This window comes from Xanthomonas sp. NCPPB 1826 (assembly GCF_056725285.1).
Genome location: NZ_CM161521.1, coordinates 742,093 through 799,129, shown reverse-complemented (window position 1 = coordinate 799,129; position 57,037 = coordinate 742,093). Strand labels below are relative to the sequence as shown.

General features: G+C 63.8%; 52 protein-coding genes and 1 pseudogene (2 of these 53 running past the window's edge). 25 read left to right on the top strand and 28 right to left on the bottom strand.

Annotated features, from left to right (window positions below):
- Together AC1PLA_RS03485 and AC1PLA_RS03480 are read left to right on the top strand one after the other, a co-directional pair.
- Positions 1-360: the 3' portion of a class I SAM-dependent methyltransferase gene (locus AC1PLA_RS03485; protein WP_374151339.1), read on the top strand. 582 nt of this gene lie to the left of the window's left edge; the window shows 360 of its 942 coding nt (coding positions 583-942); its start codon lies beyond the left edge, outside the window; the stop codon is at positions 358-360.
- Positions 361-566: 206 nt separating this feature from the next.
- Complete coding sequence (locus AC1PLA_RS03480; protein ID WP_349779699.1) at positions 567-1,121, top strand: hypothetical protein; 555 nt, start codon at positions 567-569, stop codon at positions 1,119-1,121.
- Positions 1,122-1,292: 171 nt separating this feature from the next.
- Here the strand turns inward: AC1PLA_RS03480 and AC1PLA_RS03475 are convergent, their stop codons facing one another.
- Positions 1,293-1,616 carry a hypothetical protein gene (locus AC1PLA_RS03475; RefSeq protein ID WP_349779700.1) on the bottom strand — a complete coding sequence of 108 codons (324 nt, stop codon included), beginning with the start codon at positions 1,614-1,616 and terminating at the stop codon, positions 1,293-1,295.
- 308 nt (positions 1,617-1,924) lie between these two features.
- Here AC1PLA_RS03475 and AC1PLA_RS03470 point away from each other — a divergent pair, with 308 nt between their 5' ends.
- Positions 1,925-2,470: a hypothetical protein gene (locus tag AC1PLA_RS03470; RefSeq protein WP_039523297.1), complete on the top strand. Its 546-nt coding sequence runs from the start codon at positions 1,925-1,927 to the stop codon at positions 2,468-2,470.
- Positions 2,471-2,534: 64 nt separating this feature from the next.
- Here AC1PLA_RS03470 and AC1PLA_RS03465 read toward each other — a convergent pair whose 3' ends face one another.
- The 3 genes from AC1PLA_RS03465 to AC1PLA_RS03455 form a co-directional block, all read right to left on the bottom strand.
- Positions 2,535-3,434 (bottom strand): NAD(P)/FAD-dependent oxidoreductase, encoded by a 900-nt coding sequence (locus AC1PLA_RS03465; protein WP_349779701.1) that lies wholly within the window; start codon positions 3,432-3,434, stop codon positions 2,535-2,537.
- A 435-nt stretch (positions 3,435-3,869) separates the two neighbouring features.
- Positions 3,870-4,310 carry an Rrf2 family transcriptional regulator gene (locus AC1PLA_RS03460; protein WP_221235764.1) on the bottom strand — a complete coding sequence of 147 codons (441 nt, stop codon included), beginning with the start codon at positions 4,308-4,310 and terminating at the stop codon, positions 3,870-3,872.
- 140 nt (positions 4,311-4,450) lie between these two features.
- Positions 4,451-6,325 (bottom strand): GGDEF domain-containing protein, encoded by a 1,875-nt coding sequence (locus AC1PLA_RS03455; RefSeq protein ID WP_349779702.1) that lies wholly within the window; start codon positions 6,323-6,325, stop codon positions 4,451-4,453.
- A 439-nt stretch (positions 6,326-6,764) separates the two neighbouring features.
- On the opposite strand from AC1PLA_RS03455, the gene AC1PLA_RS03450 reads away from it, so the two are divergent.
- Positions 6,765-7,856 carry a DUF1615 domain-containing protein gene (locus AC1PLA_RS03450; RefSeq protein ID WP_349779703.1) on the top strand — a complete coding sequence of 364 codons (1,092 nt, stop codon included), beginning with the start codon at positions 6,765-6,767 and terminating at the stop codon, positions 7,854-7,856.
- Between the two features lie 50 nt (positions 7,857-7,906).
- Here AC1PLA_RS03450 and AC1PLA_RS03445 read toward each other — a convergent pair whose 3' ends face one another.
- The gene (locus tag AC1PLA_RS03445; protein ID WP_349779704.1) at positions 7,907-9,340 is read right to left on the bottom strand and encodes a GAD-like domain-containing protein; all 1,434 of its coding nucleotides are present in this window, start codon (positions 9,338-9,340) and stop codon (positions 7,907-7,909) included.
- A gap of 402 nt (positions 9,341-9,742) precedes the next feature.
- On the opposite strand from AC1PLA_RS03445, the gene AC1PLA_RS03440 reads away from it, so the two are divergent.
- On the top strand, positions 9,743-12,067 hold the full coding sequence (locus tag AC1PLA_RS03440; RefSeq protein WP_349779705.1) for a S9 family peptidase: 2,325 nt from the start codon (positions 9,743-9,745) through the stop codon (positions 12,065-12,067).
- Positions 12,068-12,392: 325 nt separating this feature from the next.
- Here the strand turns inward: AC1PLA_RS03440 and AC1PLA_RS03435 are convergent, their stop codons facing one another.
- Both AC1PLA_RS03435 and AC1PLA_RS03430 read right to left on the bottom strand, forming a co-directional pair.
- A complete protein-coding gene (locus AC1PLA_RS03435) occupies positions 12,393-13,568 on the bottom strand; it encodes an HBL/NHE enterotoxin family protein (protein ID WP_102254894.1) in 1,176 nt (391 codons plus the stop codon).
- Between the two features lie 482 nt (positions 13,569-14,050).
- The gene (locus AC1PLA_RS03430) at positions 14,051-14,386 is read right to left on the bottom strand and encodes a DUF3817 domain-containing protein (RefSeq protein ID WP_349779706.1); all 336 of its coding nucleotides are present in this window, start codon (positions 14,384-14,386) and stop codon (positions 14,051-14,053) included.
- A gap of 149 nt (positions 14,387-14,535) precedes the next feature.
- Between AC1PLA_RS03430 and AC1PLA_RS03425 the strand changes: the two genes are divergently transcribed.
- From AC1PLA_RS03425 to AC1PLA_RS03415, 3 genes are all read left to right on the top strand, one after another.
- The gene (locus AC1PLA_RS03425) at positions 14,536-15,159 is read left to right on the top strand and encodes a YiiX/YebB-like N1pC/P60 family cysteine hydrolase (protein ID WP_349779707.1); all 624 of its coding nucleotides are present in this window, start codon (positions 14,536-14,538) and stop codon (positions 15,157-15,159) included.
- Between the two features lie 35 nt (positions 15,160-15,194).
- Positions 15,195-16,154: an alpha/beta hydrolase gene (locus tag AC1PLA_RS03420; protein WP_374151338.1), complete on the top strand. Its 960-nt coding sequence runs from the start codon at positions 15,195-15,197 to the stop codon at positions 16,152-16,154.
- A 216-nt stretch (positions 16,155-16,370) separates the two neighbouring features.
- A complete protein-coding gene (locus AC1PLA_RS03415; RefSeq protein WP_349779708.1) occupies positions 16,371-16,832 on the top strand; it encodes a DUF4126 domain-containing protein in 462 nt (153 codons plus the stop codon).
- Between the two features lie 142 nt (positions 16,833-16,974).
- Here the strand turns inward: AC1PLA_RS03415 and AC1PLA_RS03410 are convergent, their stop codons facing one another.
- Complete coding sequence (locus AC1PLA_RS03410; protein WP_126967290.1) at positions 16,975-17,370, bottom strand: VOC family protein; 396 nt, start codon at positions 17,368-17,370, stop codon at positions 16,975-16,977.
- A 79-nt stretch (positions 17,371-17,449) separates the two neighbouring features.
- Positions 17,450-18,424 (bottom strand): glutathione S-transferase family protein, encoded by a 975-nt coding sequence (locus AC1PLA_RS03405; protein ID WP_167704827.1) that lies wholly within the window; start codon positions 18,422-18,424, stop codon positions 17,450-17,452.
- Between the two features lie 223 nt (positions 18,425-18,647).
- Here AC1PLA_RS03405 and AC1PLA_RS03400 point away from each other — a divergent pair, with 223 nt between their 5' ends.
- Positions 18,648-19,265, top strand: a complete 618-nt coding sequence (locus AC1PLA_RS03400; protein ID WP_065046146.1) for an NAD(P)H-dependent oxidoreductase — start codon at positions 18,648-18,650, stop codon at positions 19,263-19,265.
- On the top strand, positions 19,262-19,861 hold the full coding sequence (locus AC1PLA_RS03395) for a TetR/AcrR family transcriptional regulator (RefSeq protein WP_126967288.1): 600 nt from the start codon (positions 19,262-19,264) through the stop codon (positions 19,859-19,861). Before AC1PLA_RS03400 ends, AC1PLA_RS03395 begins: the two co-directional genes overlap by 4 nt.
- Before the next feature lie 213 nt (positions 19,862-20,074).
- Here the strand turns inward: AC1PLA_RS03395 and AC1PLA_RS03390 are convergent, their stop codons facing one another.
- The gene (locus AC1PLA_RS03390) at positions 20,075-20,854 is read right to left on the bottom strand and encodes an SPFH domain-containing protein (protein ID WP_047129562.1); all 780 of its coding nucleotides are present in this window, start codon (positions 20,852-20,854) and stop codon (positions 20,075-20,077) included.
- Between the two features lie 420 nt (positions 20,855-21,274).
- On the opposite strand from AC1PLA_RS03390, the gene AC1PLA_RS03385 reads away from it, so the two are divergent.
- From AC1PLA_RS03385 to AC1PLA_RS03355, 7 genes are all read left to right on the top strand, one after another.
- The gene (locus AC1PLA_RS03385; RefSeq protein WP_039523264.1) at positions 21,275-22,861 is read left to right on the top strand and encodes an SDR family NAD(P)-dependent oxidoreductase; all 1,587 of its coding nucleotides are present in this window, start codon (positions 21,275-21,277) and stop codon (positions 22,859-22,861) included.
- Between the two features lie 134 nt (positions 22,862-22,995).
- Positions 22,996-24,021 (top strand): alpha/beta hydrolase, encoded by a 1,026-nt coding sequence (locus AC1PLA_RS03380; RefSeq protein WP_349779710.1) that lies wholly within the window; start codon positions 22,996-22,998, stop codon positions 24,019-24,021.
- A gap of 311 nt (positions 24,022-24,332) precedes the next feature.
- Complete coding sequence (locus AC1PLA_RS03375; RefSeq protein WP_481106152.1) at positions 24,333-24,947, top strand: GntR family transcriptional regulator; 615 nt, start codon at positions 24,333-24,335, stop codon at positions 24,945-24,947.
- Between the two features lie 246 nt (positions 24,948-25,193).
- Positions 25,194-25,334, top strand: a complete 141-nt coding sequence (locus AC1PLA_RS03370; protein ID WP_104538648.1) for a lasso peptide xanthomonin 1 — start codon at positions 25,194-25,196, stop codon at positions 25,332-25,334.
- Positions 25,335-25,382: 48 nt separating this feature from the next.
- The gene (locus AC1PLA_RS03365; RefSeq protein ID WP_016903880.1) at positions 25,383-25,529 is read left to right on the top strand and encodes a benenodin family lasso peptide; all 147 of its coding nucleotides are present in this window, start codon (positions 25,383-25,385) and stop codon (positions 25,527-25,529) included.
- A 110-nt stretch (positions 25,530-25,639) separates the two neighbouring features.
- Positions 25,640-26,314: a lasso peptide biosynthesis B2 protein gene (locus AC1PLA_RS03360; protein WP_481105596.1), complete on the top strand. Its 675-nt coding sequence runs from the start codon at positions 25,640-25,642 to the stop codon at positions 26,312-26,314.
- On the top strand, positions 26,314-28,047 hold the full coding sequence (locus AC1PLA_RS03355; protein WP_481105595.1) for a lasso peptide isopeptide bond-forming cyclase: 1,734 nt from the start codon (positions 26,314-26,316) through the stop codon (positions 28,045-28,047). The genes AC1PLA_RS03360 and AC1PLA_RS03355 overlap by 1 nt, the downstream gene beginning before the upstream one ends.
- Before the next feature lie 70 nt (positions 28,048-28,117).
- Here the strand turns inward: AC1PLA_RS03355 and AC1PLA_RS03350 are convergent, their stop codons facing one another.
- The 10 genes and pseudogenes from AC1PLA_RS03350 to AC1PLA_RS03305 all read right to left on the bottom strand — a co-directional run bounded on the left by AC1PLA_RS03350 (position 28,118) and on the right by AC1PLA_RS03305 (position 38,792).
- Positions 28,118-30,193 (bottom strand): Atxe2 family lasso peptide isopeptidase, encoded by a 2,076-nt coding sequence (locus AC1PLA_RS03350; RefSeq protein ID WP_481105594.1) that lies wholly within the window; start codon positions 30,191-30,193, stop codon positions 28,118-28,120.
- 69 nt (positions 30,194-30,262) lie between these two features.
- A complete protein-coding gene (locus AC1PLA_RS03345; protein ID WP_481105593.1) occupies positions 30,263-32,710 on the bottom strand; it encodes a TonB-dependent receptor plug domain-containing protein in 2,448 nt (815 codons plus the stop codon).
- 680 nt (positions 32,711-33,390) lie between these two features.
- Positions 33,391-33,714, bottom strand: coding sequence for a DUF4880 domain-containing protein (locus AC1PLA_RS03340; RefSeq protein WP_104601114.1), 324 nt, complete (start codon positions 33,712-33,714; stop codon positions 33,391-33,393).
- A 94-nt stretch (positions 33,715-33,808) separates the two neighbouring features.
- Positions 33,809-34,381, bottom strand: a complete 573-nt coding sequence (locus tag AC1PLA_RS03335) for an RNA polymerase sigma factor (protein WP_481105592.1) — start codon at positions 34,379-34,381, stop codon at positions 33,809-33,811.
- A gap of 622 nt (positions 34,382-35,003) precedes the next feature.
- Positions 35,004-35,597 (bottom strand): hypothetical protein, encoded by a 594-nt coding sequence (locus AC1PLA_RS03330; protein ID WP_146010630.1) that lies wholly within the window; start codon positions 35,595-35,597, stop codon positions 35,004-35,006.
- Between the two features lie 79 nt (positions 35,598-35,676).
- The gene (locus tag AC1PLA_RS03325) at positions 35,677-36,579 is read right to left on the bottom strand and encodes an XVIPCD domain-containing protein (RefSeq protein WP_181105707.1); all 903 of its coding nucleotides are present in this window, start codon (positions 36,577-36,579) and stop codon (positions 35,677-35,679) included.
- A 108-nt stretch (positions 36,580-36,687) separates the two neighbouring features.
- A complete protein-coding gene (locus AC1PLA_RS03320) occupies positions 36,688-37,329 on the bottom strand; it encodes a hypothetical protein (RefSeq protein ID WP_257998296.1) in 642 nt (213 codons plus the stop codon).
- A gap of 75 nt (positions 37,330-37,404) precedes the next feature.
- Positions 37,405-38,023, bottom strand: a pseudogene (locus AC1PLA_RS03315) (hypothetical protein).
- 89 nt (positions 38,024-38,112) lie between these two features.
- Positions 38,113-38,526: a SymE family type I addiction module toxin gene (locus AC1PLA_RS03310; protein ID WP_104601117.1), complete on the bottom strand. Its 414-nt coding sequence runs from the start codon at positions 38,524-38,526 to the stop codon at positions 38,113-38,115.
- Positions 38,523-38,792, bottom strand: coding sequence for a hypothetical protein (locus AC1PLA_RS03305; protein WP_104593049.1), 270 nt, complete (start codon positions 38,790-38,792; stop codon positions 38,523-38,525). Before AC1PLA_RS03305 ends, AC1PLA_RS03310 begins: the two co-directional genes overlap by 4 nt.
- 458 nt (positions 38,793-39,250) lie before the next feature.
- Between AC1PLA_RS03305 and AC1PLA_RS03300 the strand changes: the two genes are divergently transcribed.
- The gene (locus tag AC1PLA_RS03300; protein ID WP_349779717.1) at positions 39,251-39,997 is read left to right on the top strand and encodes a hypothetical protein; all 747 of its coding nucleotides are present in this window, start codon (positions 39,251-39,253) and stop codon (positions 39,995-39,997) included.
- Between the two features lie 539 nt (positions 39,998-40,536).
- A complete protein-coding gene (locus AC1PLA_RS03295) occupies positions 40,537-40,923 on the top strand; it encodes a hypothetical protein (protein WP_349779718.1) in 387 nt (128 codons plus the stop codon).
- A gap of 226 nt (positions 40,924-41,149) precedes the next feature.
- Here AC1PLA_RS03295 and AC1PLA_RS03290 read toward each other — a convergent pair whose 3' ends face one another.
- Together AC1PLA_RS03290 and AC1PLA_RS03285 are read right to left on the bottom strand one after the other, a co-directional pair.
- Positions 41,150-42,088: an XVIPCD domain-containing protein gene (locus tag AC1PLA_RS03290; protein WP_481105591.1), complete on the bottom strand. Its 939-nt coding sequence runs from the start codon at positions 42,086-42,088 to the stop codon at positions 41,150-41,152.
- A 9-nt stretch (positions 42,089-42,097) separates the two neighbouring features.
- Positions 42,098-42,736, bottom strand: a complete 639-nt coding sequence (locus tag AC1PLA_RS03285) for a hypothetical protein (RefSeq protein WP_481105590.1) — start codon at positions 42,734-42,736, stop codon at positions 42,098-42,100.
- A 222-nt stretch (positions 42,737-42,958) separates the two neighbouring features.
- On the opposite strand from AC1PLA_RS03285, the gene AC1PLA_RS03280 reads away from it, so the two are divergent.
- A complete protein-coding gene (locus tag AC1PLA_RS03280) occupies positions 42,959-43,276 on the top strand; it encodes a transposase (RefSeq protein WP_481106151.1) in 318 nt (105 codons plus the stop codon).
- A complete protein-coding gene (locus tag AC1PLA_RS03275; RefSeq protein WP_481105589.1) occupies positions 43,164-43,610 on the top strand; it encodes a transposase in 447 nt (148 codons plus the stop codon). The genes AC1PLA_RS03280 and AC1PLA_RS03275 overlap by 113 nt, the downstream gene beginning before the upstream one ends.
- Positions 43,611-43,788: 178 nt before the next feature.
- Here AC1PLA_RS03275 and AC1PLA_RS03270 read toward each other — a convergent pair whose 3' ends face one another.
- The 5 genes from AC1PLA_RS03270 to AC1PLA_RS03250 form a co-directional block, all read right to left on the bottom strand.
- Positions 43,789-45,321 (bottom strand): P-loop NTPase family protein, encoded by a 1,533-nt coding sequence (locus tag AC1PLA_RS03270; protein ID WP_481105588.1) that lies wholly within the window; start codon positions 45,319-45,321, stop codon positions 43,789-43,791.
- Between the two features lie 80 nt (positions 45,322-45,401).
- The gene (aceE, locus tag AC1PLA_RS03265) at positions 45,402-48,089 is read right to left on the bottom strand and encodes a pyruvate dehydrogenase (acetyl-transferring), homodimeric type (protein WP_481105587.1); all 2,688 of its coding nucleotides are present in this window, start codon (positions 48,087-48,089) and stop codon (positions 45,402-45,404) included.
- A 405-nt stretch (positions 48,090-48,494) separates the two neighbouring features.
- Positions 48,495-49,496, bottom strand: coding sequence for an arabinogalactan endo-1,4-beta-galactosidase (locus AC1PLA_RS03260; protein WP_104571011.1), 1,002 nt, complete (start codon positions 49,494-49,496; stop codon positions 48,495-48,497).
- A gap of 968 nt (positions 49,497-50,464) precedes the next feature.
- On the bottom strand, positions 50,465-51,787 hold the full coding sequence (locus AC1PLA_RS03255; RefSeq protein ID WP_349779725.1) for an XVIPCD domain-containing protein: 1,323 nt from the start codon (positions 51,785-51,787) through the stop codon (positions 50,465-50,467).
- The gene (locus AC1PLA_RS03250) at positions 51,784-52,383 is read right to left on the bottom strand and encodes a hypothetical protein (RefSeq protein WP_065048411.1); all 600 of its coding nucleotides are present in this window, start codon (positions 52,381-52,383) and stop codon (positions 51,784-51,786) included. The genes AC1PLA_RS03255 and AC1PLA_RS03250 overlap by 4 nt, the downstream gene beginning before the upstream one ends.
- Before the next feature lie 297 nt (positions 52,384-52,680).
- On the opposite strand from AC1PLA_RS03250, the gene AC1PLA_RS03245 reads away from it, so the two are divergent.
- The 4 genes from AC1PLA_RS03245 (at position 52,681) to AC1PLA_RS03230 (ending at position 56,341) form a co-directional block, all read left to right on the top strand.
- Positions 52,681-54,630 carry a SpoIIE family protein phosphatase gene (locus AC1PLA_RS03245; RefSeq protein WP_202397483.1) on the top strand — a complete coding sequence of 650 codons (1,950 nt, stop codon included), beginning with the start codon at positions 52,681-52,683 and terminating at the stop codon, positions 54,628-54,630.
- On the top strand, positions 54,630-55,061 hold the full coding sequence (locus tag AC1PLA_RS03240) for an ATP-binding protein (protein ID WP_005923812.1): 432 nt from the start codon (positions 54,630-54,632) through the stop codon (positions 55,059-55,061). The genes AC1PLA_RS03245 and AC1PLA_RS03240 overlap by 1 nt, the downstream gene beginning before the upstream one ends.
- Positions 55,058-55,477 carry an STAS domain-containing protein gene (locus AC1PLA_RS03235; RefSeq protein ID WP_104596965.1) on the top strand — a complete coding sequence of 140 codons (420 nt, stop codon included), beginning with the start codon at positions 55,058-55,060 and terminating at the stop codon, positions 55,475-55,477. The genes AC1PLA_RS03240 and AC1PLA_RS03235 overlap by 4 nt, the downstream gene beginning before the upstream one ends.
- Positions 55,478-55,717: 240 nt before the next feature.
- Positions 55,718-56,341: an HAD hydrolase-like protein gene (locus AC1PLA_RS03230; protein ID WP_481105586.1), complete on the top strand. Its 624-nt coding sequence runs from the start codon at positions 55,718-55,720 to the stop codon at positions 56,339-56,341.
- A gap of 157 nt (positions 56,342-56,498) precedes the next feature.
- Here AC1PLA_RS03230 and AC1PLA_RS03225 read toward each other — a convergent pair whose 3' ends face one another.
- Positions 56,499-57,037: the 3' portion of a GntR family transcriptional regulator gene (locus AC1PLA_RS03225; protein ID WP_024937864.1), read on the bottom strand. The gene runs 181 nt beyond the window's last position; only the last 539 of its 720 coding nucleotides appear in the window; its start codon lies beyond the right edge, outside the window — the gene reads right to left on this strand; it ends in the stop codon at positions 56,499-56,501.

The following is a 57,037-nucleotide window of genomic DNA, read 5'->3' as shown; positions in this document are numbered from 1 at the left end:
CGCACGCTCAATCCCTGGTCGCCGGACCCGGACGATGCCGCCTACGGCGGACGCCTGCAGCTGACCCACGCCGATATCTCGCAGCACATCACCACGCTGGCAGACGATTCGGTCGATGCCATCCTGCACGACCCGCCGCGCTTCGGCATTGCCGGCGAGCTGTATTCGCAGCTGTTCTACGACCAGCTGGCGCGGGTGTTGCGTCGTGGCGGGCGCCTGTTCCATTACACCGGCGCGCCCAACCGGCTCACCAGCGGGCGCGATGTGCCCAACGAAGTGAGCAAACGCCTGAGCAAGGCCGGCTTCAGCACGCAACTGGCGCTGGATGGTGTGCTGGCAACGCTGCCGGCGCGGCGCTGATTGCAGGATTTTTGCGGCAACTGAAAACACGCGGATCGGTCGCGGCCAGCTGCAGGTCGGCGCTGCACGCCAAGCCGCAATGCAGCAGACAGATGCCGACCCGGGCGCTGGCCGCCTCCGTCTGACTGGAGTGCAGCCGGTGTGCCAGCCACGCCTGACCAGCAAACGGATCTGCGATACTGCAGCGCCCACGACAAGGACGTTGCATGCGCATCCGCTTTCCGACCTGGTTGCTCGCCGCGCTGTTGGTGATGACCGGCGCACACGCGCAGACCGCGCCGCAGACGTCGTCGCCGCCGCAGCCCATGTCCGAAGTCACCACCCGCCATCCGGTGACCACCGCGGTCCTTGCCGGGCGTACGATTCGCCTGGGCGAACACGCCGGCAAGTGCGCAATCCTGCGCGATGACGAAGTGCTCCCGCTGGGCATCGGCGCACCGTGCTACTTCAGCATCAATCGCGAATACGGCGCACAGGTGCACCACTTCCACGGCAGCGACATCGTGCTGGTGCAACACGCCCACACCACCTCTGCGCCGGACTGGGATATCAAGCTGTACGGGGCGATCTGCGCGTTCGAAGCGCAGGCCGTGCGCGAAGTCGATGGCGTGCTGGAACCCGGCAGCGTCGCCACTTCCTGGCACTGTGACCCGACCATGGGAGGCGATCAGAAGCAGTTCGTCTACAGCTATGACACCTGGCCCAAGCGCGAGACGCAGCCGCCATCACGCAAGCAGAAGCAAAAGCAGACACAGCCCTGATGGCCACATGATGCGCAGGCATCGATCGGCGCAAACGGTTGCCACGGCCTTGTGACCCGACGGCTGATCAACACCGTGTACTCAACAGCGGCTTGCCGCACGCCTGCGCAGCCGCGTCGTCGTCGACAGCACGGCACCGCAGTTGCGCATGCTGTGCAACCACCGCGCAGGTCATCGCCTGCCGCGTCGGTACGTCGTCCAGGCAACGTAGGTGAACCAGGCGATGATCGCCAACGGCAAACTGGTCAGCAACGCATCCCAGCAGACGGCGATCCAGAACCGCTGCGGGTCTGCATCCGCGTAGAAGATTCTGGTCGGCCGGCCGCGGATGACGCTGATATAGCGCCCCGTGACGATCGCCTCGAGCACCAGCCACAGCCGCATGCAACAGGCGATCGCCACGACAACGGCTCCCCCGCCGATGATCCATTCCTGGATCCGGGACGCCGCGGGAGCTGGCGCAGGTGGCGGTGATTTGGGCCGCTTCTTTTTCACGCAGGCATCGGTTCGATGGTGGCGGCGCAGTGTACGCGCAGCGCAACCGGCCGAGGCCATCCATCGCACGCATGCAGCACCTGGTGGTCGCGCAACGAGCGCATGACACGCACCTGCCGGCTGCACGCGGCCGCTATACTGATGGCGCAGCGCACTCGCTCAGAGTGAATGGAATGCTCCACGCTGCATTCGTCTCAGGGAAGATGGCCAGCAACAGTGCAACATGGATTGTCCGGGCGCTTCCTTGGGGTTTTTGCCGTCTTCGCCATGCATTGGCAACAACGGCCTCGTACCAAGGATCTTTCGCTTTGAAGACGTTCACCACCTTCCTGCTTGTCTCTCTCAGTCTGCTGCTGGCCTCCTGCGGTGGCGGTACCACCACCGGCGCCTCCAAGCTCTCCTCCAGCGACTACCTGCTACACAACATTTCGGCCTGGAATGGCGCGGTCACCATCATCGACCCGTGGGTATCGGGCGATCGCGGGCAGAGCCTGGTGGCCGATGCCGTCGCGCACAAGCCGCTGGACAGCTACAAGACCGCACTGGGCAGCCAGCGCAAGGCACTGGCCGCCAACGCGCAGGCCAATACCGCCGTGGCCTCGGGCGTGCCCGACAACGCCAAGGACCTGGACGGCAAGCTGTCGGCCTACCTCAAGAGTGCCGACGCAATGATGGCCGCGCTTGAACGCGTGGCCGCCCTGCCCAACGGCTACGGCAATGCCGAGCTGGCGCCGTTGGCCAAGGATCTGGAAACCGTGTCCGCCCAGCTCAACACCGATATGGAAGCGCTGAATACCGCGCAGCGCGCGTACTCCAAGCAGCACAAGATTGCGATGCAGGAAGTCAGCCAGTAAGCAGCGCAGCCGCGATCTCCCCTGCAGGCCGGCATGGTCTGCAGGGTTGATCGCAACACGCCGCTCAGTTGCTCAGACCGAACATCAACGAGCGATGCGTTGCCACGCCGGCCATTGCGCCGCTGGCAACCGCAAACGCGATCGATGCCGCCGGATTGGCCACATCGCCGCAGGCAGCGATACCCGGCACCGAAGTGGCCTGCATGGCATCCACCGCGATATGACGGCCCAGCGGCCCCTCGCTGGTACTGCAGCCCAGCGATGCGACCAAGGCACTGAGCTCGGTCTGGGTGGTGATGAACAGGCCATCCAGCGCGCAGACCTGCCCATCGCGCAACACCAGCTCCAGCACGTCGCCATCGCCTTGCAGCGCCGCCACTGTGCCGCCTACCACGCGCACGCCACGTGCCTGCAATTGCGCGTGCTGCGCCTCGTCCAGCACCACCGCGTCGTTCAAGAACAGCTGTGTTGCACCCCAGTCCGGCAGCATGGCCGCCTGATGCACCGCAAAGGCGGAGGTGGCGAGCACGCCGATGCGTCCCTGGCCCAGTTCATAGCCGTGACAGTACGGGCAGGCGAACACCTGCGTGCCCCAGCGTTCTGCCAGGCCGGCCAGCGGCGGCAGACGATCGACCACCCCCATCGCCAGGACAAGGCGACGCGCGGTATGCGTGGAGCCATCGGCCAGCGTCACCTCGAAGGCTTCCGCCTCGCCGCGTAGCTGTATCACCTGGCCGTCGGCCCATTGCACGCTCGGATAGGCCAGCAGCTGCGCGCGTCCGGTCTCGGCAATCTGCGCAGGTGATGCACCGTCGCGGCTGAGAAACCCGTGCGAGGTGGTGGCAAAGCGATTGCGGCGCTGGCCGCTATCGATCACCAGGACCGCGCGCCGTGCACGCGCCAGCTGCAGCCCGGCCGACAGTCCGGCATAGCTGCCGCCAATGATGATCACGTCGTGCTGCATGTCCGCTCCCGGTTGAAATCCGCTTTATGTACTTTTCGATGTTACATGAAAAGGCCGGCGATTCAACCGCGCTGTGCTGACGTGGTTACCTGCTTGATGGCTGACGGGTTGCGTGTGCGAGCCGAGGGTTGATGCGCTGCCTGCTGTCACGCTCGCCGTGATCGGCGGCGGTTTGCGTCGTCACCTGCAGGAATGCATTGTTTGCCAGTGCGGCGTGGCGGTGCTGCGCGGATGCGCACATACACGCCATGCCGAAAAACGACAGCGTCCTGGCGATCGCGCCTGGCTAAGCGCGCCCTGTCTGCGATCGATGCCAACCAGCTGCCGCAAAGCGCATGCGTACGCGCCGCATGGGACTGCAAGCACAGGCACACCGCGCGTCCGCCATCCCGGCTGCACGCCATGTACAACGGCGTATGCAACAGCTGGTGTGCGTCAGCGCCTGCGTTTGCCTGTCGGCGGACCGGCAGGCAGCGCGGCTGCCGTGCACAGCGCATCGAACTCGTCCGCCAGCGTTGCCAGCGTCACCGTGCCCAGGCGCTGCAGCAACACGGTTTGTGCCTCGGCCAGCGCGTCGGCGATGGCTGCGTTGACCACGCGCTCCACGCCACATTGCGGGTTGGGGTGATCGGCGCCGATCGCAAACAGATGCGGGCCGCCCACTGCACGGTGCACGTCCAGCAATGTCACCTGGGTCAGGTCGCACGCGATATGCCAGCCACCGTTGTGGCCCTTGCTCGACTGCACGTAGCCGGCAGCACGCAAGCCGGCCATGGTCCGACGCACCACCACCGCATTGGTCGACAGCATGCCGGCGATCTGCTCGGAGGTTATCGGCTGCTGGCTTCTGGCCATGTGCAACAGCACATGCAGCATGCGGGAAAGGCGGCTATCGGTTCGCACGCGGTCTCGGTTTGCTCAATCGAAGGAAGGCAACGTGGCTGCGCCACCGCACGATTGTGCCGCAGCCCCGCGCAGATGTCGCAGCCGGCGCCGCGCAGCCGCGCATGCAGCAGTCAAACCACTGCCCATTGATCGCGCCCGGCGGTCTTGGCGGCGTACAGCGCAAGATCGGCCTGCCCCAGCAGCACATCCAGGCCGCTCCCCGCAGTGACGCTCACCGCGCCCATGCAGAAGCGCACCGGCTGATTGGCCGGCAGGCCGGCGATCTCGATCGCGGCCACCGCGTTGCGCAGCCGTGCGAACACCGCCGGAATCTCCTCTGCGCTGCAGCCCGGCAGCACCAGCAGGAACTCTTCGCCGCCCAGCCGGCCCAGCCGATCCTGCGTGCGCAGCGCCAACCTGGAGGCGCTGGCAAGCGCCTTGAGCACGGCATCGCCGGCGGCGTGGCCATGCATGTCGTTGATCAGCTTGAAGTGGTCCAGATCGATCAATGCCAGCATGCACGGGACCTGCGAGCGCACCGCCTGCTCGACCTGTTGCTGCGCCTCGGCGCGAATGGCGCGGCGATTGGGCAGGCCGGTGAGTTCGTCGCGCATCGCCAGCCGCGAGAGTTGCCTTCGGTGGCGCGCACCGAAGGCCAGCACCACCAGCGCGCCCAGCAACAGCAGGCAGGCCGCGCAGAGTGCAATCCACAAGGCGCGTTGACCGGCTTCGCGGGCCTGCAACGCCAGTTGCGCGGTCTCGCTGCGGCGGCGCAACTCGGCGGTTTCCGCGCCACGGCGTGCATCTTCATAACGCGCCTGCAGGCGCAGCATCACGGTGTCGCGCTGGCGATCCAGGCTCTGCGCACGCAGCGTGTTGGCGCGCTGCAGTTCCTGGTAGGCCTCGGCATGCCGCCCCTCCGCTGCCAGTGCCTGGGCAATGGCATCGAGCAGTCGCGCGCGCCGCACCAACGGCAGATTGGGGTCGTCCGCTGCCCTGGCCGCGATGATCTCCATGCCGAGGCTGCCGGACTTGAGCGCGGTCAATGCCCGCAACAACACCGCATGGCAGGCGGCCACGCGGCCGACATTGCCCTGGTGTTGCATCAACGGCAGCGCCTCGCGCGCCATTGCCAGTGCCGCGGTGGCATCGCCGGCGTCGATCAGCACCTCGCTGGCGCTGGTCAATGCCGCGGCCACGCCAGCCTGATCGCCCAGCTCGCGGCTGAGCGCCAGCGCGCGCCTGAAATGCAGCAGCGACGCGTCCGGCTGCTGCGCTGCCAGCGAGGTGCCGTATTCGTATTCGATCAGGCTGCGCTGGAAGCGTGCCGGCTGGCCGCGCAGGCGCGCCAGGGCGCGCTGCAGATAGTCCTCGGCATCGTTGTCTTCCGCCGAACGGCCGCCCACGCGGCTGGCCAGCGAGCCGAGCTGGGTCAAGGCATCCAGCTCCAGGCTCAAGCTGTGCTCGCGCACCGCGCACTGGTAGCTGGCCTGCGCCGCGTTCCAGGCCTCGTCGCTGCTGCCGGAGGCGAGCATGCTCCACATGTCGACCGCTTCGATCTCGCACAGCAGATCGTTGCGCCCCAGCGCGCGCGCCTGCTGACGCAGCGCTTCCAGCCGCGCCAGCATGCCGCGGTTGGGGCTCTCGCGCACATCGCTGAGCGCCTGCACGATCGCCAGCCACAGCTGCGCCTGCGCCGCGTTGCCGCGCACCCGTTCCAGCAGCGCATGCGCCTGGGCCAGGGCTGCCTGGCGGCGCTCGGTCTCTTCCAGCGAAATCAGCGCCCGCGCCTGCGCCAGCGAGGCCCAGAACTGCGCATCGGCGTCGCCATCGCTGCGGGCACGCTCGAACGCAGCCTGGGCGGCCTGCAAGGCGGCCCTGGGGTCGTCGATCGCGGCGGTCTCGATGCTCTTCCACGGCTGCGGCTGCGCCCACAGCGCCGCGCTGAACAGCATTGCAGCCATCCCCACGACCATGCGCCGCCAGCGTGGCGTCGCACTGCTCATCGACACCTCACGGCGACGATGAGTCACACCGCATGGCTGCCGTGCACAAGACACGCCGCCCGGCCCGCATCGGGTTTGCTGGTTGCTGCGGCACTCGAGCTCTCCCATGGTTGGCTGGCGGTGGAATCGGGGCGATATCGGCGTCTGATGGACGCCACTTCGATGCAAAACACGCGGTCATGATGACCGGCGAACACGGCAGGTCATGTGATCGCCACGCTATGCGTCAAGAGCGTTAGCGGCCTGCGTGCAGCGGGCTTGAATCGGCCGGCAGATCGCATGACAGCGGCCTGCGGCCATGCCCCTTGGCAAGCGCTGCGGCCCGGCGGGCGACCCGCGCCGTCGCGGCTGCCGCACATTGCCGCATGCAACCACCCCGCGACAGCCACGTAAACTGCGGCACGGCAGCTGCTGCCGCCCCCCGGATCCTGGAGACGCCGTGACATCCCGCCTGCCCCGCCTGCTCACGCTGCTCGCCGTCGCCTTGCTGTCGGCCTGCGCCACCCAGGCGCCGCGTGCGCCACAGCGCTCCCCGGACGCGGTCAAGGCCGACATCGCCCGGCGCCTGCCGGCCACGCTGGGCGATCGCAACGGCTGGGCCGACGATGTCTACGTGGCGCTGTCCTCGCAGGGCCTGGACACCAGCGCCGAGCACATCTGCGCGGTGCTGGCGGTGACCGAGCAGGAGTCGACCTACCAGGCCAATCCGGTGGTGCCCAATCTCGGCAAGATTTCGCGCGCCGAGATCGACCGCCGTGCCAGCGCGCATCACATTCCCGGCTTCATGGTCGATGCCGCCCTGCGCATCGACTCGCCCGACGGCCGCAGCTATGCCACGCGCATCGCGAGCGCGCGCACCGAGCAGGAGCTGAGCCGCATCTTCGAAGACTTCACCGGCAGCGTGCCGCTGGGGGCGCGCCTGTTCGACGGGCTCAACCCGGTGCATACCGCCGGGCCGATGCAGGTCAGCATCACCTTTGCCGAGCAGCATGCCGAGCGCTACCCGTATCCGCCCGGCGACTCGATCCGCCACGAGGTGTTCAGCCGTCGCGGCGGGCTGTGGTTCGGCACCAGGCACCTGCTCGGGTATCCGGCCAGTTACGACGCACTGCTGTACCGCTTTGCCGACTTCAATGCCGGCTGGTACGCCAGCCGCAATGCCGCCTTCCAGGCGGCGCTGAGCAAGGCCAGCGGCATCGCGCTGACCCTGGACGGCGACCTGTTGACACCGGGTGCCAGCCTGGATGCGCCCGGCGGCACCGAACGCGCCGCACGCGCCCTGGGCAGCCAGCTGGCGATGAGCGACCGGCAGCTACGCCGCGCCCTGGAAGCCGGCAACTCTGCCGATTTCGAAGCCACCGCGCTGTATCGCCAGGTCTTCGCGCTGGCCGAGCGCAGTGCCGGCAAGCCGCTGCCGCGCGCGGTGCTGCCCGGCATCACACTGGAAAGCCCCAAGATCACCCGCACCCTCACCACCGCCTGGTTCGCGCAACGCGTGAACGAGCGCTGGAAGCGCTGCATGGGCAAGTAAGCCACTGGCTTGCCGCGCTGCGAGCACTGCCTGCGCTGCGCACCGCCATCTCATTCCCCGCTCAGGCGACTGGTCAACACATCGCCGACAACAGGGCCATGTTCCACCTTGCCATCGCTACCGCGTTGATAGTTGATGCCGACCCGACACGCGGCAGGGTGCATCTCCCAGACCCAGCCGTACAGGGCGCGCCCGGTGTCTGGCGGCGAGCGCAGCGGCATGTTCATGCGCAGCCCATCGTCCTGGCCTCGGTCCAGTGTGCACATGACGGTGCCGGCGCCGTCGTCTTCAGCGTCGGGGTCGACGTCGTCCACATGGGTGATGGTGGCGATGATCGCTTCGGCAGTCACCCGTTGCTGTAACGCGCGTGGAAGATCGGCAAGCGGGGGCGCAGCGCGTCCACCGGATGGCTCCTCGACAAATGCATCGCCCAACCTCACCTTGCGAAAGTAATACTCGCTGCGGCCCAGCGTTTTCGAGCCATCCATGGCCGTTGCCATGTCTGCCAGCTCGTCGGCGCGCAGCAGGAACATGTCGGTACCCGAGCGCATGACCAACAGCTGCGCATCGTTGGCATCGCTACCACTGGAGTCGCTGCGCAACCGAATATCGAGCGTCACCTGTTCGTCGCCAATCTCGGTATGCGTTACCTCGTAGCGGCCCGCATACGCACGCACATCGGTGCGTGCAAGGCTGCGATGATCGATTTTCCAAAACAGCAGGCGATACTGCCCGTTGGGCTCGATCGCCAGCATGCGATGCCAATCGATGTAAGACGACAGGTACACGCCCTGCAGGTCGCTGCTGCACTGTGGCGCGTTGAAGATGCCCTCGAACATAGAGCGCTGCTCTGCGGGCAATGCCTCGCCATTGGTCGTAGGTGCATCGGCAACGGTTGCAGGGCCGTCGACAGCATCGCGAAGCCGGGTGTGCAGCGCCAACGCATCGACCTTGTCGACTCGCAACATCTGCATCGAAAACATCATCTGATCGATCTCGTAGACCTCGCCCGCAGCCAGTGCGCCGCACTCTTTGCGCGCGGCGGCGAGCAGGGCCGATGGGATCAGGGAGTCGCAGAATTCCGCCTCGCACAGGGACTGATTGAAGAAGTCGTCCAGGTTCCAGGTCAGATCGCCAGTCGCTTTCGAGACCGGATCCAGATAGGCCACGTCTTCGTCGGTGGCGGTCAGCTTGCGGTAGTACAGCAGCGCGCCGAAGGGGGTGAGCGCGATCGGAATACGCCGCACCGCATCGGGTGGCGAGACGATCCAGCGATCCAGCACCGGTTGCCATTGCCGGGGGTCGATCAGCGCGAGTTGCATGTCGCCATAGTGCCCCAGTCCTTTTTGGCGCCAGAGTTCAAGCAGGCTGGCAGGCAGCACCGGCGCATAGGCGGCAATCAGGTCCGCCGGGGCAGGCTGCGTCTTGCACGGCGGGTGTGCCTTGATAAAGGGGGACAGTGCCAAGCGGCGGAACCATGACATCAGACGGCCTCCAGTCAACGTTGCGTGCGTTCAATAAATCCAAATCGTGCCCAATGGCCTGTGTGGACGCCGGGAAGCGTAGTTCATGCCGGGACATTCCCGCAGTCAGTGGTTGGCCGATCACCGGTGTGCGTGCGGTCCACGGGTGTGATCTCCCTCGATGGGCATCGCGCTCGACGAACCTCATCGGTCACGCTGTGGCGGTGCCGGTCCGGCCGATGCGCTTGGCAACCGCTCCATCACAGGCCCGCCCCGCGTCGGCCGCCGAAACGCGTGCGGTCCGCCCCAGTCGACAATGGCGCGAGCACGACTTCTGGCAGAGGCACCCGGCCCTCATGGCCGGTAGCATCGGACGGTCGCACCGACCGCGTTGCGCGCTCCTTTCGTCCCGGAGAGTCTTTCATGCCCACCCCGTTGCTGTTGCGGCAGCTGTTCGCCGCCATCGCCCTGGCCACCCTGCCGGCACTCGCCAGCGCACAGACGCCTGCCGTCACCGAGGCCGACTACGCCCGCGCCGAGCGCCTCACCAGCTATCTGGCGCAACCGTTGGTCGATCACCAAGCCACCCGCATCGACTGGCTGGACGCCACCCACGTGGTCTATGTCGACCACGATGCCAAGGGCAATCAGCTGCTGCAGCTGGACACCGCCACCGGCAAGAGCGCGCCGATCTTCAAGCAGTCTGCGCTGGTCGCCTCGCTCAATACGCTGCTCAAGACCGGCGACAAGCCGCTCAAGGCCGACACCTTCGCCCCAGCGGTCAAGCGTACCGCCGATGGCCGCTACCGCCTCAACGTGCGCGACACCGCCGTGGTCTGCGATGCGCGTGCGCGCTGCAGCAAGCTGTATGCAAAGGACAAGGCCGAACCGGGCGTGCTGTCGCCGGACAAGCGCAGCGAAGCCTTCATTCGCAACTGGAACCTGTGGGTGCGCGATCTCGCCAGCGGCCAGGAGACCCAGCTCACCCGCGACGGCGTGGAAAACTTCGGCTATGCCACCGACAACGCCGGCTGGCAGCACAGCGACAACGCCATCGTTGCGTGGTCGCCGGACTCGCGCAAGATCGCCACCTTCCAGCAGGACCAGCGCAAGACCGGCGACATGTACCTGGTCAGCACCAAGCTCGGGCATCCGGAACTGCAGTCGTGGAAATACCCGCTGGCCGGCGACAAGGACGTGACCATGATCGAGCGCGTGGTCATCGACGTACCCACGCGCAGCGTGCTGCGGCTGAAACTGCCGCCCGACCAGCACCGCTCCACCCTGTGCGATGACGTCAGCTGCTCGCCGGGCCTGTGGGACGATGTGAAGTGGGCGCCGGACGGCAAGACGCTGGCCTTCGTGTCCACCTCGCGCTTCCACAAGCAGGCCTGGTTGCGCATTGCCGATGTCGCCACCGGCGAAGTGCGCACCGCCTTCGACGAAACCGCCAAGACCTATTACGAAAGCGGCCAGGTCGCCGCGAACTGGGCGTACCTGCCCGGCAGCAACGAGGCGGTGTGGTTTTCCGAGCGCAGCGATTGGGGCCAGCTGTATCTCTACGACCTGGCCACCGGCAAGCCCAAGCGCGCGATCACCAGCGGCGAGGGCAACGTGACCGAGTTGCTGCGCGTGGACCCGCTGACGCGCACTGCCTGGTTTGTCGGCGTCGGCCGCAGCCCCGGCGTGGACCCGTACTACCAGCAGCTGTGGAAGGTGAGCCTGGACGGTGGTGAGCCGGAGCTGCTCACGCCAGAAGTCGCCGATCACAGCATTGCGCTGGCGCCCGATGGCGCCCGCTTTGTCGATACCTATTCCACCTCGGTCACGCCACCGGTCACGCTGCTGCGCGATGCCGGCGACGGACGCAAGGTCAGCACCATTGCCACTGCCGACATCAGCCGCCTCAAGGCGGCCGGCTGGGTGCCGCCGGAGCCGATCACGGTCAAGGCGCGCGATGGCAAGACCACGCTGTATGGCCTGATGTTCAAGCCCAGCAACTTCGACCCGGCGCGCAAGTACCCGATCATCGATTACGTCTATCCCGGCCCGCAAACCGGCTCGGTCCGCGGCCGCAGTTTCCTTGCCGGCCATGGCGACAATCAATCGCTGGCGGAGCTGGGCTTCATCGTGGTCGCCATCGACGGCATGGGCACACCGTGGCGCTCCAAGACCTTCCACGACACCTGGTACGCCAACATGGGCGACAACACCCTGCCCGACCAGGTGGCCGGCCTCAAGGAACTGGGCCAGCGCTATCCGTGGATCGACCTGGGCCGCGTCGGTATCTGGGGCCACTCCGGCGGCGGCAATGCATCCACCGCCGCGATGCTGCGCTACCCGGACTTCTTCAAGGTGGCCTGGTCGGAAAGCGGCAACCACGACAACCGCGGCTACGAGGACGACTGGGCCGAGAAGTATCACGGCGAGCACATCGTCAACAAGGACGGCAGCTCCAACTACGACGACCAGGCCAACGCCACCCACGCCAGCAAACTCAAGGGCAAGCTGATGCTGGTGCACGGCACCCTGGACGACAACGTGCCGCCGTATCTCACCCTGCTGGTGGCCGATGCCCTGATCAAGGCCAACAAGACCTTCGACATGCTGATGCTGCCCAATGCCAAGCACGGCTATGGCGAGCTCACCCCGTATGTCAGCCGCCGCCGTTGGGACTACTTCGTGCAACACCTGCTCGGTGCCACGCCGCCGACCGACTACCAGATGAAGCCGATGCCCAAGAACTGAGCGATGTGCACGGCACCTCTCCTTAGAACGCCAATGCAGCAGCGTGCAGACAACGAACCGCCACACGCGCCGCTCGTTGTGGCGCCAGCCGTACGTACTGGCGCTGTACGCTTCCACAGCGCTGGAACCTGCTGATGACGACTGCGCTGTGCACCGGTAAGCGGAACATCGCTGGCCGCTGACGCGCTTCAGATGGCGGGCTGACGGAAGAGTGTGGACATCCACACGCCTCCGCCAGCCCGGCCACATGCTCACCAGTCCATGGCGACTCGATGCACGTGGCTCGGCAATGCAGCCACCTCATCCAACCATGCAATGCCAATCGTCAGGCAGTGGCGGGGTCGGGAATCGTCGCGGTGGCGGGCGTTGCCTGGTTGTACTTGATCGAGGCGATTGTATTGCACAGTCCCACCAAGGTCTGCCAATCCTGGTTGGCGGAATTCAGATTGGACTGAAGCTGCGGCAGGTTCAAATTGGTGACGTTTCCGTTGCAGTTGGTCAAGTCCGTCACCACGGTATTCAACTCGGACTCAAGCTCTTGCCAGACCTGCAACACCAGGGAAATCTGCGTGCTGGCCGCTTGCGAAAGCGCGATCAATCCATTGACCTGGTCATTCAGCACCGCCAGGCTCGCCGCCTGCTGGGTCACAGCATTCATATTGCTGTTGTCGGCCTCTACCTGGCTCTTCAACGCCTGAATCTTGTTCGATGCGATGACCATCGTCGTGATCAGTGCTGCTGCGGCGACGATCCCGAATGCCAAGCCGATCCCGAACGAGAAAATTGCAATCACCGCACCAGTAAAGAAGGCGACACCTGCAGCAATCGCAGATGCCGTCTCGACGGTTTGCCAATGGCTGATTTCCGACTGCAGCGACGCGATATCGGCCTTGAACGCAGCGATCTTGGCCTGATCCACCTCCTGCTCCTTGGTCGAGTCAACGACTGCCTGCGCCAGCACTGCCGCATCGGAGGTCAGGTTATTGCTGAATGTGGTGATGGACTGCTGGACAGTCACCGCGCTCTGCGTATAAGACGTGATTTGGGAGATCATGCTGCCGAACTGAGACTTCAGCGCAGCAATCGCAGCGGCATTGGTCGGATCGTTCTGCAGCACCGCCACCAGGGAATTGATGGTGGACATGCTGACATTGAAGGAAATGCCATAGCCCGCAATCGAGTTGGGGATACTGACGAGATTGGTCGCAATCGGATACCAGCCATTGGCGTGAATCTGTGCATCGCTGAACGCTGTCTGGAACGTGCTGTACCACGTGGGCGAAGGCGAGATCGTCGGCAACTGCGTGTTGCCGATGCCCAAGACATAGGCCATGACCGCATTATTGGCATTGAATGCGTTTGCAAGTTGCTGATCGATGGGCAACGGATCGTTGGAGACGGCAGCCAATACACGCGAGGTACCGATCGCACTCGCGATGCTGGTCACCTGCGGGGCCGAACTCAGAGCAAAGGGAAAAAACGGCTTCTTCTGCGCTTGCATGGATCGTCTCCTGATGCTGTCAACCAATGAATCGAGGAATGTCACCGCCAGATCCGGACCGCTGGTTCTCGGATCCAGACGTTCTGTTTACGTCACCTGCGTGTGGTCCCATGGATCCGTTCGCCTTGGGTCCATGCCGGATTGCGACCACCGATGCCCGAACCCGGACGCGTTGGACGCTCCATCAACGCTTGCCATTGAACACAGCGACTGCCGGCCTGCTGCCACAACGGAACAGCACCGATGATCGATGCTCTCGAGAACGCTGCCGTGCTATCTGCGAAAGCACCGAGTGCCCGAGAACCCCAGCATCCCCGAACCGATGCGCACCGACCCGTCGATTTGTCTCAGACGGCACATCGTCCGGCAGGTGCATGCTCTACCACGCCGATCGCCAGTGGCGTCCACAAACAGCGGATGCGTTGGTCGATCGCCTCCACTGCAATGGCGATCACGCCGCATCGGGGTTCGCCCCGGCGCGGTCAGCCGGCAGTTCGCGTCGGCACACCCAACAGGCCGATACGCCGGAACCACATTTCCAGCGGCACCGTCACCAGTGGCGGCAACGCGGCCAGCAGGCTCAGCGCCCACGCCCACCACGGCCAGCGCAGGCGCAGCGCGGCAAGCACGCTGACCGCCACATAGAGCAGGAAGGCCGCGCCATGCAGGCGCCCGAACAGCCACACCACAAGCTCGGTGGTGTGCGTGCCGTACTTGAGCAACATGCCGAGCAACAACCCGGCCCAGGTCAGCCCCTCGATAAAGGCGGCCACCGCAAACAGCCGACCGATCGGCGACAACGCAGAAGAAGCACGCATGCAACACTCCAGACGGACAGGGATTGCCGCGACGCGATGGCGGCGGCGACGCCCGCTGGCAGTTGCATTCTACAGAGCGCGTCGCGCATCGGCAGCCGGCCTGCGTTCCTGGCGATAATGGTGGCCCTTGCACCACCTGCCGGCCTCCCATGCGCACCCTCTTCTTGCTCGCCGTGCTTGCACTGGCGCTACTGCCCACCACCTCCATCGCCGTACAGCTGCAGGACGGCGACTTGCTGTTCGTCACCGCCGCCCGCACCGGCCTGAGCGGTGCCATCGACGATGCCACCGCCAGGCAGGATGCCCCCAGCTTCGATCATGTGGCACTGCTCGCCCATGACGCTACCGGACAGGTGCTGCTGCACGCAGACGAACAAGGCTCGCGGCAGCAGCCGCTGCAGGCATTCGTCGAAGAAGCCAACGCCAAGCATCGACAGATCCATGTGTACCGGCTGACGGAAGAACAGCGCAATGCGATCCCCGGCGCCATCGCGCAGGCACGGCGCATGCTTGGCAAGCCTTATAACCAGACCTACGTGCAGGACGACAACAGCTACTACTGCTCGGACTTCATCGAACGCGCGTTCCGCGCCCAACACGTGTTCGCCCTGCAACCGATGAACTTCAAGAACCTGCAGACCGGCAAGGTCTCGCAGTACTGGACCGACTTTTACCGCAGCAAGGGCATGGACGTGCCGCAAGGCCTGCCTGGCACCAACCCGAACGATATGGCGGCCGCTCCCGTGCTGGCGTATGTCGGCCGTTTGAATTGATGCGCGGGAATGCCGCGCGTGGTCAGGAGAGAATGGTGAACAAGGCATTGCCGGCAGGGCTGCTCGCCTTGTCACTGGTTGGCTGCATCAATGCACCACCCGCACCGCAGGAAAAGGCGGCTGTGCCGCAGCAAGCACCGGCACCTGCCAAAGCGGCCATGGCCACCGCGCTAGCTGGGCAACGCGGCGAAGGCCGGCCGTACGAGATTGTCGACAGCCAGGTTTGGGATGTCCCGGATCCGGCATCAGGCCGCCGCTATCAGGTCGTTGTCGGCTTGCCGGCCGGCTACGCCGACCACCCGGAGCGTCGCTATCCGGTTCTTTACGTCACCGATAGCGACTATGCGTTCCCCGTGGTGCGGCAGATCGCGCGCCGCTTGAACGGCGACGGGCCGGCAATCGAGGACTTCATCCTGGTCGGGCTGTCCTACGCGGTGGGCGACGAGCCAATGCCCAGCCGGCGGCGCGATTACACCCCGACGCTGGAAAATGGCGACACCGCACCGCCCAATGCAACCCACGGTGGCAGTGCGGCCTACGCGTCCTACCTGCGCCAGCAGGTGCTGCCCTTCATTGCCGGCCGCTACCGAACCGACGAAGGCAGGCGCCTGTTTCTCGGGCATTCCTACGGTGGCCTGCTCGGCACCCAGATCCTGTTGAGCACACCGCAGATGTTTTCCGGCTATCTGCTTGGCAGCCCCTCGTATTGGTACGGCGAGCACGCCACGGCCGCGCAGGAAAAGCGCTTCGCTGCGGTACACACCGATGCACCGGCGCGGGTCTACATGTACGTCGGCGAGTACGAGCAGGTGCGCTACAACAAGCAGTACGACATGGTGATCGACGCCAGGAACCTGGTGCAGACGCTGCGCGCGAGACAGTATCCGTCGCTGCGGCTGGAGCTGGAGGTGCTCAACGACGAAGATCACCTGAGTGTCGCGCCGCGCGGCATCACCCATGGGCTGAAGTTCCTGTTGGGCACCAAGGCACCCTGAGTGCAATGCCGCGCGCCTGATTGCGCGGCGCAAGCCGATACATCCCCGGCAGCGCACCGCAAGCACACCCAGTGCCGTGCGGGCGCCGCCAATGCACGGCATGCACAAGCTCTTGCCAACGCCCATACATGCGCCGTCCTAGTGTGTGCACATCCATACAGCGTGCCGCACGCAGCGCATTCCGCCTGCGATTGTTGAGCACATGCAGAGGTGTACATGGCTTTGATTCATTCCATCCTGATGGGCGCCGTCGCCGGCATGCGCTCGATGACGCCGCTGGCGGCGGTCACCAATGCTGCGCGTACCGGCAAGCTTCCTGCCGACAACGGCGCACCGCCGCTGCTGGCCAATCCGCTGGCATCGGCCGGCATGCTCGCGCTTGCCGGCGGCGAGCTGGCAGGCGACAAGATGAAAACCGCGCCCGACCGCATCGTGCTGCCCGGCATGATCGCGCGCATCGCCACCGGCGTGATCGTCGGCGCGGCCCTGGCTCCCCGCCATCAGCGCGGCGTCGCCGCACTGATGGGCGCGTCCACCGCAGTGGCGGCCGCCTATCTCACCTTCAACCTGCGCATGCGTGCGATCGAACGCTACGGCCAGACCAGTACCGGCGTGGTCGAAGACGCGATCACGGTGGGCGCGGCGACGTTGATCATGCGCGATGCGGCCAAGCATTAGCGCGACGTCCCTCACCTAAGTCTGTCGCCAACCGCAACCACAGGGCGCGCTATGGCGACGGCTGCTCCACCGTCGCCATAGCGAAGCAATAACACGGTGCGCGATTGCGCTGCGGCAGTCGCAGCAGCGCAGGGATCACAGCCTACGCAGGCCGGTAGATCGCGCAGAGCTTGTTGCCGTCCGGGTCGCGCACGTAGGCCAGCCAGACCGGCCCCATGCGGCTTTCACGCACGCCCGGCGGATCTTCGATGGACATGCCACCTGCCGCCACCGCAGCGTCGTGGAAGGCCTGCACCTGCTCGGGCGAGCCGCAGCTGAAGCCCACGGTGGCGCCGTTGCCGTTGGTCGCGGGCGCATCGTTGATCGGCTCGCTGACAACGAAAGTACTGCCGGCGTGGCGATAGAACAGGCGCACATGGCCCGAGCCGGCAGGGTTGACCAGTGGTTCAGCGGCACCGAGGACGCCGCCGAGCACCGCATCGTAAAACTGCCTGGACCGCGCAATATCGTTCGATCCCACCATCACATGATTCAGCACGCATCACTCCTGTTCGTATCGAAGGCGCACAGCTTAGGGCAGCACGTGGATATCCGGCAGCATTCGGCGAACAGCTGCATCAGCCGCCACGCCCGTGCAGCGCCTGCAGATCCAGCACCGGCCCCAGCGGCACGATGCCGGTGGGGTTGATCATGTCGTGACTCTGGTAGTAATGGTGCTTGATGTGCTGGAAATTCACCGTGTCTGCGATACCCGGCATCTGATACAGCTCACGCAGGTAGCCGGACAACTGCGGATAGTCGGCAATGCGCCGCAGGTTGCACTTGAAATGGCCGACATACACCGCGTCGAAACGCACCAGCGTGGTGAACAGCCGCCAGTCCGCTTCGGTGAGCCGGTCGCCGCACAGGTAGCGCTGCTGGCCAAGGCGCGCATCGAGCCAATCCAGGCTCTCGAATAGCGGCACCACCGCCTCTTCGTACGCAGCTTGCGTGGTGGCAAAGCCCGCCTTGTACACGCCATTGTTGACGGTGTCGTACACCCGCGCATTGATCGCATCGATCTGCTCGCGCAGCGGCGCCGGATAGAAATCGCCGGGCGCAGCACCAACCGCGTCGAAGGCGCTATTGAACATGCGAATGATGTCGGCCGACTCGTTGCTGACCACCGTGTTGCGCTCGCGATCCCATAGCACCGGCACGGTCACGCGCCCGGAATACTGCGGATCCGCCTTTAGATAGACCTCGTACAGATGCTGCGCCTGGTGGAGCGCATCGCCCACCACGCCCGGCCCTGGCGCAAACGTCCAGCCCTGCTTGCCCATCAGCCAGTGCACCACCGACACGTCGATCATCGACTCCAGACCTTTCAGGCGCCGGAAGATCAATGTGCGATGCGCCCACGGGCAGGCCAGCGACACATACAGGTGATAGCGCCCGGGAGCGGCCTGAAAGCCACCGTCCCCATGCGGGCCGGGGCTGCCATCGCGCGTCACCCAATTGCGGAACTGCGATTGCGAGCGCTCGAAACGCCCACCGCTCTTGTCGGTGTCGTACCAACTGTCCTGCCACTTGCCATCGACCAATAGGCCCATTTAGCTCTCCTTCTGCAACGTTGAAGGATCACCGTAGCGCAGACGATTTGGAGGCAGCGCGATGGTCGGGCGTTTCATCGGCAAACACAGCGTTGCAGTGGGCCTGCACGCCCTATGAGCAACAGACGCAGATCGGCCCACAACGCAGGGCGAAATTTCGCCGAGGTCGACAATATACCAAAAGTAAGTTACTAATGGTAATTAAATCCCACCGAACCAATCCATGCACACCCTGATCGTCGTTGCACACCCGGACACCCAATCATTGACCCACGCGGTCGTCGCCCGCCTCGCCGATGGGCTCGCCACCACGAAGGCCGGACACTCGGTCGAAATTGCCGATCTGGCGGCGGAAGGGTTCGACCCGCGCTTCACCGCAGCGGACATCGCCTTGTTCCAGAAAAAGGCGCCGGCACCGGCAGACGTCGCCGCCGAACACACGCGGCTCGATCGGGCCGACGCCCTGGTGTTGGTCTACCCGATTTATTGGTGGTCGTTTCCTGCTTTGCTCAAAGGCTGGATCGACCGTGTGTTCACCAACGGCTGGGCCTATGCAGAATCGGAAAACGGCAACGTGGTGAAAAAACTACAGCGCCTGCAGATCCACCTGGTGGCTGTGGGCGGTGCGGACGCAGGTACCTTCGCTCGCCATGGCTACGACCAGGCCATGCAGACGCAGATCGCCCACGGCATCTTCGATTACTGCGGCGCACCGGTCGCAACATCGCAGTTTCTGCTTGCCTCCGATCCTGGCTTTCCGGCAGCGCATCTGGAGACCGCGTGGGCGATTGGCCGTAAGCTGTTTGCCGACCACCGCCCAAGCGCCCCAGAGTCTCGATGAGTCCACCGCCCGATATATCGCCACGCCGCCGCCTGCCCAGGGAAGAACGCACGCGTCAGCTTCTGGCCAAGGCATGGCAACTGATCGGCGAGGAAGGCACCGATGCCCTGACGCTGGGCAGGCTGGCCGACGCGGCCGGCGTGACCAAGCCGGTGGTGTACGACCACTTCGGTACCCGCAACGGGCTGTTGGCCGCGCTTTACCAGGATTACGACGCGCGCCAGACGGCAATCTTCGACGCCGCCGTCGAGGCCGCTGCGGCGACCCTGCAGGACAAGGCCCGCGTGATCGCCACCAGCTACGTCAACTGCGTGCTGACCCAGGGACGCGAGATCTCCGGCGTCGTCGCCGCCCTCACCGGCTCCCCGGAACTGGCCGCCGTCAAGAAACAATACCAACACGCCTTCATCGCAAAGTGCGCAGCGCTGCTGGCGCCTTTTTGCGCATCATCCGGCATTTCGTCCGCCAGCCTATGGGCCATGCTCGGCGCTGCCGACGCACTCTCCGACGCCGCCGTTGCCGACGATCTCAGCGAAGCGCAGGCGCAGCACGAACTGCAGGCGATCATTCTGGGCATGGTCGAGCGAAACGGTTAACCCGGCAAGGCAACAAGGAAGTTGCCGGTCACTTGAGCCATCATTGGACAGCTGGACTGACCTGCGTGTCATTCCAGAACGCGCGACGCATTGCAACGTCCCAGAGCTATCTTCGGCTGACCGAAGCGAACGCAATGATCACTGGCTGTTGAAGCCCAAGACATGCAACGGCAAGGCAACACATGTTGCCTTGCCGAAATTTGGCGACACACGCTACTTGGCAATCACCGACGTGCCGGAAGGCACCATGTAGCAGGCCTGCGCCTTCTTGCAGGCATCGGCATTGAGCTCGGCGATCTGGCTGGCCAGGTACTGCTCGGGCGTCAGGCCCATGCGGTTGCGGTATGCATTGTCGGCATCGGCCTTGGCGACCTGTTCCTGCTCGCGTTGCCGCTCTGCGGTCGTCGCCTCGACCAGCGTCTTGACACGCTGTTGCTGCGCAGCGGTGAGGTTCATCTGCTGCAACACGTCCGGATTGGGGCGCGCGCGTCCGAGCGTGATGTTCTGGATCTGGATCGGCAAGCCTTGTTGCTTGACCAGCGCGCTGACGTTCTGGGTGACCGAATCGTCGATTTTCCTGGCGGTATCCGGGTCGCTCATCATCTTGGTCATGTCATAGCGCTTGACCTGATCGCGCACGATGGACGCGTACTGGCTGGCGACATTGTTCTTGAACCAGTCCTGCCCAAACCCGGACAGCAGCAAGGCCGGGGCGGTGATCCGGTACTGGATCTGGGTCGAGAAGTCCAACAGGATATTGTCGCTGGAGGAGAAATCGTCGAAGGCCACCTGCACGGTTTGAGGGGTGACATCCACATACGACGCAGAGGTGGTCAACCAGGTGTACGTGCGCCCGGGATCACGCACATCGTCCAGGCGGATGCCACCCTTGCCGAAGAACAGCGGTTTATCCACCAGCACGGCTTGTTGCCCCGGATCGGGCGAGACCACCGTACACGCACAGAGCAAGCCGGCCAGCCCGAAAGCCAGCATGGAATTCTTCATCAATGTCCCCTTGAATGGATGGGCGTGAAGCCCCTCCGGTATGGGGAAAGATTATCCAATCCGAAACGCGATCGCACCCCGGCCTCCCGCATGACGGGCGGCAACACGCCGCTGCATGCAAACACGTACACACAAACCTTCCAGCCGCGTGCTGAGAGCTGAACCTGGCGCACGCCCTGCGCGGCGATTGGATGCATCCCCGGCAGCGACGCCCGCACCGTCGCAACCCATCCAGCCCTGTCATTGGCGCGCGCACCCAAGGATCGGCGAAAATAGCTGCGGTCCGGGCGCTCCGGCCTGCGGCGGCGGCGGTCCAGGCCAGCGTGGCCGCTGGCCGCCATCCATCGCGTCCACCGCGCCGCCCGCTGCATGCGCTCCGCCTTCTGTCGCTCTTTTTTCGGATCCATCTTGAACACCAACGCCCCACCCCCGCCCGCCGACGACCTGCCCCTGACCGACCGCCTGCGCGCGGCGCTGGACCTGCTGGAGGCCATCGAGGCCGACCGCAGCGTGCTCGACACGCTGCCCGAGGCCGACCGCGTGCGACTGCACCAGGTGGTGGCCAGGGTGTATCACCCCGAGCCCAAGGCGCGGCGGCAGCTGCTCAAGCAGCGCGAGCGCGAGCGGCATCAGGAGAAGGTGCGCAAGGCCGAAGCGCTGCTCGAGCAGCGCGGCATCCGCGCGCTGCGGCGCAAACCGGTGTTCAGCACGCCCAACTTCTTCCCGCCGCATGCCGCCGGCCTGCACGATGCGCACAACGGCCAGAATGCCACTGCCGCACCGGAGCCCACGCATTCGCCGGAGTTGCGCCACTGCTACGTCTGCAAGCAGAAGTTCACCCAGCTGCATCATTTCTATGACCAGATGTGCCCGGCCTGCGCCGAGCTGAACTACTTCAAGCGCACCGAAACTGCCGACCTGCGCGGACGCGTGGCGCTGCTGACCGGCGGACGGGTCAAGATCGGCTATCAGGCCGGTTTGAAGCTGCTGCGCGCCGGCGCGGAACTGATCGTCACCACGCGGTTTCCGCGCGATTCGGCTGCGCGCTATGCGCAGGAGCCGGACTTCAGCGAATGGGGCCATCGCCTGCAGGTGTTCGGCCTGGATCTGCGCCACACCCCCAGCGTAGAAGCGTTCTGCAGCCAGCTGCTGGCCACCCGCGACCGGCTGGACTTCATCATCAACAACGCCTGCCAGACGGTGCGCCGCCCGCCGCAGTTCTACGCGCACATGATGGCCGGCGAGACCGCCGCGCTGCATGAGTTGCCGGAAACCGTACGCAACTTGGTCGGCCATTACGAGGGCCTGCGCACGCCCGAACTGCTGCGCGATGCCTCGGCAATGGCGCTGCCGGCGGTGCATGGCCGCGGCCTGGACGGCGCCGACGGTCTCACCCGCGCCGCCGAGTTGTCGCAGGTGGCGTTGCTGGACGACGAACTGGTCGGCCAGCAGCACCTGTTCCCGGATGGACGCCTGGATCAGGACCTGCAGCAGGTGGATCTGCGCGGGCGCAACTCCTGGCGCCTGCTGATGGACGAAGTGCCCTCGGTGGAACTGCTGGAAACCCAGCTGGTCAACGCCATCGCCCCCTTCATCATCAACGCGCGGCTGAAGCCGCTGATGCTGCGCACGCCCGAGCGCGACAAGCACATCGTCAACGTCTCGGCGATGGAAGGGCAGTTCTACCGCAACTTCAAGACCACCCGGCATCCGCATACCAACATGGCCAAGGCCGCGTTGAACATGATGACGCGTACCTCGGCGGCCGATTACCAGAACGACGGCATCCACATGAACAGCGTCGACACCGGCTGGGTCACCGACGAGGATCCGGCGGACATCGCCGCGCTCAAGGTTCAGCAGGAACGCTTCCACCCGCCGCTGGACATCGTCGACGGCGCCGCGCGCATCGTCGACCCCATCATCCACGGCGCCAACACCGGCGAGCATGTGTGGGGGCAGTTCCTCAAGGACTATGCGCCGACGGATTGGTAAGGGCTTTCAGTCGCCAGGTGCCTGCACGGCGCCTGCTGCGAATGTTGCCGCCATGTGCATAACGGCCGAGCTCCCTTGTCGCCCCATTGACTGCACCGCCGCTAGCGTCACGGTCAATCAACCGAGACGCCCACATGACAGAGCACGGCAAGCCCAACCCGATCATCGACACCCTCTCCAACGTCATCGGCGCAATCCGTGCCGACGACGACATGCACGACCTGGCCCAGGCCCACGATGCGCTCGAGCCCAAGGCCATCGAGAAGCTGACGCCAGCCGAAGCCCGGCAGCAGCCGACCATTGCGGATGCGGTCAACAAGCTCCTGCACGACCAGGGCAAGTCCGCCGACCCGGAGGCGCTGGTGCCCGGCGTCAAGCGCACCTCCCACACGCTGGAAACGCCCGCCGGCAATCTCCCGGCCTTCGTCTATACCCCGCAAGGTGGCACCGCACTGCCGGTCATCGTCTATTTCCACGGCGGTGGCTGGGTGATCGCCAATGCCGAGGTCTATGACGGCGGCGCGCGCGGGCTCGCCAAGGAAACCGGCGCCATCGTGGTTTCGGTCGACTATCGCCAGGCGCCCGAGCACAAGTTCCCCGCCGCCTGGGACGACGCGCTGGCCGCCTACGAATGGGTGCTGGCAAACGCGGCAAGCATCGGCGGCAACCCGCAGCGTGTCGCCCTCGCAGGCGAGAGCGCCGGCGGCAACCTCGCCATCGCCACGGCCGTGGCCGCGCGCGACAAGGGGCTGCCGGCACCGACGCATATCCTGGCGGTCTACCCGGTCGGGCAGACCGGCAGCCTGCACACCGAGTCCTACATCGAAAACGCCATCGCCAAGCCTCTGAACAAGCCCATGATCGAATGGTTCGTGGGGCACCTGATCCGCAGCGACGCCGACAAGGCAGATACCCGTCTGGACCTGGTCAACGCCAACCTGCGCGGCCTGGCACCGGTGACGATCATCAACGCCACCATCGACCCGCTGCGCAGCGATGGCGCCAAGCTGGAAGACGCGCTCAAGGACGCCAACGTACCGGTCGAGCGTGAGGTCTACACCGGCGTAACGCACGAGTTCTTCGGCTGCGCCGCAGTCGTTGCCAAGGCCAAGGCCGCACAGGAGTACGCAGGCAAGCGGCTGCGCGAGTCGTTCCGCTAAACAAGGCACAGCGTCTGGCACGACAGGCGTGCCACGCGATAGCAGGAACAGATAATGTCCACACGAGGGCCGCCCTGGCATACCAGGCGGCCCTCTTTTTTGATCCTAGTTTGTGCGTTATCAAAACTATTACTGTCGGGACAGGGTATTGGCTCCAAGCCTGCCTCGTAGCGGCACGATGCGACAGGCCTGGGACTAAAAAGGACTACCGCAGCAACTCCTGCCGCAGCCATTGCATGTACGATCCAGCCAGGGGAGGAGTCGCGGTCAGACAAGGAGTTCGCCATGCATGGGATCCACTCCAACGTACCATCGCCTATACGCAGGTCAGGCGCGCCCTGCAATCCGGCCGGTATCGACCCGGTCAGCGCATCGATCCGACAACGTTGGCTGCCGAGTTCAAGGTCAGCCCCACGCCGGTACGCCTTGCGTTGCATCGCCTGGTCGGCGAAGGCCTGGTCATCGATCACGCACGCTATGGCTTGCAGGTGCCGCTGCTCACCGAGGTCGCACTGCGGGATCTTTACGACTGGATGGACCGCCTGCTGCGGATGGCCTGCGATATCGGCGTTGCATCGACACCGCACGCCCCTGGCGAGTTGGAGACCACCACCGCACCTGCGGACGTGGTCAAGCAGACCTGGAAGCTCTTCGACGCCATCGCCCATGCCACGGCGCATTGGTCGCTGCATCATGCCGTCAGGCAGACCAACGACCGGTTGGCACCGGTGCGACGTGCCAAACATGGCCTGCTCGACTCTCTCGAAGAAGAACTGGCAGAGCTCACGCTGCACTGGCAGCAGCGCGACCTTGCCGCGTTGCAGACAGCGTTGCATGCCTATCACGTACGCCGTATCCAGGCCGTGCCGCGCATCGTGGCGGCGATGAATGAGCGCATCAATCAGGCTTCCAGCTTCGACGACTGAGTGTCGTCAGCGCAGCACATTGCGGGACCTGCATGCTGTGCTTGCGAGCTGCCTGTGACGTGCGCCTGATGTGGCGTGAAAGGTGCGATGCGACGCCACCGGCCAGATTTGCGCGGCCATCTTCGATGGCGGTCACACAGTGCATTTAATTATGACGGTGTCACGACTTAATCATTTGAAAATCAATACGCCCGTTTCCTAACGTGTCTGCGTCATGGATCCCCATGGCACAACCAGGAGACAGCGATGAACATCAATGACACCACCTACAGCGATGCATCCAGCGAGATCACGGTGCTTGGCGTTGCCAGCACCGACACCAAAGGCGGCCCGCTCGCTGGCGAAGAAATCGGCGGCTTCAACGTGCCTGGCATTTCCGAAGAGTGAACCCGAGGCGTGCCTGAGCGCACGCCTCTCCCACCAGGAGTAGAGACCATGGATACCAGCAACAACGACGCGCACACCACGACGTTTGGTCAGGATCTCATCGTGCTTGGGATCGCAAGCCTGGACACACAGGGCGGGCCACTGGCAGGCGAAGAAATGGGTGGCAGCACCACGCTGGGCATCAGCCAGGACTAGGCGCAGCCAACGCGCGGCGGTCGCCACTCGGCTGTACATGCCGGTGAGCAACTTCCCAGGCCACGGGGCGCACTGCAACGGTGCGCCCCTTCTCTCTCAAGGACAGCGCCATGCACCGCTACACATTGCGCAACGACCTAACGTTCTGCCGCATCGGCGAGCGCCTGGTATTCCTGGATGTCGGCAACGACCGCTATTTCCGCCTGCCCCAGGCACCGGAGCACTCCCTGCTCGCCTACCTGGCACATGACCCGGTGTCGGACCTGGAGATCAACGACCTTGTCGAACGGGGCTTGCTGGTGGAGCGTTCGCAAGCGACCGCCGGCCCGCAGCTTCCCGTCATACCTGTTGCGCGTAGCGCGATGGAAATGCCTGTACCGGCGCGACAACCCAAACTGTTTGAAAAGCTCGAGGTGCTGGCACTTGTGCTGTCCACACGCCTGGCGTTGAAATGCAAGCCGCTTGGCAGGGTACTTGGCAGCCTCTCCGCTGGCGCACAGGGTCGGGGGACGCAGCAACGCTCGGTCGCCGGACTCGAGCAGCGGCTCACCGATGCGGCGTCCGTCTTTCGGCACTCACGTGTGTGGGTGCCGGTCGAGATGCGCTGCCTGCTCGATTCAGTCGCATTGGCAAAATTCCTACGTAGGCGCCAGCTCGACGCCCAGCTTGTCTTCGGGGTCGCACTCGATCCGTTTTCGGCCCATTGCTGGGTACAGGCAGGCGATCTGGTCTTGAACGACACGGTCGGCAACGTCCACGCGCATACCCCCATCCGGGTGGTGTGATGTACCGCTACATCGCCTTGTTCAACCATGCGCAGGCACACCGCGATGGCGACCGCGCCGCTGTCGATGCGTCGTTGCGACAGATCGGGTTACAGCTACGGCAACGCGCTGGGCACATCGACCTGTATGCATCAGACGACACGCCCGTGCTCGACCTGCCTTGTGGCGGCGCACTGATCGGCCATGTCTTTTCGCAGCGCGACAACGCCCCCTTGGTCGACGGCGCATCGCTGCATGCGTTTTCCGCAGCACAGCGGACGCGGCACCTGATCGATACGCACTGGGGCGAGTACCTGCTGTTGCATGCACCGCACGCGGACCCGAGCGCCATCACCGTCATGCGCGAGCCTTCCGGCGGCGTGGCATGCGTTTACGCGCTACAGCATGGCTTCATCACTTCAGACATCTCGATCGCCACGCATGCGGGTGTGTACACGCGTGAGATCGACTGGGACGCCATCGCCCATCATCTGTACTACCCGCACCTCAAGACCGAGCGCACCGGGCTTGTCGGCGTACGCGAATTGCTGCCGGGCAGCCAGCTGTGTCTGCAGTCCAACCGCAGCAGTGTCGAACACGTCTGGAACCCCTGGGATTTCGTCGCAGCCTCTCGACGCCGGCACGACCCACTCGACGCACAGGCGCAGGTGCGTCAGGCGGTGGCCTCCAGCGTCACATGTTGGGCGCGGACCGATGCATCTTTGCTGTTGGAACTCTCTGGTGGCCTAGATTCTTCCATCCTCGCAGCATGCCTGAAAGACACCACCGCGCGCGTGGCGTGCTGCAATCTGGTCACGCCGGTGCCTGGCGCCGACGAGCGGCACTATGCCCGGCAGATGAGCGATCTGTTGGGCACCGAACTGATCGTGCGCACCCTGGGGCTCGACGCTGCACCGGTCGATTTCGCACCGCCGGCACATGCGGTCGCGCCCAGTACCTGGTTTCTGCAGCATGCCTCCAATGCGCTGAAAGAAGCGATCGGCACGCAGCTGGCCATCACCAGTTTCTTTTCCGGCGGCGGTGGCGACACCGTGTTCTGCAACACCAGAACCGCCGCGCCCGCCGCGGATGCCTTCCGTGCAGGCGGCCTGCGCGCCGGCGTCAGCGCAGTCCATGCGCTTGCCGAGCTGCACCAGTGCACGCTCTGGAAAGCAGGCAGGCTGACGATCAGGAAGCTCCGCGCCAAGGCCGGCCCGCCGCGCACGCCGGAACGATCGTTTCTGCCGAGCACGCAGGCTGCGGTTCCATTGCAATCACATCCCTGGTTCGATGCCCCACCCGACAGCCTGCCCGGCGACCGCGAACGTATTATCGATCTGGCCGGCACCCAGGTTTTCCGCGATGGACTGGCGCGCAGTGCGTCGTGGCACCTGCGCATGCCGCTGCTGTCGCAACCGGTGGTGGAAGCCTGCCTGACAGTGCCGAGCTGGATGTGGATCGCTGGCGGCCGCAATCGCGCCGTGGCACGCGATGCGTTTGCGGATGTGCTGCCTGCGCAGATCCTGCACCGCCGCAGCAAAGGCACCTTCATGAACTACTCCGGCGCGGTCTATCGTCGGGGCAGGCAGCAGATCCGCGATTATCTGCTGCAGGGTCGGCTTGCAGGCCAGGGCCTGCTGGATGCCGATGCCCTGCGCCACCATTTGGACCATACATTGGCCGACGGCGACCACAGCGTCATGCGCATCTTCGACCTGTGTGCGGTCGAGAACTGGGTCCGTCATCAGGGCTGACATTGCCTGCGCTGCGTAGGTGCGTGCCGCCCGCATGCCAACGTGCCACGCGTCAGCCGCACCACCCACACTAGTCGTCACGCGCCGGCAGTGCCGCCTTGATTGCACGCCAGCGCGCGTACTGCGCGGCCTTTTCCGGTGCAGCGTCCTGGTAATCCTGCAACCAGAAGCGGAACCAGTCGACGTTGCGCGCATACACGGCCAACTTGTGCTGCGGCTGGAACTTCTGGTGCGGCTCGTTTGCAAACACGTACAACTCGGCGCGTTGCGCACGCAGCAGGGGAATCAGGTAATCCAGCGCGTACAGATACTCCTGCTCGGAATGCTGGAACAGGATGGGCGCGCGAATCCGCTCCAGCTTGAACGCCGGCGACAGCGCCTTCCACCGCTCGGGTGTCTGCTCCGGTGCACCCAGGCCCCACATCTCGCGCAGCCCCTTGAGGAAGGGCTCGCCCTTCATGCTGCCGAACAGGTAGTACGACGGCGACACCACCGGGTTGGCCACCGAAGCGGCAGCCAGCAGGTTCGACTCGGTCGCCGTCCACAGAGTCACCGCACCGCCGAAGCTCAGCCCGCCCATGCCCACCCGCCTGCGATCGATGCCGGCCTGCGACGACAGCAAGGCCACCGCGCTTTCCACCGCCGCCAGTCCTTCGCCGTGGCGTTCCACCGCATCCATGGTGTAGCCGGGTAGCTGATTGATGCACAGCGCTGCGATGCCCACCTGCGCCAACGCGGCCAGCGGCCACTCATCGCCCACGCCACCGCGCACGAAGCCCGGGCAGCTGTAGTAGGTGACAAACAACGGCACCTGGCCGTCGCCGTGGCCGCGTGCCGCAAAGAACTGCCCGCTGTAGTGCCGTCCGCGGGTATCGGTCCACTGCAACAGGCGCGCGGGCGTCGCGTTTGCCATGTCCACCGCTAACGCCGCATTGGGGTCGAACAGGACGCCGCGCGTGCCGCTGTCCAGCGCGATGCGTTCCAGACGTGGCGGGCGGTCGGCATCGGCCGTCACGCAGACCAGTGCCGTGGCCGATGCGCCACAGTGTGCCGATGGATCGCGCCCGCCATTGATCAACCCGCCGCCCTGCACTACCAGCTGCACCTGGCCGCTGGCCGGGTCCCAGCGATGGATGGATTGCGCAAGCCCCAAAGCAGGATCGGTGATGGTGAACAACACCTCCGCACTGCCCGGGCGCCACTGCACTGCAGTGATTGCCTTTCCCACGCAGGCCGCTGCCGTGCAGCGCACGGCCTTGCGCGCATGTGCACCGGGCAGGACTGACAGCGCCACCTGCGGACGGAATAGCTGGCCCTTGCCATCACCCACACGCGACAGCACCGCCACCGCCCCACCGGGCGCAGGCACGGACTGCCACACGTCACCGTCGACACCGTGCGTACTGACGGGCGATTCCTCCGCGGGCACCGGCGCATCCGCGAGTGGCCGCGTGGTTGCCGTGGCCAGGTCCAGCGCCAGCCAGTGCTCCGGCACATCCGCCGACAAGCCGGTGCGATCGAACCACACCGTGCCGAAGCGCTGCGTCGCCAGGCGTCCTTGCACATTGCCCGAGCGGAACAGGCCCTGCCCGAGCGGCACCGTCTCGTCGATCCGGATGCCTTGCGCATACTCGTCCTGTTCGGCCCCCATGACCTGCGCGCGCGTGGCGCCGACGCGGTAACGCAGCACCCGCCCATCCGCGTCCAGCGAAAACTCCTGCACGTCGGCCGCATCGTGGGTCACCGCTTCCGCGCCGGAACCGTCCGCCGCCGCGCGCCACACCGCAATCACGTCATCGATCAACGCGCGGTAGTACAGCCAGCGCCCATCCGGCGACCACAGCACCTTTGCAGGCAAGGACCCGCCTGCCGAATCGCGCAAGGGCACGCCGCCATCGGCAATGCGTCTGGGCGCAGCGTCCTGCAGGCCCTGCACGTACCAGACGCTGTCGTAGGTATTGCGCTGCACCGCTGCCTGCTCGGTGCGAAAGGCCACGCTGCGGCCATCCGGCGACAGCGTGGGGCTGCCGATATCCACCACCTCCAGCAATCGCTGGGACGATACCGTTTGCGCGTGTCCCACGCATGCACCTGCCGCCATCAGCACGCCTGCAAGCAGCAGGCGCCATGGTTTGTGATTCCTCACGCACACACTCCTCTCAGCAACGCTCAAGGACCATCGCCAGTACATCGGCTGCAGCAGGCAGCCGATGCATCACCAGTGCTTGGACACCGACACGCTCACGAAGCGACCAATCGCCGAATAGTTGGTGGAGTCGTACGGCGCCACATACAGCGGCGAGGTCACCCGATACAACGGCGGGGCGCGATCGAAGGCGTTGTCCACCGACGCACCGAACTCCAGCCCCGCCCACGCATCGCGGCGTGCGCCGGTGGCGTAGCGCAACGCCATATCGAATGTGGTGAACGATGCCGACTCCACCCCGTCGGCGCGGTTGCGCACCCCGCCGCGGTAGTTGCCGAACAGCGAGGCGGTAAGCCCGCCCTGCTTCCACACCGCGCCCACGCGGCTGCTCAGCTTGGGCGGGTTGAACAGCGTGCCGGACAGATCGAACGTCGGTTGCGCGGGCAACGTCTGCTGCGTGCTGTCCAGCCAGCTCGCCGAGCCGCGCAAGGTCAGCGTGCCGCGCGCCAACGCCACCTGGTAGCTACCGCTCAGGTCCAGACCCTTGATGTCCTGCTGCGCCACGTTGGCGTACTGCGTGTAGATGATTGCCGCCACCCGGCTCGGGTCGTAGGCGACGCCGGCAAAGTTGGAGAACCGGCTGGCGAGCGCGATCACATCGGCCTGCGCCTGCGGCGTCGGCGTGCGGTCCACGAAAGGCGCGTAGATCGGATTGCGCAACGCCTGGCTGGCATTGGCGATCGGCTGCAGCACGCGGTTGCTGTAGTCCACCCCGAACCAGGTCAGCTCCGCCTCCAGGCCATCCAGCGCCTCGGGGTGCCAGGCCAGCGAGACCGAGCGGGTGATGGCGCGCTCCGGCTGCAGATCCTGGTTGCCGCCATCGGCCACCAGCACCGTCGTCCCGGCGGGAAAGCCTACCCCGCCGAACGCGCCCGGCTGGAACAGCCACGCCTCCTGCGCGTAGTTGCGCTCGAACAGCGTGGGCGCCTTGAACGACTTGCCCCACGAGGCCTTGAGCGTCACATCGCTGCCAGGCGCATACAGCACACCGAACTTGGGCGTCGTCACCCCGCCGAAGCTGCTGTAGTCCTCCCCGCGCACCGCCGCTGTCAGCGTCAGTCGCTGCACACCGGGCACGCCCTGCGCCGGGCCCACCACCGGCAGGTTCAGCTCCGCATAGGCAAAGCGCGCGCTTTCGCTGCCGTCGATCGTCTCCACGCCACTGACGTGGTTGACGTTACGGAACGTGTTGCTGCGATACCCCACCCCGGTGGCCAGGCGCGCATCGCCTGCCGGCAGCGCGAACAGCGGCCCTTCCGCGCCCAGCTCGTAACTGCGGCTGTCGTTGCAATAGCACAGGTCGGTCACGCTCACCGCACCGCTGGCCAGCGCCGTCTCCTGGCGGTATTGATCGTGCTTGCTGTTGCCGTCGGTGGCGCCCAATGTCAGCGTCCAGTCGTTGGGCAACCACACCACAAGGCTCGGTGACAGCAGCAGGCTGGTGGTGGTCGGAGTGACCCGGCTGTTGCGGCCACTGACAGCGTAAAAGTGCAGTTGGTCGCGTTCAGTGCGTAACGCATCCAGGCGCAATTCGGCGTTGTCGCCCAGCGCCTGGTAGGCACTCAGCAGCCCGCTGCGCAGGTCGCTGCCCGGATACAGCGTGGACGGGTCGGTGAGTTGAGTGGTGTAACTACGCTGACGGCTGTAGATGGGGTCTGCGGACACGTCCTGATAGGTCGCGATCACTCCACCACTACGCCAGGTGGTGCCGGCCGTAACGCTGTATTGCCGCGAGGTGAGCCCGCCTTGCGTGGCCCGCCCGAAGCGCGTGCCAACGCTTACCCCGTCGTAGTCGCGCTTGAGGATCACATTACCGACGCCACCCACCGCGTCCGACCCATAGATTGCCGACGCACCGTCGGCCACGATCTCCAGCCGCTCCACTGCCTCCACCGGGATCGCGCTGAGGTCCACCGCCTGGGTGAATCCGCCATAGGCAAGCCGGCGCCCATTGAGCAGGGTGAGCGTGGCATCGGCGCCCAGCCCGCGCAGGTTGAGGCTCGCGCCGCCGGTCATGTTCTGGTTCGCATTGCCGGCCCCGGCCAGATTGCCGCTCAGCACGCCCGGGTTCTGCCCGCCGGAGAAGTTCTGCGGCACGCTGCGGATCACCTCGCCCAGATCGCTGAAATCCTCTTCCTGGATACGCGCCGCGCTGATCGAAATCACCGGCGATGGAACTGCACCGCCCTTGATGCGCGTACCGGTGACTTCGATGGACTCCAACTCGGTCGCGGCTGTTTGCGCCGGCGCGGCCGCCGCAATCGCAGCCTCCGGCGAGCCGGGCCTGGGCGGCTCGTCTGCGTTCGGTGCCACGGCTGCCGGCGTTTTCTGCGCCGCTGCAGGAGGTTGCTTCGCCCCCTGCGCTGTCGCTGCCCGTGCCCCCACCGCACCTGCCGCCCCGCTCGCCACGGCTAGCAGGGCGATGGAAATGGCGTTGCGTAACGTGCGTGTCTTCATGCTGCGTCCTTTGGCTTGCCTGGGTTGGCCCGCCGACGGCGCACTCCGGGGCGACCCGGCGCGCATCGCCAGCTGAGCAAGATCGGTCCTGCACCCACTGCTAAAACGCGGGCACCGCAACGCGGCGAGCAGCGACCAGTATCACTAACTGTTTGATTTTCGAGCAATCATTGCGCACGCAAAATGGCTCCGGTACCCATCCGGGCCCGACACGTCATTGCTGTGTATGCAATTGCCCTTTCCCCACTACCTGCTACGCGTCCACTACGCCCGCATCGCCATCACCAATCCACGCCTGCCTTGGCTAAATGCACGGCGCATCACCGCGCTACGCATCCGCTTCCACCGCTGGGGTTTGCACGCGTTGCGCAGCCGTGCGTTCCTGCGCCGCAAGGTTGTGCAGCGACAGCAGCGAGACCACCGCCACTGCCAGTCTGCTACGTGCATGACCAAAACCGACACCGCTCCCCGATACTGCCCGTCGTGCTTGCATGTGCATCCTTCGCGTCCTGGGCGCGGCACCATCGCCATTGCGTCCCCCGACAACAAGTGATGTTGCGCAAGCGCAATGCCCTACCAGCAACGTGTGCAATATGCAGGCAGCGCTGCAACAGAGCGCACATTCAACGGTTTCTGCAACACGCAGTGCGGTTTGCTGAGTGCCGAGTGTTGAGTGCGCGCTACTGCATCGGCAGGTGATGCACCGCGTAGCCGATCGCGGCAACCAGCATCGCTGCCAGCAACAGCCAGAGCCAGCGACGACGCCGGGCAGAGGCCGGCGTCAGCAGTTCCAGATCGCGTGCAGTGGCGGCCTGCAACTCAGGATCATTCAGCACTGCCGACGCGTGTTCGTCCACGTCGAGCAACTGCTGGTAGGCCACACGGTGGCGCGGATCGGCAGCCAGCCACGCCTCACGCGCAGCGCGCTCGGCAGCAGTCTCGCTGCCGTGTCGAACGAGATAGGCGGCCGCCTGCGCGTGGATGCGCCCGGACTCTGCACGCATGGCTGGTGACTCCCGGCGGGCGGTCTCCCTGCGCCCTCGCGCACGATGCTACCAGCATCTTCCGGCGGCGCCAGCCAGCCGCCTTGCAGCCCGGTTACTGCGGCAATTCCCCCACGGCCGCACGACACGCCAGCAGCGCGCGGCTGATGTGCTTCTCCACCATCTTGGTGGAGATCCCCATCTTCGCGGCGATCTGCGGATAGGTGAGCCCGTCGAACCGGCTGAGCTTGAACGCAAGCCGGCACTTCGGCGGCAGCTCGAGCAAGGTGCGCTTGAGCAGCACATCGAGCGTCTGGCGCGCCTCGGCGATCTCGTCCACGCCGGCCTCGTCGGCCCTGATCGGCGCCACCTGATCCAGCGACACGTGCAGCGCCGCCAGCCGCCGCTGACGCGAGCGCCGCAGCTCGATCACCAGATTGTGCGCGATGCGATACATCAGCAGCCGGCGGTCGCCGATGTTGGGCGCATCGCGGTACACCATCATCCGCGAGAAGGTCTCCTGCGCCAGGTCTGCAGCGGTTTCGGCATCGCGCGTACGGCGGCGCAGGTACACCAACAGCTCAGGATGCAGTGCGGCCAGTGCCTGGTCGAACTCGGCACGCAGGCGCTCCCTGTCCCCGAGCGACAGCTGGCCGCGCGCCGCAGGCGGCCCGTCACGCGAGCTCATCGTGATCGCCGCGCCTTCGGCCAAGTGCCGCTGCCCACCAACTTCCCCACGCATCTTGCGACACGACGCACCAGCGCAACGCGCGCGCAAGGGCCGTGCAAGTGGATCTGAACATGAGCAGTGCAGCCAAAAGAGGGAGAGTGGGTGGTGGGCACCGCACCCCGAACCGCAGCCCCACCTCTTCCTCTATGACGGCAAGCGATGCTAACCCCCTACGTTTTGCGCGTTAGTCAGCCTGGGGCATGACCACCACGCGCTCGACACTAGATCGCTGCACGCGCAGCGGAGCGCGGCATCGCCCGGTTGCCACGCTTTTCCCGCGCACTCTATGCAAACAGCGAGGCGGCACGCTTTAGCAGTTGCAGATAACGGATACGCCGCTTGCTACGAAGCGTGCACTAGACCAATGCGTGTGCTCACCTCACGAATGCGCATGCGTCTCTGCAATGTCGACCACTACTCAGCTTCTATGTGCCGCCTTTTGAAACTCGACGGGCCCGTGAGCGCCCGGATACTTCTTCTTGATCAAGATGCGATCGGACGGCGTGACGCAGCTGTCCTCCAGTGAATTGACCACATACGCCTCATCCATCCTGCAGACAACCTGACTGCACCGGTTGAATCAAGTCTTGCTGATGGTGATGTAACTCACGTGCAGCTGGTCTTCGGTTAGACCAATGACAACTCGCGTCGTACCGACCTGCAGCAGCCTGTAAGCCCTGGAGCCGGGCGCATCTGGGTGAGGCGGATACGGGAGGGCATCTGCCCAGGCCGCATCATCGAAAAGAACGCGGGACGGCCAGACCTCTATCACCAGAGTTGTTCGTGATCGATCTTCTTGCGCACCCCGCAGCTCGATATTACGCACGGCGATGCCTGCCAACAGACCATTGCTACCGCCGCGTACAGCCACCCCATCTCGTGACTGGATGGGGCCGAGTCTTGTCGTCAGTAAAGAATCAAGCGCCGCAATATCCTTGAAGTCCGTGATGAGCAAGCGGTCTATGTCTCGCCTAAGTCGCCTCATTACATCAGGCGCTTCCGGCTGCGCTCTGCTTCCGGATGCTACAACAGCCTGCTGAAAGACCGGAGTGCCGGAAACAGGCGCCGCAAGAATCAGACAGACCGCCATCGACACTAACAGGCTCACCGCGCATCCCCTACCGCATGCGGCGCCGCTCGCCGGGTCAGTCACATGCGCCGAGAAAAAGATCATGTCCCCGTCCTCCGTTCTGGATGCACCCACAACCCTAGCCGCCCGAGAAGAGCATCGCAGAACATCGGATCTGTATCCTTCACACCATCCGGTGCTGCGGGGCGATCGATTGCTCGCGCTGCTGCTCCTGCTGCTGGGAGTGCTGCTGACGCTGCGTCTCGCCCAAAGCCTGGAGCTGCGCGAGAGACTGCTCAACCGGCTGTGCAATCGCGTCGTTGGTCTTCATGTGCGCCATCTTGTGAGCGGGGTCGTTCAACGCGCCTTCCACAACGAAGACGTTCTCACCCTGTCGCACGGACTTGGTGTTCTCGCTCAGCACAACGTGATCGATCCGCGCCAGCCCGCTTTCCTTGGCTAGATATGCGCTGCTTGCTGCAAGGCGGGCGCTGTTGTCGTCGTATTCCCTGCCGAGGCCTCGCTCAAGGCGACGAACGGCATCCTCGGCCTGGCGATGAAGTGGATCATGCGCCTGTGGATGCGCGGCTACTGCACTGACCTCGCCCGGGGGCAACTGATTACCGGGTAGATGCGCCTCTCCGATCACTTTCTGCCACCAGAGCTGATCGGGCTTAGGATTACTGCGCTCCCTGTTCAACTCACTGTTAGGCAAGGGGGCATGGATGCTCTTGATCTCGTCGACATTCCCTACCGGCTTGAGCGCGCCTTCAAAGTCCTTGTCGACCCCCTGTCTGGTCGTACGATGCAGTCCCGCATGGTTCAGCGCACCCCACGTGAAGTCGATGCAGCTGTTGGAAGCGCCACCGTACTCCATATTGAACCCATGTTTCGCAGGCGACTTGCCGAAGTCTTTTAGCTTCTCGTACTGCGACTGATCGATTTCCATCGTGCGCGAGTAATAAGGATCTTTATAGTTCCTGACGTCATCCTTGAATACCTTTCCCGGCCCGCTAGACTCGCCGTGTTCAGCGGGAGCAAACCCATAGCTATTAACTTCCTTGCCGTCGCTTACTGTGTAGTACATGTGGCCGGCCATGGAGTTGCCGCCGGTGATCAAGAGTGGGGTGCCCGCCGCAGCGACGTAGACGGTGACAGTGTAGCGTTTGTCGTGATCATCCATGTCTCGCCAACCTTATTTTGCTTTGTGAGTGTAAGCAATCAACAGCTGAGCGTTCTCATCTAGCAATGCCCGCCGGTTCTGATCAATACGCAATCGGAGACGATAGCGACCAGCCTGGAGGGAAGTACTGTAGGCAAACGCGAGCTCCTCGGAGACCGTGCCGGTCGGGGGTAGCCCAGCGCGTGCCATTGTCGCGACATCTGCATTTAGCGCGAACAACCCCTTTGCAATGCCGTCTGCGGCGATGGCAACAGGCAACTCTTGTTCTCTTCCGACACGCTGACTGCGCTGCAGCTCCACCGGAACCGCCCCGGCCTGCTCGATACGTTCCAGATGCACGACTGCAATGATATCGGCACGCACCAGACGGTCGGCGGCATCCGCTACCGTGCCCATGTCATTTCCCGTCAATAGAACGCCGATGAAAATTGGTGGGTTCGCGTCCTCCGGCTGGGCAGGTACGTCGAACTCAAGCACCATGTTTTCTCCGTCGTGCGAAAGCAAGCTTCGCGTCAATGGCACTGTGGTTTGCATATCTGACTGCTCCTTTGCAATGGAGGTATTTGCGGGGGGCGATTGCATGCTGCAGCCTATGATCAGACCGATGATCGATGCCGCAACGGCAAAGCGCATTCGACCGCTTGTAATAAGCACCGTATCTCTCCTGTGAGTGTGATGCTGGATCTGACGCTTAAGGCAAAAATGCACGTCCAGGCCCATGAGGCGATCTTATCGGATGTAGATCCATTTGATGCAGTTGTGGGCCACCAGCTGTTGCGGTTCCGCAGCCTCTCCCCGTGGGAAAACCTCTACACGCATCCCTGGGCGTGTAAAGAAGTCACTCATCCAGCGGCCATCCTCGACGATGTTGCGCTCGCGCGTGAATCCCATTCGTTCAAGCTGCTGGGTAAGTGATCGAAGTCGAGACCGCAGATCTCGGTCATCGGAGGTGATGCACCGGCCACATTGCGGTCAAAAGGGAATTCGAACCATCGCCCATCGAGTTTGGTTTCATCAACACCAAAGCCGTAACCCCACTCTTTGGTGAGCGGGCCAAAAGCACGGTATCGGCGTTTTTATCGTCTTTCACGAATTGAACCACCTGCCCCATCGCTGAATTCAGACGCTCGGGAGTGAAGTCGGAGATGGTCTGGCTGCCCTTGATCAAGGCAAGCAGTTGGCCAAGTAAATCCTCCGCAGTGAGCTTACCAGGCGGCACCGTGGCAGGGCTGGATAAACTCATGGCAGATGTCTCCGTGACGGTTGCCGGGGCTGAGGTGGCCGCCGTGTGGGCGCATGCGCCCAGAGCGAGGGTGGCCAGCAAGGCGTAGAGGGGGCGCGCGATCATGAAGCGTCCGTTGTGCGCTGGTGTGGCTGCGACGCTAGTGGCATCCGGCACCGAGGTCAATCGCAAGGGGTCTGGCAGCCGCACCATCATCACCGCACGCTGCGCGCCTTGGCCGGCACCTCAACCGGCGGCAACACCTCCATCAACAACTGCCCCGCGCTGGCGGTGATGCGCAGCTTGGTGCCGATAGCAAAGCCCAGTTGTTCCAGCCATAGGCCGCTGAGGCGGACGTGGGGCACGTGCTGGTCGCCGGCATGGTCGTGGGCGCCGGGGTAATGGGTGTAGCTGACGGTGCATTGGCGCGGGCGGCGGGCGCGGCGGGGTGCGCGTAGCGTGCCGGGGCCTTGCGGGGAGGCGTCCGGGTCGGGCGGCAGCATCGGTGGCAGCTTGGTGCAGTCGGGTTCCACAACAACCCACTGCACGCGCTTGGGCGGCGTGGGGCGCGCACGCGTGCGGGTGGGCCGTGCGCTGGCAGATGCCGTGGGTGGGCGGCGGCGTGTCATGGCGCCTCCGGGTGGTGGCGGGTGATGGTTGCAGCGACGTACTGCTGCAATGGCGCAGCCCTGCGTGCCGACAGGCGGCGCGAGGTGTGCGGTAACACAACGAGCTGGCGACTCAGCGGATGCGCGGGATGCTCGCTCGCCTGCTCAACAGCTGCGCCTGCGACGATCCCGCGCAGCACCTCGCCCTCATCCCAGAGCACGCGGCGAGCGGAGGCTGGCAACAGATCAACCGGCACAGATGCCGGCATGGAAAGTGCGGTAGACATGGCAATGCCCTCCTGGAACAACCCAAGAACCGCCGCCGACGGCGACGGGATGTCGGGAGGTTCGAAACCGCAGACAGCCGGCGGGCGTATTTCCCCGAAGGGTGTTGTATTAGCCGCCCTCCCGACGCAGGCATCGCGTCGGCTTGTACCTGCAGGATGCAGGCACAAAAAACCCACCGGTTTGACGGAGGTGGGTACCGCTGTCTGAGGAGTTTCGACGCTCCTTAAGTTGGAGATTGCAACGCACGGATTGCGATGTCAACTGTGGCCATCTGTTCTTGAAAGGCAGATCCAAAAGGCGCGGAAACACAGCCCCTGTGCTCAGAAAGTTAAGATCACAGGCCCGCTACGAACCGGGCGCACTACGAAATAAATTTCGTGCCGTCCCATCATTTCCACCTGGCCGTGTAGGCCAGACACCTTTAATCTTGCCGTATCACTCAACGATGGCAGGTGTCATGGAAAGTAGCGGCGTAGCACCGGTCGTTCCCTTGACCTTCAGGGTATTAGAAGAACGCCTGCGCGCACTACCAGAGTTCCCGGCCGACACTGCCAGCCCAAGCCGCCTCGTGCGCGGCGCAGCCATCGTTATGGCATTGGGAATCGCCCTGACCCTTATTGCTTCGTTCTTAAGCTTTACCAATGTTCCTCCCCAGTTGCTAAAGAAGGCAGCAACGGCTGGCTTCTGGGTTGCATTGGTAGCGCTGATCGTCCTGTTTGTGCTTAGCATCTATGGAATTGTGATTGATCTACGTCGGTGGACAGTAGATCAAGCAATGCGCACTGATCATCAACTGGAGCAATTCATGCAGGAGGTGACTTGGCTGAAAGGGTATCCGGCGGCAACCCTGCAAGTCATGCTAGATCACGCCCGCTACAGTCATATGCGCCGTGCGGGCCGCATTGCGCTATTGGCTGGAAGCATCGACAAGCTAGGACTTCTACCGGTCGCGGTGTCGCTCTTTCTGGTTCTGCGCGCAGGTGGCAATCCTTTAGCAATGTCCCCATTGACAGCAATGGTGGGTATTTTCCTGCTGTTCTTCTGGATGATCTGCTGGGTGGCCACATCTGCTAGGGGTAAGCTTCAGACCTATGAATATTTGCTCGAGATGGCATTGAAGAGCAAAGCGAAAGATGTGGCAGCAACCGACGCACAGACTGCGATGAAACGAGATCAAGTTAAACCGGACTCTGTTACGTCATAGCTCCACTACCTTATGGGAGCATACTTGCAACCGACATCCACATGGATGACCGTCCGTGTGATTGCGGTGAAGCTGTCAAATCATGCAAAACGATCCTCAAGCCAACCGTAGTCCTCTAGCACCACTGGTAGCTGCTAGCCTCTTTTTCATATCGGGGTGCTCTGCCATGCAGCAAGACTCACGGCTCGTGTTTAATACTCAACAGTCTTCCACTGAAGCAAGGCAGCAGCTTGAAGCGGATAATCCGATCGGCTCGCCTCTCACAGCCGCGCAAAAGAATCTTGAGAACCTCGGCTTCCAATGCAAGGTACTTAGCTCTTCGGGGGCAGGTTACAAGGCGTCAGTAGCTTGCAAGCTTCCCTCCATCATGAAAGAAGCGCAGCCCTCGGTGGCCGCGCCACCTGTACCGGTTACATGGATGGTCGGATTTCATTCTGCAGACGGAATCCACCTAAGCAAGCTTATAGTGCACCGAGCTCCGCAGGACATTGGGGAGTAGGCGCCAAGTTATTTTGGCGAATTTACAGATAGGTATTGATATGAATTTGAAAATCAGGCTTACTCTTGCTGCGGGATTATTTGTGATATCAACTTTGACTGCATGTACAGGAGGAAAGATACGCTCTGATTACAAGAAGAAAGATGTTCAGCCCGTCAAGATCGAAAAAGCAGAGGGCAATGCAATCCGAATTAGCTACCACATGCCTGCAGAAAGCCTCTTTTATTCTCCCGGTGTGGATTTCACAAACGACCACGGCGTATTGCGTATTGCCATTCGCAGATGCAGCATCAGTGATAAATGTGACACCATGGCGAAAGTTGAATTTTCCAAGACTGAGCCATCGTCACCTGAGGTCGCCTTACCGTATGCAGGCGAAAAGGTCGTACTGGTCTATGCAGATACCGAAGAAACGTTGACCTTCTAATTCAATCATAAGAACGATAAAAACCGTAATATGCCATTATTCGTGGCAGCAGCAGAGGCCCAGCCACGCTGTCTTTCATGCGACGCTCGAAGTAAGGACCTGCTGCTTCGCCAGCGTCAAGCTCACTTATCGGTCACGCAAGCCAAGTGCCGCCAACTGATAAGTAACCCTGACCCCAGCTATTCCCTCACTAACCGACTCCCTTTCCCAGCCAAACCAACGGCGATCAACCCATCTGCATCGGCGCCCGACTTTGCTCAATTGCGGGTTCCTGCTGTGCTGCCAACGCACGCTCGTGTTGGGTGTTAGAGATTTGCTCGACCTTTGCGAATGACTGCTCGACAGGTGTTTTTGCTGCTTCTTCGGCCTTTATCGATGCTCTGAGGTGAGCAGGGTTACTCAACTCGCCTTGCACTACAAATAGGCGCTGGCCTGCTCCATCACCGGGAGTGTTTCCGAGGACCACGTGGTCTACGCGGCTAAGTCCGCTCTCCTTGGCGGTTGCCAGCAAACTAACGGAAATCTTCTCGCTAGTGGCATCGTAGGCCCTGCCATGTTGCTGATCGATGCCTGCAACCTGTTCCCGAATCGTGTTGAGCATCTCACGATCCTTGTCTGGCAACTGCGCATCACTGATCACGCGCTGCAGGAGTGTCCGCTCCGGCATCGGGTTGTATTGCTCAGTGTTCAATTCGCTGTCGGGAACAGGGGCTTTGATACTACGGATGTACTCAACGTTGCTGAGCGGTTTCAGGCCACCCTCGAAGTCCTTATCCTGTATGAACTTCAGGTCGGTACGATGCAGACCGGCGTAATTGACAGCGCCCCATGTGTAATCGATGCAACTGTTCATTGCGCCGTGATACCGCGTATTGAAGCCGTGTTCGCCGGGCTTTGCACCAAACTCCATCAATTTTTCGTACTGATCCTTGCTGATCTCCATCGTGCGTTGATAGAAAGGCTTTTGGTATTGATCGGCGTCATCGTTGTAGACCTTTCCAGGTCCTGACATCACGCCGTGCTCGATGGGCGCAAACCCGAAGCTGGTTTGTTCCTTCCCGTGCGTGACTGTGTAGTACATGTGCCCTGCCGCTGATGTTCCACCGTCAAGAAGCGGTGTCCCCGGCGCGGCAACGTAGAGAGTGACGGCGTATTTATCGTCCATGAGGTGTTCCTACTTTGATTTGTGCCGGTAAGCGACCAGCAACTCGGATTGGATCGATGCCAACTGCGGCGGCTGGCCAAGCAGCCTGATCCTCAGCTGATACCTGCCAGGCTGAATTCCTTGCGCCCATGCAAAGGCAAGCTGCGTGTAGCGACGTTCTGGAGATTCCAGACCTGCAGATTGAAGGGACGAGCCATCCACCTCGTCCAGCCACACGCCTGGAACACGCCCGTCTGCATTCACAGCGACGGTCCGAGCGGGAACGCCTGCCTGCGATTCAACACGCACCAATGGCATGCTGATTGCGCCGCTTGGTTCGAGCCGTTTCAGAACAAGCTCAGCGTGCAGGCCGGATCTGCGGAGCGCTTGAGCAGCTTCAAGTGACTTCAGAGCATCCTCGTCACCGATGCGGATACCCAGGAAGAGTGTGTCAGTCGCATTCTTGCCAGGAGGCCGCACGTTGAATTCGACCACCATCGGACTGGTCATCCCCGCCAACTGCAGCGGTCGTACGATGGGAACCTGCCCATCAGCCGCAACGCGCGTTGGCACGTCCTGCGTCTGGGTTGTCTGTGCCTGGCAACCTGTCAGCAGCGAGATGCCTGAGCAGACCAGAACACACAGCAGAAGCTGCCCGTATCGTTGCATGTGTATCCCTTCACTTTAAGCAAGACTAGCGAGCCGCGCGTCTATGGCTCTGCTTATTTATACACCGCTGACAGCGGCAAGGTCACTTCCTACGCAAATTTCAGGCTGCGGCCTTACCCTTTGGCAGGGTGTCCCTCGCTGTCAGAACCAATACCTTGCTGCGAGTCTTGCTAGGTGGCCAGACTTCCGCATATCGACCTTCCCGGTATCCCGCAGCACATCATGCAGCGCGGGAACAATCGCTTGCCGTGCTTTCTGGATGATGGCGACCGATTGCGCTACCTGCATCTATTGCGTGATGCCCTATACGCCATAGGCTGCCAGCTGCATGTCTATGTGTTGATGGACAACCATGTGCACTTGCTTGCCACGCCTCCAGCAACGGGATGGATCGGGCAACTGATGCAGCGGCTTGGGCACAACGTACGTGGCGCTGTTCAGTGGCGGCCACGGGCGCACCGGCACACCATGGGAAGGGCGCTACAAAGCCTGCCTTTTGGACAGCGCGGACTACGTCCTTCGCGGCTATCGCTATATTGAACTCAACCCGGTACGTGCTCGCCTGACCGACGACCCGGCGGCGTATCGCTGGTCCAGCTGCCCAGCCAACGTAGGCCAGCGCAGTCACTCCGCATTGACACCACATCCCTATTGGCTCGCGCTTGGCAGCGACCCAATCGAGCGATCCGACACCTACCGTGCCCTGCTCGATGAAGCCCTCTCCAACGAACTGCTCGCCAGCATCCGCCTTCATTTACAGCAGCAGCGAGACCTTGGCCACGATGCCTTCCGCGCGATGGTCGAAGCCAAGACCCGCCGCTTTGCAAGCGTCAGGACCGCTCATCGGCCAAGCAAATCAAGCGCCGTCGACTGATAAGTGAACCTGACCCCGCCACTCTGACCCCGAACCTGACCCCGTTACTCGGGATAGAACGCTTGCACACACTGCCCGACGCAGTGCGCGAGCAGATGACGCTGGTGCCGTAAAAACGTGGGGATACCGGAGAACCTGACCCCGTTATTGGTAGACCCCATTATTGTGATTCCTTCTACTAGATCTTCTTTCCAAGCATCTGTTCCAGCTGGTTCATGTAAATGTTGAGCTTTTTCAATACATAATCAGCAATAACACCTGGCTCACTTTTTGTTGTGTGGTGAAATTCCACACAAATCTGCTTGTGAGGAAGATCAATAAATAGATCGGGAATCAGATTGGGAATCCATGGATGCGGGTGATCTGGCATAACCTTGAAGCCAGAAAGCTCCTGGAGAGCCTTGGCAATAGCTTTGTTTACCACTTTATCAGAGCCTCCACCATCCACCATCCAATTAATCAAAGACGTGAAAAGAGGAGCTGCTTGCTGCATTGTAAGTGCAGCAGGCCCACCCTTGCGCTTGCCCTGCGGTGACAGTTCACCGTTAAGTTGTTTGTATAGCGGAGTTCTTGAAAGAGTGCGCTTGGCATCCCCTTTATCTTTCCAGGTTAAAGGTGCAGCACTCAATATCGCACTCATCGCAGCTGATTCGGAGTAAGATGCGGCACACGACAAAAGCGTGTTGGTAGGCAGAAACAAAATACGCGTTTTTAGCGCACCGTAGAGAGCGATTTGCAGCCTTTTTGCAGTCCAAATCGCACTTCGTTGATTATTCCCATGAACGTATTCGAACAACTTATCGTGAATTGCAGACCAGTTGTCTTCAATTCGTTGACTCCGGCGGGCAAACTGAGAAACAACAGACTCAGCATCTTCATAAGAAAATATAAACCAAACCTCTGTTGAGGTGGGAATTTTAGCGCGAATTTGCTGTTGATACCCCGTAGTTTTTCTCCATCTTTCTTTAAGCATCTCCAGATATTCACGCAACGTCCTTTGAACTTCAGGGAGATTTTTGAAATCAGTAAAAACCTCTTCGAGATCATCATTTGTAAGAGAAAAGTCGGAAAGCTCCATTCCGTCATTCAACACGGAAATTGTTCTTTTCGATATGTCTACAAATTTCTCTTGAGAAGGGCCATTGAATTCAATAACCTCTTTTGTTCTGTAAAAAAGCGTCCCCGATACATCTGCAGCGTGGGCCCGCATAACGTCGACGTCACTGCGCTGAGTAACTGGCCATATCAACAGCAAGGGCTTAGTTCGCAATAGTCCATTCAGCCGCCTAAAAAACCCTTTAATGTCTTCAGGCTCAAAATCACTTAGATTCTCCAAGTAATTTATTACAACATAGGCGGGACCCTTATCCTTAACAATCTCAGCCTTATCACCAACTCGAACTAGCTCTTCGTATAGCCCGACCAACTTTAGATCAGACGTAAACGTGGTGGCATGGATGTGATGCAAGCCGGAAACTCGTAGCGAGGGCCTCCAGCTTAGAGATTGAATAAAAGTTGATTTACCTAGACCTGGCCGTCCAAGTAAAAAGACGAGCTTTCCAGAATTTTTCAGAGCGCCCGCAATTTCGCTTATTTGGACTTCAACATCAGGCAAAGGCTCTACAAATTCGATAAATTTCTGGGTAGCAATACCTTCTTCGAAATGGCTACGAATTTCCTCAAAAGAGGTTTCAAGAATAAGCTCGCCCATGCAAATCTCCAGGAACTTCTTTGTGATTTAGCAAAGAAAAGACGGCCGAAGCCGCCTCTTCTACACATCGTTTAGCGAAATCAAACCCCAACAGGATTCGCCTTCTCAGGATCAATCTTGTACTGCTTGATCGCCCGGGCTACATCCTTACCCGTCATCTTGCCGTCCTTCGCCAGTGCGGCAATCGCCGCGTGTGCGATGTAGTAGCGGTCCACTTCGAAGAAGCGGCGCAGGTTGGCACGCGTGTCCGACCGACCGAACCCATCCGTGCCGAGCACGGTGTAGGTCATCGGGACAAAGGCGCGGATCTGGTCGGCGAAGGCGCGCACGTAGTCGGTGGCGGCGATGGCCGGGCCCTGGCGGCCTTCCAGCAGCTGGGTGACGTAGGGCTTGCGCTGTTCGGCCTCCGGGTGCAGGCGGTTCCAGCGTTCCACGGCGTAGCCGTCGCGGCGCACTTCGTTGAGGCTGGGGCAGGACCAGATGTCGGCGGTGACGCCGAAATCCTTGTCCAGCAGCTCGGCCGCGGCAATGGCCTCGCGCAGGATGGTGCCGCTGCCCAGCAGCTGCACGCGCAGCTCGCCCTTCTTGGGCTTGCCGGCGTCCTTGAGCAGGTACATGCCCTTGATGATGCCCTCGGCTGCGCCGTCCGGCATGCCGGGGTGGGCGTAGTTCTCGTTCATCAGGGTGATGTAGTAGTACTCGTCGATCTGGTCTTCCATCATCGCCTTCATGCCGTGCTGCATGATGACGGTGACTTCGAAGCCGAAGGTCGGGTCGTAGCTACGCACGTTCGGGATGGAGCCGGCGATGACCTGGCTGAAGCCGTCTTCGTGCTGCAGGCCTTCGCCATTGAGCGTGGTGCGGCCGGCGGTGCCGCCGAGCAGGAAGCCACGCGTGCGCATGTCCGCTGCCTGCCAGGCGATGTCGCCCACGCGCTGGAAGCCGAACATGGAGTAGTAGATGTAGAACGGCAGCATCGGCACGTTGGACACCGAGTAGCTGGTGCCGGCGGCCATCCACGAGGCGATGGCGCCCGGCTCGCTGATGCCCTGCTGCAGCACCTGGCCGGTCTGGTCTTCGCGGTAGTACATCAGCTGGTCGGCATCGACCGGCTTGTACTTCTGGCCGAACGGGGCATAGATGCCGATCTGGCGGAACATGCCTTCCATACCGAAGGTGCGCGCCTCATCGGCCACGATCGGCACGATGCGCGGGCCCAGTTCCTTGTCGCGCAGGGCGATGTTGAGGCTCTGCACGAAGGACATGGTGGTGGAATAGCTGCGCTCGCCGCTGTCCTTGAGCAGGCGCTCGAACTTGTCGAGCGTGGGCGCGACGAACGACTTGCTGGCCTTGGGACGGCGCGACGGCAGGAAGCCGCCCAGCACGTTGCGGCGTTCTTTCAGGTACTGCACTTCCGGGGAATCTTCGCCGGGGTGGTAGAACGGCACCTGGCCGTCTTCCAGCTGGGCGTCGGTCACCGGGATGTTGAAGCGGTCGCGGAAGTGCTTGACCGCCGCGTCGTCCAGCTTCTTGGTCTGGTGGGTGGGGTTGAGCGCCTCACCGGCCGAGCCCATGCCGTAGCCCTTGACCGTCTTGGCCAGGATCACGGTGGGCATGCCCTTGGTGTTCACGGCCTGGTGGTAGGCGGCGTACACCTTGTGCGGGTCGTGGCCGCCACGGTTCAGGCGCCAGATGTCGTCGTCGGACAGGCCGGCGACCATGGCCGCGGTCTCCGGGTACTTGCCGAAGAAGTTGGCGCGCGTGTAGGCGCCGCCGAAGGCCTTGCAGTTCTGGTATTCGCCGTCGACGGTTTCCATCATCAGCTTGCGCAGCACACCGTCGGTGTCCTTGGCCAGCAGGGCGTCCCAGTAGCCGCCCCAGAGCAGCTTGATGACGTTCCAGCCGCCGCCACGGAACACGCCTTCCAGTTCCTGGATGATCTTGCCGTTGCCGCGCACCGGGCCGTCCAGGCGCTGCAGGTTGCAGTTGACCACGAAGATCAGGTTGTCCAGGCCTTCGCGGCCGGCCAGCGCAATGGCGCCGAGGGTTTCCGGCTCGTCCGACTCGCCGTCGCCGATGAAGCACCACACCTTGCGGTCGGACTTCTCGATCAGGCCGCGGTTTTCCAGGTAGCGCATGAACTGCGCCTGGTAGATGGCGGCCAGCGGGCCCAGGCCCATCGACACGGTGGGGGTCTGCCAGAACTCGGGCATCAGCCACGGGTGCGGGTAGGAGGAGATGCCCTGGCCGTCCACTTCCATGCGGAAGTTGTCCAGCTGGGCTTCGCTGATGCGGCCTTCCAGGAAGGCGCGGGCGTAGACACCCGGGGCGCTATGGCCCTGGATGAACAGCAGATCGCCCGGGTGCTGGTCGCTGGGCGCGCGCCAGAAGTGGTTGAAGCCCACGTCGTACAGCGTGGCGCTGGAGGCGAACGAGGCGATGTGGCCGCCCAGGTCGCCCGGCTTGCGGTTGGCCCGCACGACGGTGGCCATGGCGTTCCAGCGGATGATCGAGCGGATCTTCCACTCCAGCGCGGAGTCGCCAGGGTTCTTGGCCTCGTTGGCCGGTGCGATGGTGTTGACGTACTCGGTGGTGGGCGAGAACGGCAGGTAAGCGCCGGCGCGGCGGGTCTGTTCGACCATGCCTTCCAGCAGCTGATGGGCGCGCTCCGGGCCTTCGACGTCGATGACGGCCTTGATCGATTCGAGCCACTCCTGCGTCTCAAGCGGGTTCGGATCGTTGTGCAGCACTTCGTTCAACCAGTTCATTAGCGCTCCCGGGGGGACACACCCCGCGGGTGTGTCGACATCGTGAATTCGTGAACCCCCAAGTGTACCGCACGCACCTGTTGCCATTCCTCGCTACGGGTGCGTATGGAATGGGACGGTGTCGTGCGCGGGTGGGGTACCGATGCCGGCTGGGACGACGATCCGGTGCAGCGGGCGCTGCCGGTATACGACCAAAGGATAAGGGCCACCGGCCGGAATGGACCGACACGCATACCCCGTAGGAGCGCACCCGGGCGCGAAAGGCGTTACCGGCAAAGCCCGGTCGCGCCCGGGTGCGCTCCTACGCCTGGGGGATGCGCCTGGCGCCCTGTAGGAGTGCACCTGGGCGCGAGGGGCGTTACCGGTGAAGCCCGTCGCGCCCGGGTGCGCTCCTACGGTGGGGGGTCAGAACGCTTGTAGCGCTTCGGTCAGCTGGCCGTTGTTGTTGACCGCGCCCATGGTGTAGCCCTGCCAGCCGGGGTAGGCGTTGGGCTCCCAGTAGAAGATGCCGAGCACGCGCGATCCGATGGCGCTGCTGCGGTTGAGCAGGTTGGTGAGCATGGCGCGGGTGGTGGCGGCCTGCTGCCAGTCCATGCCGACCTCGGCCACGATCACGTCGCTGCCGTAGCGGGAGATCATGTCGCGCATGTTGGTGTCCAGGCGGCTGTTGTAGTCCTGCCAGCTGCCGACCGGCGGGTAATGCGACATGCCGATGACGTCCCACTTGCCGCCGGCCGAGCGCAGGTTGTCGAAGAACCAGCGGAAGTTGGCGTTGTCGTAGCCGTTGGCCAGGTGCACGATGACCTTGGCGTTGGGGTACACCGCCTTGGTGGCGTTGTAGCCGCTATTGATGAACTGGCCCAGCGTGGCGAAGTTGGGCGTCTTGCCCTCGTTCCACAACATGCCGCTGTTGATCTCGTTGCCCACCTGCACCCAGCTGACGGTGATGCCGTTGTCCTTGAGGTATTTGAGGATGCCCTGGGTGTGGCTGTAGACATCGGTATTGAGCTGGGCGACGGAGTGGCCCGCCCAGGCGGCTGGCTTGGTCTGCTTGCCGGGGTCGGCCCAGCTGTCGCTGTAGTGGAAGTCGATCATGATGCGCATGCCCTGCGCGGCGGCGCGCTTGGCCTTGTCCAGGGTGTCGCGGCCATCGTTCCAGCCGCCGGACGGGTTGACCCACACGCGTAGGCGGATGGCGTTGCCGCCCACATCCTTGAACAGCTTGATGAAGTCGGTGGTGTTGCCGGCCGCATCGCGAAACACCTGCGGCGGGTTGGCCGCGGCCTGCTGGTTGAGCCAGCTGACATCGGCGCCCTTGGCGATGCCCTGCGCACCGGCGCCCGCGCTGAGGCCACCCAGCAACAGCACCAGCAGCAAACGGTGGTACCCCTTGCGAAAAACGTGCATGAACCCTCTCCCTTGATCGATGGATGTCGCGCCACATGGCGCCCTGCCTGATCCCCCTGAACTCGCCGCGTGCCTGTGGTGATGCGGCGCTGCCCGCAGCGGCCAGACACGCCGCGAAACGGTGGCGATTGCAGCACGGCGGCGCAATGCGGTCGCGCTCGCTATAGCTGCTGCGTGGTTGCGGCATATCTCGCGGCGGCAAACGCCTTGCGCCAGCGAACTGGCGATATTTTCGCCAGCGCATTGTTGTGCGGATGCAACAGAAAACCGGCGCGGTAGTGCGCAGCGGGTCTGCGATTGGCGATCGGTCGCTGAGGTGACAGGCGTGGTCGACTGTTATGGCAGCACAAGCAGACCTGGGCTCGATGCGATGCGGTGCGGCGACGTGCTGCCGACTTCCCGGCACCGGGGCGCGTTGCTGGAAGCGCACATCCTCGCCGTACGTACGCCGCTCACCGCTCACCGCGCGCTGTGACTGTGACTGTGACTGTGACTGTGGTTGTGGCTGTGGCTGACAGCTGATTCTGGAACGACCACCCCGGCTCGATCACCGTCACCGGCGCTACGCGGCAAGCTGCGATTCCAGCTCGACCGCAGCAGCCCGACGGGTGAAGACCGCCCGGCTTCCAGCTGCCCTGACCGCTCGGCGTACTCGACACGCTCGCGTCCATGGATGGGCAGCGACCGAAACGAAAAACGCCGGGCAAGCCGACGTTTTTCTGTACACCACGCGATGGCGGCAGTTAGCGGATCGAAGCGTCGCCGCGTCAGCCCTGCGGGTCGGACGCAGTCACCGCATCAAGCGCGACTCCCAGCGCGTAGGGAGCGGCCGTCAGATGGTGCGGCTGGCGCGCCCGGCACTGCAGTGAACGATTGGTCCACGCCGATTCCGGACAACGGCTGCGCCCACCTGACGGCTGCGCAGCCGTTTTGTCGGCCGCTTCGCGCCCATGCATGCATGAGCGCACTCAGCCCAGCGCGCGTGCGCCCTGCTGTTGCTGCTGGGTCTGGGTTTGCTGCTGCTCCAGCGCCAGCGACTGGCGTGCGGCATTGTCGGCCACGCGCTGGCTGCTCTGCTCCAGCGGGGTGTTCATCGCGGTCATGGTCTCCACGCTGACACGCAGCTGCGCGGGGTCATCCACGCGGCCCTGCACGGCGAAGGTGCGTGCGGCATCGGGGCTCATCATCACTGCGTCGATGCGCTGGCCACCGGCGGCGTGCATTTCCGAGGCGAGCGAGCCGGACAACTGGGCGCTCTGCTGGTCGGGCGCGCGCCCTGCACGTGCGTCCTGTGCGTGCACGCCACGCTGCGCGTCCTGGAACAAGGCGTTGCCCACATGCCCCGGCTGATCGATACGCAGCGAGGTGTGCTCGTTACCGTGCTCGCGTGCATCGCGCCTGGCAGGCTCGCCCGGAGCGAGCGGGCCGCGGATGGCGTCGATGGCGTCCTGGCCGAGGCCACGACCGCTGCGGCTGATGACGGTGATGCCGGCGCGGATCTGATCCAGATCGGTGCGGTACTCGTTGATCATGCGCTTGTTCGTTTCCGCAAGCGTGCGCGCACCTGGATCGCTGAGGACGGAACCTTCCTTCAAGAAATTGTCGAGTTTGTGCGCGCCTAACGAGGTTCCTGCAGCGAGAACCGGAGAATCCGGAATCAGAAAGTTCGCTCTGCTATTGCTGTAACCGGCGTGACCGAGCGTACTAATCTCATCCGGCCTTGCGTAGATGCGCACCTGGCCGAAATGCGGCGACGCTGCACTCACCGGGTCGGATGCCATCACATGGTTCACCATGTTGTTACCGCCTTCCGGGATCCGATAGGACAGGCTGGCCGCACCATACGAATTGAAGGTCTCGCCCTTGAGGTCGTAGTGATGTGCGGAGATCTGCGCGAGCGCACCACCGAGCGAATGACCCGTCATCGTCACTTCCGGTTGATGCCCGGTCCGGTTGCCGTAGTCCTTTGCGTAGTCAAGTGCATGCTTGGTCAGCGCCAGCGCATCGTCGGCTTGCGGGTTGTGACGGCTGCGCACCATTGATGCATCGGTCAGGATGTCATCGATCTTGCCCTCGGTGCCGCGATGCGCGACAACGATCTCACCAGTGCTTTCACGGCGATAGATCGTGCCCTGATAGCCGGTAGCCTTGTTGTCGACATGCTCCAGGATGGCGTACTTCTCGTTTCCGACCGGAACCAATTCCTCATGACCCGGCGCACGCCGTCCAACCGCGTGATTCTTATACGTATCCTCGGACAAGTCGGCGTAGTGCTGCGATGGGACGGTCATGGCGCAACTTCCTTGGCAGCCAATGTGATGGTGAAGAGATTGTCGCGGATCTCCGGCTTGAACTTGTCCGGGCTCAGCTCACCGGTGTCCGGAAAGCTCTTGGACTCCGAGCGCGGATACCCTTCCTTCCAGTAGTACTTCGTCTGTGGCTGCTGCGCAGTCACCGTCTTGCCTTCGATAAACGACAGGAAGCGGGTCTCTTCCTCTGCACCGGTGGCCTTCAGCAGCACGCTGGCACCGCTGAATTCCCAGTGGCAGACGCCGCGACCGTAATAGTCCTCGTCCTGCATCAGGTCCAGGTAGACGGTGCCGCGGTACTCGGTGTCGGAGATCTTCTTGAGTGCGAAGTCTTCCTGGCTGGTGATGCGCCCGGCGGTGCCGGTTTCGGGCTGGATCTTGCCGCATTCGGCTTCGTTGCTGACGTCGTACTGCGCCGCGCCCTGCACCAGGCCGAAGGCGCCGGGCGCCTTGTCCAGCGTCAGCGTGACCTCGTAGGCCTTGCGCGGGTTGGGATTCAACTTGGCAAGGCCGCGGCCACCGGCCTCGACGTCGGCTACTGCGGCGGCCTCGGTTGCGGGGGATTGGGTCTGGGTCATGCTGGTCTCCGGGGCGTTACAGGCCGTAAGAAAAAGGGCCAGCAGGCTCGGGGTCAGAATCTGGCGCAAGGCCGGCCTCCATGGCGATAGGGGGAGTCAATCTAGTTTGCTTGACCCGCTGGGGTCAATTTACGGCAGCTGAGGATGAGGCGGCCGTGAGCCGGTTGCCGGCGGCCGCAAAACTGCCATGATCGGGGCCATCCGCCGCCACGGAAGCGCGCCATCGCCACGGGTCCCACATCGCCAGCCGACAGCGTGGCCGTCACCCCGCGGGTGCACTGGCGGCACAGCCTGCGCATGCGCGTGTTGCTGGCCGCCACCGCGGTGCTGGTGGTGTTGCTGGCGTTGCTGGGCACGGTGTTCTACCTGGGCGCACGCGCCGAGCTGGTGGAGGCGGCGCGCACCGAGGTGGATGGCCTGACCGAGCAGACCGCACGTAGCCTGGCGGCGATGCTGGACTCGGTGCAGGTGAGCGGCCGCACGCTGGCGGCCAGCAGCAGCGCGGTGGGGCTGCAGCCGTTCAACCTACGCGCGCTGCTGCTGGCCACGCTCAGTGGCGACCCGGATATCGGGGCGGCGCGGTTGATCATCGAGCCGCGCACGCAGAAGGCGCGCGACACCGGGTTTGTCTGGTACGTGCATCGCGACGGCACGCGCGTGCTGGAGAAATCGGTGCAGGACCTGGGCTACGACTACCGCGCGATGCCGTGGTATCTGCGCACCCAGCGCGAAGGACGCGCGTGGTGGTCGGAGCCGTACCTCAACGCCAATGGCGGCAACGCGCTGTACACCAGCTACAACCTGCCGTTGCGCCGGCCGGGCGATGCGGTGGATGCCGCGCCGGTGGGCATGGTCAGCGTGGACCTGCCGCTGCAGCACCTGCGCGAGATCATCGACCAGCTGCCGCGCGACATCGGCATCCAGCCGATGCTGCTGTCGCCCGAAGGCATGCTGGTGTTCAGCCCCGACCCGGCGCTCAACCTGCGTTACACGCTGGAGCGTTACGTGGCGCATTCGCGGCCCGACCTGCTGCCGTTGCAGCGCGCGGTGGCGGCGGGCCAGCCGATCTCGTTTGCGCACACCGCGCCGGATGGCGAGCGCTTTTTGACCCATAGCGCGGCGGTGGGGCGCAGCGGCTGGACCTTCGTGCTGTCCGCCTCGGAAGGCTATGTGCTGGCGGGCCTGAACTGGCTGGCCGCGTGGGTGGCGCTGGCGGCGTTGCTGGGCGCGGTGGTGTGGTGGTGGCTGATGGGGCGGATCACGCGCAAGCTGACGCGCCCGATCGAGGAATTGACCGATACCGCCGAGCACTTTCGCCGTGGCGAATTCGCATACCCGCTGCAGCACATCGAACGCCGCGACGAGGTGGGCGTGATGGCGCGTGCGTTCGACAGCGCGCGCGATGCAATCCGCGACCACATCGCGCAGATCGGCGAGATGACCGCCGCGCGCGAGCGCATGCACAGCGAGCTGCAGATTGCGCGCGAGATCCAGCAGGCGATGCTGCCCTCCGGGCGCACCTTCGACCGTGCCAGTTCGCATCTGGAAACCTGCGCCTGGCTGGAGCCGGCCAAGGCGGTAGGCGGCGACTTCTACCACTTCGTCGAGACCGAGCCGGGGCTGCTGTGGTTTGTGGTGGGCGATGTGTCCGACAAGGGCGTGCCGGCCGCCCTGTTCATGGCGCGCGCGGTGAGCGTGCTGGAAATCGCCGCGCGCCGGCATACGCGCCCGGACAGCATCCTGATCGCCGCCTCCACGCGGCTGGCCGAAAACAACGACACCTGCATGTTCGCCACGGTACTGTGCGGGGTGATCAACGTGGTGAGCGGCGACTACTGGCTGGCCAGTGCCGGCCACGAGCCGCCGGTGCTGATCGACATCGACGGCAGCGCGCGGCCGTTGCCGCTGGACACCGGCGCCCCGCTGGGGATCGAGCCGCAGGTGGCCTACCCGGTGCTGCAGGGCCGCATGAGCGCCGGGCAGACGCTGCTGGGCTATACCGACGGGGTGACCGAGGCGATGGACGAGCAGGGCGCCAGCTACGGGCTGGAGCGCCTGCTCGGCGCCTTGCGGCCACGCCGCAGCGCGGCGGCGCAGTGCAAGGCGGTGATCGCCAACATCGCCCACTTCACCGGCCAGGCCGACCCGTACGACGACATCACCCTGCTGGCGATCCGGCTGCGCCAGGAGCATGCTGGGCGGGTCGCAGACGCTGGCCGGGACGCACCCGGAAAGGCAACGACCTGATGAAGCTCGACCTGGCCATCGCGCCCTCGCTGGCCCAGCTGGCCGGCGCCAACGACGCGCTGGAACACTCGCTCACGCTGGAAGGCCTGCACGCCGAGCGCATCGGCCAGGTGCGGCTGATCGTGGAAGAGCTCGGCTGCAATGCGCTCACCCACGGCCAGTGCGCCGAGCAGCCGCTGCGCCTGCAACTGCAGCTGGACCCGCAGGCGCTGGTGCTGGAGATGCACGACCCCGGCAGTGCGTTCGACCCCACCACCGCCGCGATGCCGGACCTGAGTGCCGAGCTCGACGAGCGCGCGATCGGTGGGCTGGGGCTGTTCCTGGTGCATCAGTTCGCCGATCACATCGACTACCGCCGCGATGGTGCATACAACGTGGTGCGCGTCACCCTGCTCCACCCGTACGCCCCCGTCCCCGAGGCCCTGTCATGACCACGCTCGCCATTCAGATCGACCCGCCGCAGGACACCCGTCAACGCGTCATCCTGACCGGGCGCCTGGACACCCACACCTACCAGGATCTGGACGCGGCGCTGTCGCCGCTGCTGGGCACCCTGATCACCACGCTGGTACTGGACCTGACCGCGCTGGAATACATCTCCAGCGCCGGCATCCGCTGCATCTTCAAGGCGCGCAAGGCACTGGCCACGCACCAGGGCAAGGTGCTGGTGACCAACCCGCAGCCGCAGATCCGCAAGGTCTTCGACATGGTCAAGGCAGTGCCGCTGAGCGATGTCTTCGCCTCCACCGAAGAACTGGATGCCTACCTGGCGGCGATGCAGCGCAAGGTCATCGAACAGCATGCGCAAGGCGATACGCCGATCGTGCCGCATTTCGCCGAGGCCTGAGTGCGGCCAGCGCCGCACCGCGAACCAACGCCGGCTGGATGTAGGCGGCGCGCTTGGCAGAAGGATACCCGTGGTACATCCCGACCCCGGCATCGGACGCGCGCCGTCTGGCGATGATTGCAGTGGTTGTGCCGACCGCTTTGCGGTGTCGCCTCGCCTGTGCGCACATCGGTGGGCATGTCTGCGGACGGCGCGTGTGCAGCAATGGTTAGGCTATGACGCCCTGATCCCTGCATTGCGATGCCCAAGCTGATCATCTTCGATTTCGACGGCACCCTGGCCGACTCGTTCGGTTTCTTTCTGAGCACGCAGCGCGTACTGGCCGAGCGGCACGGCTTCCGCGCCGCGCAGGCGCATGAGGTGGACGCCGCACGCCGCCTGAGCACCCGCCAACTGCTCAAGCAATCGGGCCTGAGCAGCTGGCGCATCCCGCTGGTGGCTGCCGACTTCATCCGCCTGATGCGTGCTGCCCCGCCGATGGCCTTGTTCGACGGCATTGCCGGGGTGCTGCAGACCCTGAACGCCCGCGGCACCTGCCTGGCCCTGGTGTCGTCCAACTCGGTGGAAAATGTGCAGCGCGCGCTGGGCGAGGAGCTGAGCGCGAAGTTCGCAGTGATCGACGGCGGTGCGCATCTGCTGGGCAAACAGCGCGCCTTGCGTCGCGTGTTGCGCAGCACCGGGCATACCGCAGCGCAGGCGGTGTACGTGGGCGACCAGGTCGCCGACTGGGAGGCGGCGCAAGCGGTGGGACTGCCGTTTGCCGCGGTGACCTGGGGCTATGCGCATCCGGACGTGTTTGCCGGCTTGGCTGGGGCGCTGTTGATCGAACGCGTGGATGACTTGCTTGCGTTGGGCGGGGAGTAGGCGGCGGGGATTGGAGATCGGGGATTCGCCAGAGCGAGAAGCTTCCCGGTGCTGCGTGCGCACGTACCCTCACCCGCCCTTCGGGCACCTTCTTCCGATGGGACAAGGGATGTGCGATCTCGGTGCGCGGGGTGATCCGCCCGGACAGCGCCGACTGCTAGACCCCACCCACCCTCGGTAATGGCGCCGGCACGTTCAACATGCCGCCCGCTGCCACATACGCCGCCAAGGCCTGGCCCTGGCTCAGCAGATGGCCGTGCATCGTGCGCTCTGCGCCTTCGGCGTCGCCGCGGCGTACGCAGGCCATCAGCTCGCGGTGCTCGGCCAGCGACTGCGCCATGCGCCCGGGCGTCAACAGCTGCCGGCCGCGGTGCATCTTGAGGATGCGGTGCAGATCGTGGGTGACCCGGATCAACCACGGATTACCGGCGTACTGCTGCACGGTCTCGTGGATCAGATAATTGTTGCGGTAGTACTCGGCCAGGTCGCCAGCGGTGGCGGCGGCTTCCATTGCCGCGTGCAGCTCTTCCAGGCGTTGCACGCCGGCCGCGTCGATGCGCTTGACCGCATCGTGTGCGCAGCGGCCTTCCAGCATCGCCATCACCGGGAACAACTGATTGAGGTCTTCCAGCGTCAGCCGCGTGACCCGGCTGCCGCGGCCGGCGTCCAGCTGCACCAGGCCTTCGGCGGCGAGCA

Bases quoted from the DNA above. Each gene is read 5' to 3' on its own strand.
- AC1PLA_RS03480 (WP_349779699.1), top strand. From the start codon at position 567: ATGCGCATCCGCTTTCCGACCTGGTTGCTCGCCGCGCTGTTGGTGATG.
- AC1PLA_RS03465 (WP_349779701.1), bottom strand. From the start codon at position 3,434: ATGCAGCACGACGTGATCATCATTGGCGGCAGCTATGCCGGACTGTCG.
- AC1PLA_RS03460 (WP_221235764.1), bottom strand. From the start codon at position 4,310: ATGCTGCATGTGCTGTTGCACATGGCCAGAAGCCAGCAGCCGATAACC.
- AC1PLA_RS03455 (WP_349779702.1), bottom strand. From the start codon at position 6,325: ATGAGCAGTGCGACGCCACGCTGGCGGCGCATGGTCGTGGGGATGGCT.
- AC1PLA_RS03445 (WP_349779704.1), bottom strand. From the start codon at position 9,340: ATGTCATGGTTCCGCCGCTTGGCACTGTCCCCCTTTATCAAGGCACAC.
- AC1PLA_RS03440 (WP_349779705.1), top strand. From the start codon at position 9,743: ATGCCCACCCCGTTGCTGTTGCGGCAGCTGTTCGCCGCCATCGCCCTG.
- AC1PLA_RS03435 (WP_102254894.1), bottom strand. From the start codon at position 13,568: ATGCAAGCGCAGAAGAAGCCGTTTTTTCCCTTTGCTCTGAGTTCGGCC.
- AC1PLA_RS03430 (WP_349779706.1), bottom strand. From the start codon at position 14,386: ATGCGTGCTTCTTCTGCGTTGTCGCCGATCGGTCGGCTGTTTGCGGTG.
- AC1PLA_RS03425 (WP_349779707.1), top strand. From the start codon at position 14,536: ATGCGCACCCTCTTCTTGCTCGCCGTGCTTGCACTGGCGCTACTGCCC.
- AC1PLA_RS03415 (WP_349779708.1), top strand. From the start codon at position 16,371: ATGGCTTTGATTCATTCCATCCTGATGGGCGCCGTCGCCGGCATGCGC.
- AC1PLA_RS03405 (WP_167704827.1), bottom strand. From the start codon at position 18,424: ATGGGCCTATTGGTCGATGGCAAGTGGCAGGACAGTTGGTACGACACC.
- AC1PLA_RS03400 (WP_065046146.1), top strand. From the start codon at position 18,648: ATGCACACCCTGATCGTCGTTGCACACCCGGACACCCAATCATTGACC.
- AC1PLA_RS03395 (WP_126967288.1), top strand. From the start codon at position 19,262: ATGAGTCCACCGCCCGATATATCGCCACGCCGCCGCCTGCCCAGGGAA.
- AC1PLA_RS03390 (WP_047129562.1), bottom strand. From the start codon at position 20,854: ATGCTGGCTTTCGGGCTGGCCGGCTTGCTCTGTGCGTGTACGGTGGTC.
- AC1PLA_RS03380 (WP_349779710.1), top strand. From the start codon at position 22,996: ATGACAGAGCACGGCAAGCCCAACCCGATCATCGACACCCTCTCCAAC.
- AC1PLA_RS03370 (WP_104538648.1), top strand. From the start codon at position 25,194: ATGAACATCAATGACACCACCTACAGCGATGCATCCAGCGAGATCACG.
- AC1PLA_RS03365 (WP_016903880.1), top strand. From the start codon at position 25,383: ATGGATACCAGCAACAACGACGCGCACACCACGACGTTTGGTCAGGAT.
- AC1PLA_RS03360 (WP_481105596.1), top strand. From the start codon at position 25,640: ATGCACCGCTACACATTGCGCAACGACCTAACGTTCTGCCGCATCGGC.
- AC1PLA_RS03355 (WP_481105595.1), top strand. From the start codon at position 26,314: ATGTACCGCTACATCGCCTTGTTCAACCATGCGCAGGCACACCGCGAT.
- AC1PLA_RS03345 (WP_481105593.1), bottom strand. From the start codon at position 32,710: ATGAAGACACGCACGTTACGCAACGCCATTTCCATCGCCCTGCTAGCC.
- AC1PLA_RS03340 (WP_104601114.1), bottom strand. From the start codon at position 33,714: ATGCGTGCAGAGTCCGGGCGCATCCACGCGCAGGCGGCCGCCTATCTC.
- AC1PLA_RS03335 (WP_481105592.1), bottom strand. From the start codon at position 34,381: ATGAGCTCGCGTGACGGGCCGCCTGCGGCGCGCGGCCAGCTGTCGCTC.
- AC1PLA_RS03330 (WP_146010630.1), bottom strand. From the start codon at position 35,597: ATGATCTTTTTCTCGGCGCATGTGACTGACCCGGCGAGCGGCGCCGCA.
- AC1PLA_RS03325 (WP_181105707.1), bottom strand. From the start codon at position 36,579: ATGTACTACACAGTAAGCGACGGCAAGGAAGTTAATAGCTATGGGTTT.
- AC1PLA_RS03310 (WP_104601117.1), bottom strand. From the start codon at position 38,526: ATGACACGCCGCCGCCCACCCACGGCATCTGCCAGCGCACGGCCCACC.
- AC1PLA_RS03305 (WP_104593049.1), bottom strand. From the start codon at position 38,792: ATGTCTACCGCACTTTCCATGCCGGCATCTGTGCCGGTTGATCTGTTG.
- AC1PLA_RS03300 (WP_349779717.1), top strand. From the start codon at position 39,251: ATGGAAAGTAGCGGCGTAGCACCGGTCGTTCCCTTGACCTTCAGGGTA.
- AC1PLA_RS03295 (WP_349779718.1), top strand. From the start codon at position 40,537: ATGAATTTGAAAATCAGGCTTACTCTTGCTGCGGGATTATTTGTGATA.
- AC1PLA_RS03290 (WP_481105591.1), bottom strand. From the start codon at position 42,088: ATGGACGATAAATACGCCGTCACTCTCTACGTTGCCGCGCCGGGGACA.
- AC1PLA_RS03285 (WP_481105590.1), bottom strand. From the start codon at position 42,736: ATGCAACGATACGGGCAGCTTCTGCTGTGTGTTCTGGTCTGCTCAGGC.
- AC1PLA_RS03280 (WP_481106151.1), top strand. From the start codon at position 42,959: ATGCAGCGCGGGAACAATCGCTTGCCGTGCTTTCTGGATGATGGCGAC.
- AC1PLA_RS03270 (WP_481105588.1), bottom strand. From the start codon at position 45,321: ATGGGCGAGCTTATTCTTGAAACCTCTTTTGAGGAAATTCGTAGCCAT.
- aceE (WP_481105587.1), bottom strand. From the start codon at position 48,089: ATGAACTGGTTGAACGAAGTGCTGCACAACGATCCGAACCCGCTTGAG.
- AC1PLA_RS03260 (WP_104571011.1), bottom strand. From the start codon at position 49,496: ATGCACGTTTTTCGCAAGGGGTACCACCGTTTGCTGCTGGTGCTGTTG.
- AC1PLA_RS03255 (WP_349779725.1), bottom strand. From the start codon at position 51,787: ATGACCGTCCCATCGCAGCACTACGCCGACTTGTCCGAGGATACGTAT.
- AC1PLA_RS03250 (WP_065048411.1), bottom strand. From the start codon at position 52,383: ATGACCCAGACCCAATCCCCCGCAACCGAGGCCGCCGCAGTAGCCGAC.
- AC1PLA_RS03245 (WP_202397483.1), top strand. From the start codon at position 52,681: ATGCGCGTGTTGCTGGCCGCCACCGCGGTGCTGGTGGTGTTGCTGGCG.
- AC1PLA_RS03240 (WP_005923812.1), top strand. From the start codon at position 54,630: ATGAAGCTCGACCTGGCCATCGCGCCCTCGCTGGCCCAGCTGGCCGGC.
- AC1PLA_RS03235 (WP_104596965.1), top strand. From the start codon at position 55,058: ATGACCACGCTCGCCATTCAGATCGACCCGCCGCAGGACACCCGTCAA.
- AC1PLA_RS03230 (WP_481105586.1), top strand. From the start codon at position 55,718: ATGCCCAAGCTGATCATCTTCGATTTCGACGGCACCCTGGCCGACTCG.